The sequence below is a fragment of the Sphingomonas quercus genome (genome assembly GCF_018863195.1).
GTDB lineage: Bacteria > Pseudomonadota > Alphaproteobacteria > Sphingomonadales > Sphingomonadaceae > Solisphingomonas > Solisphingomonas quercus.
Genome location: NZ_JAHKRT010000009.1, coordinates 55,094 through 110,348, shown reverse-complemented (window position 1 = coordinate 110,348; position 55,255 = coordinate 55,094). Strand labels below are relative to the sequence as shown.

Annotated in this window: 53 protein-coding genes, 1 tRNA gene and 1 other RNA gene (2 of these 55 cut by a window edge); 33 read left to right on the top strand and 22 right to left on the bottom strand. The window is 67.8% G+C overall.

Annotated elements, in window-relative coordinates:
* Nucleotides 1-508, top strand: partial view of a PEPxxWA-CTERM sorting domain-containing protein gene (locus tag KOF26_RS15760; RefSeq protein WP_216327258.1) — the 3' portion only. It extends 143 nt beyond the left edge of the window; 508 of the gene's 651 nt are visible here — the last part of the coding sequence; its start codon lies off the left edge, out of view; the stop codon is at nt 506-508.
* A gap of 61 nt (nt 509-569) precedes the next feature.
* Here KOF26_RS15760 and KOF26_RS15755 read toward each other — a convergent pair whose 3' ends face one another.
* The 3 genes from KOF26_RS15755 to KOF26_RS15745 all read right to left on the bottom strand — a co-directional run bounded on the left by KOF26_RS15755 (nt 570) and on the right by KOF26_RS15745 (nt 4,618).
* On the bottom strand, nt 570-1,844 hold the full coding sequence (locus tag KOF26_RS15755; protein ID WP_216327255.1) for a metal-dependent hydrolase family protein: 1,275 nt from the start codon (nt 1,842-1,844) through the stop codon (nt 570-572).
* 86 nt (nt 1,845-1,930) lie between these two features.
* Complete coding sequence (locus tag KOF26_RS15750) at nt 1,931-3,241, bottom strand: amidohydrolase family protein (protein ID WP_216327252.1); 1,311 nt, start codon at nt 3,239-3,241, stop codon at nt 1,931-1,933.
* Between the two features lie 48 nt (nt 3,242-3,289).
* Nucleotides 3,290-4,618 carry a metal-dependent hydrolase family protein gene (locus tag KOF26_RS15745; protein WP_216327249.1) on the bottom strand — a complete coding sequence of 443 codons (1,329 nt, stop codon included), beginning with the start codon at nt 4,616-4,618 and terminating at the stop codon, nt 3,290-3,292.
* 303 nt (nt 4,619-4,921) lie between these two features.
* Here KOF26_RS15745 and trmB point away from each other — a divergent pair, with 303 nt between their 5' ends.
* The 3 genes from trmB (at nt 4,922) to KOF26_RS15730 (ending at nt 12,220) form a co-directional block, all read left to right on the top strand.
* Nucleotides 4,922-5,602: a tRNA (guanine(46)-N(7))-methyltransferase TrmB gene (gene trmB / locus KOF26_RS15740; protein WP_216327246.1), complete on the top strand. Its 681-nt coding sequence runs from the start codon at nt 4,922-4,924 to the stop codon at nt 5,600-5,602.
* Between the two features lie 169 nt (nt 5,603-5,771).
* On the top strand, nt 5,772-8,894 hold the full coding sequence (locus KOF26_RS15735) for a TonB-dependent receptor plug domain-containing protein (protein WP_216327244.1): 3,123 nt from the start codon (nt 5,772-5,774) through the stop codon (nt 8,892-8,894).
* Between the two features lie 281 nt (nt 8,895-9,175).
* Nucleotides 9,176-12,220 (top strand): TonB-dependent receptor plug domain-containing protein, encoded by a 3,045-nt coding sequence (locus KOF26_RS15730; RefSeq protein WP_216327241.1) that lies wholly within the window; start codon nt 9,176-9,178, stop codon nt 12,218-12,220.
* 421 nt (nt 12,221-12,641) lie between these two features.
* Here KOF26_RS15730 and KOF26_RS15725 read toward each other — a convergent pair whose 3' ends face one another.
* Nucleotides 12,642-12,992: a hypothetical protein gene (locus KOF26_RS15725; RefSeq protein WP_216327238.1), complete on the bottom strand. Its 351-nt coding sequence runs from the start codon at nt 12,990-12,992 to the stop codon at nt 12,642-12,644.
* 48 nt (nt 12,993-13,040) lie between these two features.
* The gene (locus KOF26_RS15720) at nt 13,041-14,936 is read right to left on the bottom strand and encodes an outer membrane protein assembly factor BamB family protein (RefSeq protein ID WP_216327236.1); all 1,896 of its coding nucleotides are present in this window, start codon (nt 14,934-14,936) and stop codon (nt 13,041-13,043) included.
* Between the two features lie 293 nt (nt 14,937-15,229).
* Between KOF26_RS15720 and rimP the strand changes: the two genes are divergently transcribed.
* The 13 genes from rimP (at nt 15,230) to KOF26_RS15655 (ending at nt 27,883) form a co-directional block, all read left to right on the top strand.
* Nucleotides 15,230-15,754: a ribosome maturation protein RimP gene (rimP, locus tag KOF26_RS15715; protein ID WP_216327224.1), complete on the top strand. Its 525-nt coding sequence runs from the start codon at nt 15,230-15,232 to the stop codon at nt 15,752-15,754.
* 7 nt (nt 15,755-15,761) lie between these two features.
* A complete protein-coding gene (gene nusA / locus KOF26_RS15710) occupies nt 15,762-17,369 on the top strand; it encodes a transcription termination factor NusA (protein WP_216327221.1) in 1,608 nt (535 codons plus the stop codon).
* The gene (locus KOF26_RS15705; RefSeq protein ID WP_216327217.1) at nt 17,369-17,602 is read left to right on the top strand and encodes a tautomerase family protein; all 234 of its coding nucleotides are present in this window, start codon (nt 17,369-17,371) and stop codon (nt 17,600-17,602) included. Before nusA ends, KOF26_RS15705 begins: the two co-directional genes overlap by 1 nt.
* On the top strand, nt 17,589-18,296 hold the full coding sequence (locus KOF26_RS15700; protein ID WP_216327214.1) for a DUF448 domain-containing protein: 708 nt from the start codon (nt 17,589-17,591) through the stop codon (nt 18,294-18,296). Before KOF26_RS15705 ends, KOF26_RS15700 begins: the two co-directional genes overlap by 14 nt.
* A gap of 16 nt (nt 18,297-18,312) precedes the next feature.
* A complete protein-coding gene (gene infB, locus KOF26_RS15695) occupies nt 18,313-20,931 on the top strand; it encodes a translation initiation factor IF-2 (protein ID WP_216327210.1) in 2,619 nt (872 codons plus the stop codon).
* A 73-nt stretch (nt 20,932-21,004) separates the two neighbouring features.
* The gene (rbfA, locus tag KOF26_RS15690; RefSeq protein WP_216327207.1) at nt 21,005-21,421 is read left to right on the top strand and encodes a 30S ribosome-binding factor RbfA; all 417 of its coding nucleotides are present in this window, start codon (nt 21,005-21,007) and stop codon (nt 21,419-21,421) included.
* A gap of 8 nt (nt 21,422-21,429) precedes the next feature.
* Nucleotides 21,430-22,008 carry a thymidine kinase gene (locus KOF26_RS15685; RefSeq protein WP_216327204.1) on the top strand — a complete coding sequence of 193 codons (579 nt, stop codon included), beginning with the start codon at nt 21,430-21,432 and terminating at the stop codon, nt 22,006-22,008.
* Nucleotides 22,001-22,546 (top strand): GNAT family N-acetyltransferase, encoded by a 546-nt coding sequence (locus KOF26_RS15680; protein WP_216327200.1) that lies wholly within the window; start codon nt 22,001-22,003, stop codon nt 22,544-22,546. Before KOF26_RS15685 ends, KOF26_RS15680 begins: the two co-directional genes overlap by 8 nt.
* Nucleotides 22,531-23,448, top strand: a complete 918-nt coding sequence (truB, locus tag KOF26_RS15675; RefSeq protein ID WP_216327196.1) for a tRNA pseudouridine(55) synthase TruB — start codon at nt 22,531-22,533, stop codon at nt 23,446-23,448. Before KOF26_RS15680 ends, truB begins: the two co-directional genes overlap by 16 nt.
* A 22-nt stretch (nt 23,449-23,470) precedes the next feature.
* A complete protein-coding gene (gene rpsO / locus KOF26_RS15670; RefSeq protein WP_216327193.1) occupies nt 23,471-23,740 on the top strand; it encodes a 30S ribosomal protein S15 in 270 nt (89 codons plus the stop codon).
* 113 nt (nt 23,741-23,853) lie between these two features.
* Nucleotides 23,854-26,211: a polyribonucleotide nucleotidyltransferase gene (gene pnp / locus KOF26_RS15665; RefSeq protein WP_216327189.1), complete on the top strand. Its 2,358-nt coding sequence runs from the start codon at nt 23,854-23,856 to the stop codon at nt 26,209-26,211.
* Between the two features lie 134 nt (nt 26,212-26,345).
* The gene (locus tag KOF26_RS15660; protein ID WP_216327186.1) at nt 26,346-27,365 is read left to right on the top strand and encodes a sensor histidine kinase; all 1,020 of its coding nucleotides are present in this window, start codon (nt 26,346-26,348) and stop codon (nt 27,363-27,365) included.
* Complete coding sequence (locus KOF26_RS15655) at nt 27,362-27,883, top strand: CcdC protein domain-containing protein (protein ID WP_216327183.1); 522 nt, start codon at nt 27,362-27,364, stop codon at nt 27,881-27,883. Before KOF26_RS15660 ends, KOF26_RS15655 begins: the two co-directional genes overlap by 4 nt.
* 42 nt (nt 27,884-27,925) lie before the next feature.
* Here the strand turns inward: KOF26_RS15655 and ssrA are convergent.
* Nucleotides 27,926-28,294, bottom strand: a transfer-messenger RNA (tmRNA) gene (gene ssrA, locus KOF26_RS15650).
* A gap of 46 nt (nt 28,295-28,340) precedes the next feature.
* Between ssrA and KOF26_RS15645 the strand changes: the two genes are divergently transcribed.
* The gene (locus KOF26_RS15645) at nt 28,341-28,769 is read left to right on the top strand and encodes an RrF2 family transcriptional regulator (RefSeq protein WP_216327180.1); all 429 of its coding nucleotides are present in this window, start codon (nt 28,341-28,343) and stop codon (nt 28,767-28,769) included.
* 10 nt (nt 28,770-28,779) lie between these two features.
* On the opposite strand, the gene mscL is transcribed toward KOF26_RS15645, so the two are convergent.
* Complete coding sequence (mscL, locus tag KOF26_RS15640) at nt 28,780-29,205, bottom strand: large conductance mechanosensitive channel protein MscL (RefSeq protein WP_216327177.1); 426 nt, start codon at nt 29,203-29,205, stop codon at nt 28,780-28,782.
* A gap of 121 nt (nt 29,206-29,326) precedes the next feature.
* On the opposite strand from mscL, the gene KOF26_RS15635 reads away from it, so the two are divergent.
* The 4 genes from KOF26_RS15635 (at nt 29,327) to KOF26_RS15620 (ending at nt 31,999) form a co-directional block, all read left to right on the top strand.
* Entirely contained in the window at nt 29,327-29,914 is a 588-nt protein-coding gene (locus KOF26_RS15635) for a LemA family protein (protein WP_216327174.1), read from the top strand.
* A gap of 77 nt (nt 29,915-29,991) precedes the next feature.
* Nucleotides 29,992-30,804, top strand: coding sequence for a TPM domain-containing protein (locus KOF26_RS15630; RefSeq protein WP_216327171.1), 813 nt, complete (start codon nt 29,992-29,994; stop codon nt 30,802-30,804).
* Nucleotides 30,801-31,478, top strand: a complete 678-nt coding sequence (locus tag KOF26_RS15625; RefSeq protein ID WP_216327463.1) for a TPM domain-containing protein — start codon at nt 30,801-30,803, stop codon at nt 31,476-31,478. Before KOF26_RS15630 ends, KOF26_RS15625 begins: the two co-directional genes overlap by 4 nt.
* Nucleotides 31,475-31,999, top strand: a complete 525-nt coding sequence (locus KOF26_RS15620; protein ID WP_253201506.1) for an NUDIX hydrolase — start codon at nt 31,475-31,477, stop codon at nt 31,997-31,999. Before KOF26_RS15625 ends, KOF26_RS15620 begins: the two co-directional genes overlap by 4 nt.
* A gap of 43 nt (nt 32,000-32,042) precedes the next feature.
* Here KOF26_RS15620 and KOF26_RS15615 read toward each other — a convergent pair whose 3' ends face one another.
* Nucleotides 32,043-32,324, bottom strand: a complete 282-nt coding sequence (locus KOF26_RS15615) for an ETC complex I subunit (protein WP_216327457.1) — start codon at nt 32,322-32,324, stop codon at nt 32,043-32,045.
* A gap of 29 nt (nt 32,325-32,353) precedes the next feature.
* Complete coding sequence (gene hrpB / locus KOF26_RS15610; protein ID WP_216327168.1) at nt 32,354-34,786, bottom strand: ATP-dependent helicase HrpB; 2,433 nt, start codon at nt 34,784-34,786, stop codon at nt 32,354-32,356.
* 29 nt (nt 34,787-34,815) lie between these two features.
* Between hrpB and KOF26_RS15605 the strand changes: the two genes are divergently transcribed.
* The gene (locus KOF26_RS15605) at nt 34,816-34,956 is read left to right on the top strand and encodes a hypothetical protein (protein ID WP_216327165.1); all 141 of its coding nucleotides are present in this window, start codon (nt 34,816-34,818) and stop codon (nt 34,954-34,956) included.
* Here the strand turns inward: KOF26_RS15605 and KOF26_RS15600 are convergent.
* Nucleotides 34,950-35,963, bottom strand: coding sequence for a polyprenyl synthetase family protein (locus tag KOF26_RS15600; protein WP_216327162.1), 1,014 nt, complete (start codon nt 35,961-35,963; stop codon nt 34,950-34,952). The two genes, KOF26_RS15605 and KOF26_RS15600, sit on opposite strands and share 7 nt — an antisense overlap.
* Before the next feature lie 99 nt (nt 35,964-36,062).
* Between KOF26_RS15600 and KOF26_RS15595 the strand changes: the two genes are divergently transcribed.
* On the top strand, nt 36,063-36,347 hold the full coding sequence (locus tag KOF26_RS15595; RefSeq protein WP_216327159.1) for a chorismate mutase: 285 nt from the start codon (nt 36,063-36,065) through the stop codon (nt 36,345-36,347).
* Nucleotides 36,348-36,763: 416 nt separating this feature from the next.
* Here the strand turns inward: KOF26_RS15595 and KOF26_RS15590 are convergent, their stop codons facing one another.
* From KOF26_RS15590 to KOF26_RS15575, 4 genes are all read right to left on the bottom strand, one after another.
* Nucleotides 36,764-37,486 (bottom strand): hypothetical protein, encoded by a 723-nt coding sequence (locus tag KOF26_RS15590; protein WP_216327156.1) that lies wholly within the window; start codon nt 37,484-37,486, stop codon nt 36,764-36,766.
* A gap of 90 nt (nt 37,487-37,576) precedes the next feature.
* On the bottom strand, nt 37,577-37,921 hold the full coding sequence (locus KOF26_RS15585; protein WP_216327154.1) for a hypothetical protein: 345 nt from the start codon (nt 37,919-37,921) through the stop codon (nt 37,577-37,579).
* 134 nt (nt 37,922-38,055) lie between these two features.
* Nucleotides 38,056-38,820 (bottom strand): DUF72 domain-containing protein, encoded by a 765-nt coding sequence (locus KOF26_RS15580; RefSeq protein ID WP_216327150.1) that lies wholly within the window; start codon nt 38,818-38,820, stop codon nt 38,056-38,058.
* On the bottom strand, nt 38,817-39,284 hold the full coding sequence (locus KOF26_RS15575; protein WP_253201504.1) for a Ros/MucR family transcriptional regulator: 468 nt from the start codon (nt 39,282-39,284) through the stop codon (nt 38,817-38,819). Before KOF26_RS15575 ends, KOF26_RS15580 begins: the two co-directional genes overlap by 4 nt.
* Before the next feature lie 65 nt (nt 39,285-39,349).
* Between KOF26_RS15575 and KOF26_RS15570 the strand changes: the two genes are divergently transcribed.
* Nucleotides 39,350-40,438 carry an ATP-dependent DNA ligase gene (locus tag KOF26_RS15570; protein WP_253201503.1) on the top strand — a complete coding sequence of 363 codons (1,089 nt, stop codon included), beginning with the start codon at nt 39,350-39,352 and terminating at the stop codon, nt 40,436-40,438.
* A 12-nt stretch (nt 40,439-40,450) separates the two neighbouring features.
* On the top strand, nt 40,451-40,996 hold the full coding sequence (locus KOF26_RS15565) for a hypothetical protein (RefSeq protein WP_216327147.1): 546 nt from the start codon (nt 40,451-40,453) through the stop codon (nt 40,994-40,996).
* A gap of 64 nt (nt 40,997-41,060) precedes the next feature.
* On the opposite strand, the gene KOF26_RS15560 is transcribed toward KOF26_RS15565, so the two are convergent.
* A tRNA-Val gene (locus KOF26_RS15560) sits at nt 41,061-41,135 on the bottom strand.
* Between the two features lie 50 nt (nt 41,136-41,185).
* Nucleotides 41,186-41,563, bottom strand: a complete 378-nt coding sequence (gene cpdR / locus KOF26_RS15555) for a cell cycle two-component system response regulator CpdR (protein ID WP_216327144.1) — start codon at nt 41,561-41,563, stop codon at nt 41,186-41,188.
* A gap of 164 nt (nt 41,564-41,727) precedes the next feature.
* Here cpdR and KOF26_RS15550 point away from each other — a divergent pair, with 164 nt between their 5' ends.
* Complete coding sequence (locus KOF26_RS15550) at nt 41,728-42,576, top strand: N-formylglutamate amidohydrolase (protein WP_363182276.1); 849 nt, start codon at nt 41,728-41,730, stop codon at nt 42,574-42,576.
* A gap of 302 nt (nt 42,577-42,878) precedes the next feature.
* On the opposite strand, the gene KOF26_RS15545 is transcribed toward KOF26_RS15550, so the two are convergent.
* On the bottom strand, nt 42,879-43,658 hold the full coding sequence (locus KOF26_RS15545) for a SapC family protein (RefSeq protein ID WP_216327139.1): 780 nt from the start codon (nt 43,656-43,658) through the stop codon (nt 42,879-42,881).
* A 29-nt stretch (nt 43,659-43,687) separates the two neighbouring features.
* A complete protein-coding gene (locus KOF26_RS15540; RefSeq protein WP_216327136.1) occupies nt 43,688-45,106 on the bottom strand; it encodes an FAD-binding oxidoreductase in 1,419 nt (472 codons plus the stop codon).
* Nucleotides 45,107-45,199: 93 nt separating this feature from the next.
* Between KOF26_RS15540 and KOF26_RS15535 the strand changes: the two genes are divergently transcribed.
* The 3 genes from KOF26_RS15535 (at nt 45,200) to KOF26_RS17450 (ending at nt 48,296) form a co-directional block, all read left to right on the top strand.
* A complete protein-coding gene (locus KOF26_RS15535) occupies nt 45,200-45,673 on the top strand; it encodes a hypothetical protein (protein ID WP_216327134.1) in 474 nt (157 codons plus the stop codon).
* 115 nt (nt 45,674-45,788) lie between these two features.
* The gene (locus KOF26_RS15530) at nt 45,789-47,165 is read left to right on the top strand and encodes a DEAD/DEAH box helicase (protein WP_216327131.1); all 1,377 of its coding nucleotides are present in this window, start codon (nt 45,789-45,791) and stop codon (nt 47,163-47,165) included.
* A 99-nt stretch (nt 47,166-47,264) separates the two neighbouring features.
* Nucleotides 47,265-48,296, top strand: coding sequence for a GGDEF domain-containing protein (locus KOF26_RS17450; RefSeq protein ID WP_216327128.1), 1,032 nt, complete (start codon nt 47,265-47,267; stop codon nt 48,294-48,296).
* Between the two features lie 38 nt (nt 48,297-48,334).
* Here KOF26_RS17450 and tgt read toward each other — a convergent pair whose 3' ends face one another.
* Both tgt and ald read right to left on the bottom strand, forming a co-directional pair.
* Nucleotides 48,335-49,459, bottom strand: a complete 1,125-nt coding sequence (tgt, locus tag KOF26_RS15520) for a tRNA guanosine(34) transglycosylase Tgt (RefSeq protein ID WP_216327124.1) — start codon at nt 49,457-49,459, stop codon at nt 48,335-48,337.
* A gap of 32 nt (nt 49,460-49,491) precedes the next feature.
* A complete protein-coding gene (gene ald / locus KOF26_RS15515; protein WP_216327444.1) occupies nt 49,492-50,595 on the bottom strand; it encodes an alanine dehydrogenase in 1,104 nt (367 codons plus the stop codon).
* Between the two features lie 149 nt (nt 50,596-50,744).
* Here ald and KOF26_RS15510 point away from each other — a divergent pair, with 149 nt between their 5' ends.
* On the top strand, nt 50,745-51,176 hold the full coding sequence (locus KOF26_RS15510) for an Lrp/AsnC family transcriptional regulator (protein ID WP_363182275.1): 432 nt from the start codon (nt 50,745-50,747) through the stop codon (nt 51,174-51,176).
* A gap of 28 nt (nt 51,177-51,204) precedes the next feature.
* Here KOF26_RS15510 and KOF26_RS15505 read toward each other — a convergent pair whose 3' ends face one another.
* Nucleotides 51,205-51,561 (bottom strand): hypothetical protein, encoded by a 357-nt coding sequence (locus KOF26_RS15505; protein ID WP_363182274.1) that lies wholly within the window; start codon nt 51,559-51,561, stop codon nt 51,205-51,207.
* A 50-nt stretch (nt 51,562-51,611) separates the two neighbouring features.
* On the bottom strand, nt 51,612-52,634 hold the full coding sequence (locus KOF26_RS15500; RefSeq protein ID WP_253201501.1) for a hypothetical protein: 1,023 nt from the start codon (nt 52,632-52,634) through the stop codon (nt 51,612-51,614).
* A 166-nt stretch (nt 52,635-52,800) separates the two neighbouring features.
* On the opposite strand from KOF26_RS15500, the gene KOF26_RS15495 reads away from it, so the two are divergent.
* The gene (locus tag KOF26_RS15495; protein WP_216327098.1) at nt 52,801-54,627 is read left to right on the top strand and encodes a DUF885 domain-containing protein; all 1,827 of its coding nucleotides are present in this window, start codon (nt 52,801-52,803) and stop codon (nt 54,625-54,627) included.
* A gap of 73 nt (nt 54,628-54,700) precedes the next feature.
* Nucleotides 54,701-55,255 carry the start of a cystathionine gamma-synthase family protein gene (locus tag KOF26_RS15490; protein WP_216327095.1) on the top strand. 774 nt of this gene lie beyond the right edge of the window, so the window shows 555 of its 1,329 coding nt (coding positions 1-555); the start codon lies at nt 54,701-54,703; its stop codon lies beyond the right edge, outside the window.

Sequence of the window (55,255 nt, the reverse complement as noted above, 5' to 3'; positions counted from 1 at the left end):
TGCCTATTTCATGGGCGCATCGGCCGGCTTCCAGATTTCGCTCGGCCTGAAAGTGAACGGCGTCGAAATCGCGCAGGGCGTGTTCCCGATCAACGGCTTGGGGCCGAATCCGGCCATCTACAGCGTTTCCGAACTGGGCATGGCGCGCGCCGGCGACACGCTGGAATTCTTCATTGACGTGGTGGGCGGCGGCGACAGCTTTCGCCTGTCCAGCGATGCGTCGCTCAATGCCGGCGGCTTCAACCATGTCTATTCCGCCGCCTATGCCTATGATCCGCTCGTCCCGGACGTGCCGGCGGGCGTGTTCGTCAGCTTCGAGGACGATCCGAACCTGGGCGACCGGGATTATAACGACCTGACCTTCGTGTTCATCAATGTGGCCACGGAGCGGCCGAGCCCCGCCGCCGTGCCGGAGCCGGCGAGCTGGGCGACGATGCTGCTCGGCTTCGGCGTCGCCGGCGCGGGGCTGCGCCGCTGCCGCATCCGGCCCGCCAGCGCTAGCGCCTGACTGCAAAAAAAGGGCCGACCTCCACGACGGAGGCCGGCCCTTCTTCCTCCCGGGCGGGCGATCAATCCTCGGCGAGCATCGCGCCGTTCTGCTTGTAGACCTTGCCGCCCTTCATCACGAACTTGACGCGCTGCAGCTCGGTGATGTCGCCGAGCGGGTCACCATCGACGGCGACGATGTCGGCATAGCGGCCCTTCTGGATCGAGCCGACATCCTGCGTCTTGCCGAGCAGGTCGGCGGCGTTGCGCGTGCCCATCATGATCGCGTCGAACGGCTTGATGCCGGCGGCGACGAGATATTCGAACTCCTTCGCATTCTCGCCATGCGGGCGATAGCCGAGCTGATCGGTGCCGAGCGCCATCTTGACGCCGGCCTTATAGGCGTTGGCGGCGTTGTGCTTCATCGTCGGCGTGACGGCGATGGCCTTTTCAGCGACGGTCGGCGGCAGCTTGTCCGGGGACTTCACCGCCATGTCGTAGATTTCCTGCGCGGCGAACAGCGTCGGGACCATGTAGGTGCCGCGCTCCTTCATCATGCGATAGGTCTCGGCGTCGGAATAGGTGCCGTGCTCGATGGAATCGACGCCGGCCTTGATCGCCGCGTCGATGCCGGGCTTGCCATGGGCGTGGCTCGCTACCTTCAGGCCGAGCGAGTGGGCGGTGGTCATGATCGCCTTCAGCTCATCGTCGCTGAGCAACTGGAGGTTAGGATCGTCGCCGACGCTGGCGACGCCGCCCGAGGAGTGAATCTTGATCACCTGGGCGCCACGCTTGCGCAGCTCGCGCACGGCGCGGATCGCCTCGTCCGGGCCGTCGATCACCGTCATCTTCCAGTCGTCCGCACGCTCCCAGCGCGGATCAATGCCGTTGGTCGGATCGGAATGGCCGCCGGTGGGGCTGATCGCCGGGCCGGAAATGGTCAGGCGCGGGCCGGGGACGAGGCCGCGATCCACCGCATCCTGCAGCGCCGCCAGCACCTCGATATTGCCGCCGACATCGCGCACCGAGGTGAAGCCGCCCTTCAGGATGGCGCGCACGTTCCACACCGACTGCATGCCCGCCTGCTCCGGCGTGCCGCGCAGCCGGTCGCGCCGGGCGCCGCCGCCGGTGACGTGATCGTGAACGTCGATGAAACCGGGGAGCACCGTCCTGGTCGAAAGGTCGATGACCTCGGCGCCCTGCGGCGTCACGAAGCCGTCCCTCACATCGGTGATGCGATCGTCATGGATGATGATGCTGACCTTGCTGCGCGGCGCATTGGATACCGCGTCGATCAGCCGGCCGGCGTGGATCACCACATCCTTGGCGAGCGCGGGCGTGGCCGCGGCCAGCATCATCGCGGTGGCACTCAACAAGCTGGTAACGATGCGCAATTCCTGTTCCCTTCTTCGTGTCGTTCGTCCGTCCGTCCGTCCGCGCTGGCTCAGTCGCGGATCACCATCCTGCCGCCGGTCTTCAGCACCTCGCCGCCCTTCATCACGAAATCGACCTTCTGGAGCAGCTTGATATCGGTGAGCGGATCGCCGCTGACCGCAACGATATCGGCGAAGCGGCCGGCCTGGATCGAGCCGATATCCTCGGGCGCGCCGATCAGCTCGGCGGCGTTGCGGGTGCCGGCGAAGATCGCGTCGATCGGGGTCAGGCCGGCCCTGACGAGCAGCGCGAACTCCTCCGCCTTGTTGCGGCCGGAGAGCCCGGTGAGATCGGTGCCGAGGGCGATCTTGACGCCGGCGCGATAGGCGCGTCCGGCATTGCCGATCATTGTCGGGGTGACGGCGATGGCCTTCTCGGCGACGGTGGGCGGCAGCCGGTCCGGGGTCTTCACCGCCGTCTGGTAGATCCAGTCGGCGACGAGCAGGGTCGGCACGAGGAAGGTGCCATGCTCCTTCATCAGCCGGTAGCTCTCGTCGTCGGCATAGGTGCCATGCTCGACGGAATCGATGCCGGCCATGATCACATGGTCGATCGCCTGCTTGCCATGGGCATGCGCCGCGACCTTCATGCCCAGCGCGTGGGCGGTATCGATCGCCGACTTCATCTCGGCGTCGGTCATCGTCATGTGATTGGGATCGTCGCCGATCGAGGCGACGCCCCCCGAGGGCATGATCTTGATCAGCATGGCGCCGCGCCGGCGATGCTCGCGCACCTTGTAGCGGGCGTCGTCCGCGCCATCGATGATCGCCGCGTCGCGCTGGGCGAAGCTGATGTCGCCGCGCATGCCGTTCTGCGCGTCGGAATGGCCACCGGTCGGCGCCAGCGCTTCCAGCGCCGTCCAGATGCGCGGGCCGATGATCGTTCCGGCCTCGATGCCGCGGATCAGCGCCGGCGCCTCGAGCGGGCCGGAGCCGACGTCGCGCACGGTGGTGAAGCCGGTCTCGATGTCGCGGCGGGCGTTGCGCACGCCGGTGAGCACGGCATCGCCGTCGGTATGGGTGAAGCGCGCCAGCGTGCTCCAGTCCTCGCTCATCGAGATATGGTCGTGCGCGTCGATGAAGCCGGGCAGCACGGTCTTCGCCGACAGGTCGATGACCTCGGCGCCCGGCGGGGTGACGAACCCGTCCTCGACGCGGACGATACGATCGTCGTGGACAAGGATCGAAACCTTGGTGCGCGGCGTAGCGCTGGCGCCGTCGATCAGCCGGCCGGCATGGATGACCACGTCCCTGGCGTCGGCCGGGGTGGCAGCCGTCATCACGGCAAGGGCGAGGCAGGAGGCGGCGAGCAGAGTCTTCATGACCGATCCTCGGACTGGAATTGGAATGGCGCGGGCGTCGCGCCGGAACTAGCGGAGGAGCTTGCCGTCGCGCTTGACGGTCTCGCCGCCCTTCATCACGAACTGGACGCGCTGGAGAACCGTGATATCGGCGAGCGGATCGCCCTTCACCGCGACGATGTCGGCGTAGCGGCCCTTCTGGATCGAGCCGATGTCCTGCGGCGTGCCGATCAGCTCGGCGGCGTTGCGGGTGGCCGCGAAGATCGCGTCCATCGGCGTCAGCCCGGCCTTGACGAGCAGCGCGAACTCCTCCGCCTTGTTGCGGCCGGAAGTCGCGCCCTGATCGGTGCCGAACGCGATCTTGACGCCGGCGCGATAGGCGCGGCCGGCATTGCCGACCATCGTCGGGGTGACGGCGATGGCCTTCTCGGCAACGGTCGGCGGCAGCCGGTCCGGGGTTTTCACCGCCGTCTGGTAGATCGCGTCGGCGACGAGCAGCGTCGGCACGAGGAAGGTGCCATGCTCCTTCATCAGCCGGTAGCTCTCATCATCGGAATAGGTGCCGTGCTCGATGGAATCGACGCCGGCGAGAATGGCGTGGTCGATGGCCTGCTTGCCATGGGCGTGGGCGGCGACCTTCAGGCCGAGCGCGTGGGCGGTGTCGATCGCCGCCTTCATCTCGGCGTCGGTCATCGTCATGTGGTTGGGATCGTCGCCGATCGAGCCGACGCCCCCGGACGGCATGATCTTGATCACGGTGGCGCCGTTGCGGCGATGCGCGCGCACCTTGACCACCGCGTCCTCAGGCCCATCGATGATCGCATCGTCGCGGCCCTCGACGCTGATCGCCGGGCTGAGGCCGTTGAGGCGATCGGAATGGCCGCCGGTCGGGCCCATCGCCTGCAGCGCCGTCCAGTAGCGCGGGCCGATGATCTGCCCGGCCTCGATGGCGCGGATGATCGCCGGCGCGGTGAGCGGGCCGGAGCCGAGGTCGCGGACGGTCGTGAAGCCCTCCTCGATCTCCTTGCGGGCGTTGGCGACGGCGGCGATCACCGCGTCGCCCTCGCTCTGCACGAAACGGTTGAGCGGGCGGCGGTCGCCGCTCGACGAGATATGGTCGTGGCACTCGATGAAGCCGGGAAGCACCGTCGCGCCCGACAGGTCGATCAGCTCGACGCCGCGGCCCGGCCGCACGAAGCCGTCGCGCACCTCGGCGATGCGATCGTCATGGATAAGGATCGACACTTTCGAGCGCGGCGTGGCGCTCGCCCCGTCGATCAGCGTACCGGCATGGATCAGCACATCCTTGGCAGCGGCCGGCGCCGGCGCCATCATCGCAGCGAGAGCGCCCAGCGCGACACCCAGAGAAATGGCCTTGGCGGCCCGGTTGCGGATCATGCGTCTCACCCCTGTTCGATCGTGACGACCTCGCCCCACCCCGCGCGAGCGGAGTTGGAGGAATCCCTGGAAATAGATGCGGAAAGCCGGTGCGGATGCCCCCGTGGCGCGCTTCTGTTCTTCGGATAGGGCTGACGTTAACTCCTGAGACCCGTTTGGCAATACCAAATTCGGCCCGCCTCGCCCGGCTATCCGTATGATCCACATCGGATTAGCCGAAGGGCGTGGTATCTTTGCGCTAAGAATCGGGCGGGCGCCCGGCATCGCTTCCCCAGCCCCGCCGACGGCGCTAAGCCGCGCGCCATGAACGACCCGATGACGATCCGCCGCCTGTACGGCCGGCGGCAGAACCATGCGTTGCGCGCCGGCCAGTCCGATCTGGTCGAGCAGTTGTTGCCGGCCATCGCCGTCCCCGAACAAGGGCCGGTGGATGCCGTCACGCTGTTCGGCGACGATCGCCCGCTGCATTTCGAGATCGGGTTCGGCGCCGGCGAGCATCTCGGCTATCGCGCGGACCTGCTGCCCGACCATGGCTTCATCGGCTGCGAGCCGTTCCTCAACGGCGTCGTCGGCGCGCTGGCGCAGGTTCGCGACCGACATCTGCCCAATGTCCGTATTCACATGGGCGACGCGCTCGACGTATTGGAGCGTGTGCCCGACGGGGCACTACGCTTCGTCTACCTGCTCCATCCGGACCCCTGGCCGAAGGCGCGTCACGCCAAGCGCCGCATGGTCAATCCCGGTCCGATGGCGCTCATCGGCGCGAAATTGCAGCCGGGCGGCGAATTTCGCCTCGGTACGGATGATCCGGTCTATTGCCGCTGGGCGATGATGGTGATGCAAAATCAACCCGAGTTCGAATGGCTTGCCAACGAGCCCCAGGACTTCCTGGTGCGTCCGGGCGGCTGGCCCGAGACCCGTTACGAAGCCAAGGCCCGTCGCAAGGGCCATGAGGTCTGGTATTTCCGCTACCGGCGCCGCTGATCGCGGCAATTGCGCAACAGCTTGAAACATTGCGGCAACGATAAACCGTGACAGCCGTGGCTTGCGTGTTGACGCGGCCCTGGGTTGCATACAGTATTCATGTAGGGGTGAGGTCCTGACACGCATCTGCGTGGCCGGACTCCCATAACTATAATGAAGGGAGAGAGACATGGCTTCTAGCACGATTCTGCGTGCTGTGCTTCTGGTCGGCACGGCGGGCTTCGCCATTGGCACCGCGAATGCGCAGTCCGTTGCCATCCCGGCGGGCCAGGGCCCGGCGGTGCAGAGCAATCCGACCGCCGGCGCCCAGCCGGGCGACGCCGCGGCACCGGCCGACAGCGCCCGCGTCGCTTCGGCAAGCGCCAGCTCCGCCCAGGCCGGCGACGACATCGTCGTCACCGGATCGCGTATCGTCGCCAACGGCTATCAGGCGCCGACGCCGGTGACGGTGGTGTCCACCACCGAACTGCTGAAGCAGGCGCCGGAGAGCCTTGCCGCCGGCCTCGCCCGCCTGCCCCAGTTCGTCAACACCGCCGGCGCGAACGTCACCAGCAGCCAGGCCGGCACGCCCAGCGCCGGCAATTACCTGAACCTGCGCCGCCTCGGCGCCATCGAGACGCTGCTGCTGCTCGACGGCCAGCGCCTGCCGCCGACCAGCTTCGACGGCACCACCGACGCCAACATCATCCCGCAGGCGCTGGTTCAGCGCGTCGACGTGGTGACCGGCGGCGCATCCGCGGCCTATGGCTCGGACGCGGTGGCCGGCGTCGTCAACTTCGTGCTCGACACCAAGTTCGACGGCGTGAAGGTGAATGGCCAGACCGGCGTGTCGAGCCGCGGCGACAATGCCCAGCAGAAATTCGCCATCGCGGTCGGCAAATCCTTTCTCGACGATCGCCTCCACCTCGAGGCAAGCTTCGATTATTTCCACCAGCCCGGCATCGTCGACAATGGCCAGCGGCCCTATGGCGGCAATTATGACGGCGGCTGGGTGAATGTCGGCAAGAACCCGCTCCGCGTCGACAGCAACGGCAAGCCGTGCGCGGCCGGCGTGTGCCCGGAGAACGCCTACACCCCGGTCTATAATGTGCGGCTGGCCAACGGCACCTATGGCACGCTGATCAACTTCGGCCGCACCGCCGCCCAGTCGGAGCTGCGCAGCGGCCAGACGCCGTTCAGCCTCGCCGGCTACACTTTCGAGCCGACGCTGGTCGGCGGGCCGGTGTCTGCGAACGGCGTCCACCGTGCCGATCTCGGCACGCCCACCGGCACGCCGAACTTCAACGTCGGCGGTGCCGATACCGCCGTCACCTTCGGCACCACGCTGACCTCGATGGTGCGCACCAAGCAGGCCTTCGCGCGTGCGGATTATGATTTCGGCGGCGGCATCTCCGGCTTCCTGCAGGGCAGCTATTCGGATTCGGACAACAGCTACGTCACGGTCGGCGCCGGCACGCAGTTCCAGTCCTTCCAGATCTTCGCGGACAATGCCTTCCTCCCGCAATATGTCCGCGACCAGATGGCCGCCCAGAATGTGGCGTCGTTCGTCGCCAGCCGCGTCGAGGCTGATCAGGAACCGAAGCGGGTCCTGACCAACAACAAGGCGTTCACGATTCTCGGCGGATTCAAGGGTTCGCTGTTCGACAATTTCAAGTGGAACGTGAACTTCTCGCACGGCGAATCGAAGCTGAAGACCGAGCATCGCGGCAATTTCGACCAGACGAAATGGTTCGCCGCGCTCGACGCCGTCGACGAAGGGCGTTTCCGCACCGGCACCGCCAACGGCAACATCGTCTGCCGCATGAACCTCACCAATCCGGGGTTGCTGCCGGGCTGCCTGCCGTGGAACCCGTTCGGCAACGGCTCGCCGTCGCAGGCCTCCTATGATTATTTCCAGACCAGTTCGCGCTACTCCGTCACGCAGAAGTCGAACGACATCGCCGCCAGCCTCACCGGCTCGCTGTTCGACCTGCCGGCCGGCCCGGTGAGCTTCGCCGCCGGCGCGGAATATCGTACGCAGAAGCTGGTCCAGACCAGCAACGCCAATCCCAGCCAGCCGATCCCGCTCTATGATCCGGGCGTTTCCGAGAGCGGCAAGAATGATCCGACGAAGCTCAACGGCCAGGCCGACGGCCTGCGCACCGCGGCGGGCGTGTTCAACAATCTGTGGAACTCGACCAATGTCGGCGCTTCGTTCGGCAAGCAGAACATCAAGGAAGCCTATGGCGAGCTCGCCGTGCCGATCCTGGCCGACGTGCCGTTCTTCCATCGCCTCGATCTGAACGGTGCCGCGCGCTACGTCGACTACAGCGTCTCGGGCAGCATCTGGGCATGGAAGGTTGGCGGCAGCTGGTCGCCGATCGAGGAGCTGCGGTTCCGCGGCACGCTGTCGCGCGATATCCGTGCGCCAACCCTCTACGAGCTGTTCAAGGGCGTCAGCTCGCAGCGCGGCACCTTCACCGATCTGCATACCGGCGCCAACACCAACCTGATCACGCTCAGCACCGGCAATATCAACCTGAAGCCGGAAAAGGCGCGCACGATCACCCTGGGTGGCATCTGGCAACCGCGCTGGATCCCGGGCTTCAGCGTGTCGCTGGATTATTACAATATCCGCATCAAGGACCAGATCACCACGCTCAGCAACAACACCATCAACCAGCTCTGCGAGGATTCGAACGGCACCAGCGCGACGTGCAACTTCATCATCCGGCCGCTGCCGTTTGAGAATCGCACGCCGGACAACTTCCCGCTGTCGATCTCGACGACGCCGTTCAACCAGGCCTATGCCATCCAGAAGGGCCTGGATTACGAGGTGAACTACCGGCTGCCGGTCGGCAATGGCGAGCTCGACCTGCGCTTCCTCGGCAACCACGTCTTCAAATATGTCCAGGCCTCGGACCCGAACGCCCTTTACCCGAACTATCTGGCGGGTGCGGCGGCCGGCGTGCCGAAGGACTCGATCACGGTGTCGGCCGATTATTCGATCGGCCGGTTCAACATCGGCGCCAACGTTCGCTATGTCGGCGCGCTTTATTATACCAAGCAGCCGAACGTGTTCGTGGACAACAACCGGATCTCGCCGGTCGCCTATCTGAACGCCAACATCTCCTACGACATCGTCGGCGGGGCCAAGCCGATCACGATGTACTTCAACGGCTCGAACCTGCTCGACAAGTTCGTGTTCGCGCCGCAGAACAACGCCCAGCCGACGGAATTCTACCCGTCCTTCCAGTCGCAATATGACGTGGTCGGCCGCTACTTCGTGGTCGGCGTCCGCGCCCGCTTCTGAACCTTCCATATTCGGGCTTTCGACCCCGGAGCCTCAGGGCTCCGGGGTTTTTTTGCGTCCGCCGGAATTGCCGGACCGGCGCCGATGTTCGCCGCGACATAGCCGCGGCCGACCTTGCGCGACGGCTGCCGCATGCGTCCCGCATGCAACACGTCGCCGTATTGTATTAACTATGACGGCTTTCTCGTTGATCGCTCGGCCTCGTCTGAATACAATATCCAGATCAAAGGGCGAGCCGCCGCGCACGACGGCGGCTTAAAAAAACGACGAGGGAGACAGACATGACACCGAGAACGATCCTGCGCGGGGCGCTCCTTGTCGGCACGGCGTCCTTGGCGGTCGGCACCGCGCTCGCGCAGCCCGCTGCCGCGCCGGCGAGCGACAGCACCGAGGAGGTCGTCGTCACCGGCTCGCGCATCATCACCAACGGCTATCAGGCACCGACGCCGGTGACGGTGGTCTCTACCGCCGAACTGCTCAAGAAGGCACCGGAGAGCATCGCCGAGGGCCTGCGCAGCCTGCCGCAGTTCAGCGGCGCCAACACAGGCGCCACCGTCGCCATCAGCCAGGGCAATTCCGCGAGCGCCGGCAACTTCCTGAACCTGCGCAATCTCGGCTCCATCGAGACGCTGGTGCTGCTCGACGGGCAGCGGCTGCCCGCGACGAGCAACAACGGCGCCACCGACACCAACATCATCCCGCAGGCGCTGGTCCAGCGCATCGACGTGGTGACTGGCGGCGCGTCTGCGGCCTATGGCTCGGATGCGGTGTCCGGCGTGGTGAACTACATCCTCGACACCAAATTCACCGGCATCAAGGCCAATGGCCAGCTCGGCATCTCCAGCCGCGGGGACGCCGCGCAGCAGAAACTTTCGTTCGCAGGCGGCATGTTCCTGGGGGAGCGCCTGCACCTCGAGGCGAGCGTCGACTATTTCCACCAGGCCGGCATTCCCGATAATGGGCAGCGCCCCTGGGGCGGCAATTATGAGGGGGGCTGGGTGAATGTCGGCGCCAATCCCGCGCGGCCTTGCGGCGCGGGCGGCTGCCCGGAAAATCCCTATACGCCGGTAGAGAACATCCGCCTCGCCACGGCCACCTATGGCACGCTGATCGGCGTCGGCCGCACTGCGGCACAGGCCGAACTGCGTCAGAGCGCGACCGCCGGTTCCGCCTGGGCACTCACCGGCTACACCTTCGAGCCGACCCTTCAAGGCGGCCCGGTTTCGCAGCTCGGCGTCCACCGGGCCGACCTCGGCACGCCGACAGGCACGCCCAACTTCAATATCGGCGGCGAGGATACCTCGGTATCCTTCGGGACCACCCTGACCGCCAGTCTGAAGACGAAGAACGCTTTCGCTCGCGCCGATTATGATTTCGGCGGCGGCATCACCGGCTTCGCGCAGGGGAGCTTCTCGGAATCCGACACCAGCTTCGTCACGGTGGGCGCCGGGACCCAGTTCAATGCCTGGCAGGTCTTCGCGGACAACGCCTTCCTCCCGGACTATGTCCGGGATCAGATGAACGCTGCCGGGGTCGCGTCCTTCGTAGCCAGCCGTGTCGAGGGGGACCAGCCTTACAAGCGGGTGTTCAACAACACCCAGGCATGGACGGCGCTGGCCGGCATCAAGGGGTCGCTGTTCGACACCTTCCGCTGGTCGCTCAACTATTCAGGTGGCCGCTCAAGGCTGAACACCAAGCATTTCGGCAATTTCGATCAAGCGAAATGGCTCGCCGCCTCCGACGCGGTCGACGAAGGCCAGTTCAGGACAGGCATGCCCAATGGCAATATCGTCTGCCGGGTTGACCTGACCAATCCGGGAGCGCTGCCCGGCTGTACGCCGTGGAACCCGTTCGGCAACGGCTCGCCCTCAGCGGCCTCCTACGACTATATCGCGGGCACGCCCTCCACCTGGCGGCTCGTCCAGCAGGTCCATAATTTCGCGGCGAATATCTCGGGCGGCCTGTTCGATCTGCCGGCCGGAACGGTGAACATCGCGCTTGGTGCCGAATATCGCACCCAGAAGCTCAATCAGACCAGCAATATCGGCAATGTCTATGTCGATCTGATGGAGCCCGGCTTCGATCCGACCAATCCCCCTGCCTCGACCACTGCCAGCGGCCTCAACGGCGTTGCCGAGGGCCTGCGCGCGGCCAACGCCGCCTATTACGCAACCTTCAACTCGACGAACGTCGCGCCCTCCTCCGGCAAGCAGAACATCAAGGAGCTCTACGGCGAGCTGGCGGTGCCGCTGCTCGCCGACATGCCCTTCTTCCAGCGGCTCGAACTGAATGGCGCGGCCCGGTATGTGGACTACAGCGTCACCGGCACTGCCTGGGCGTGGAAGGTGGGCGGCACCTGGTCGCCGATCGACGAGCTACGGCTGCGCGTCACCAAATCCCGCGATATCCGCGCGCCTACGCTCTACGAGATGTTCCAGGGCGGAGGTTCGACGCGCGGCAACTTCAACGACATCCACACCGGCACAAGTTCGAACGTGGTCAACATCTCGTCGGGCAACCCCGACCTGAAGATGGAGAAAGGCGACACCTTCACGGCAGGCGCTGTGTGGCAGCCGCGCTGGATTCCAGGCTTCAGCATGTCGGTCGACTATTACAACATCCACATCAAGGATCAGATCACGACCCTCAATTCCACCAACGCCAATCAATATTGCGAGGATTCGGGTGGCACCGGGCCGACATGCGCGTTCATCATCCGGCCGCTGCCGTTCAGCGATCGCTCGAGCGAGAACTTCCCGCTGATGACCTATTCGAGGCTGTTCAACCAGGCCTATGCGATCCAGAAGGGGCTGGATTACGAAATCAGCCAGCGGCTCAATCTCGGTGCGGGCCGACTCACCCTGCGTCTGATCGGCAGCCACGGCTTCAAGGCGGTGTCCGCCTCCGATCCGAACGCCCCGATCCAGACTTTCCGCCTGGGGGCGGCAATTCCGAAGGATCAGGCTACGCTGTCGGCGGATTACACGCGCGGGCCGTTCAGCGTCGGGGCGAACGTTCGCTACATCGGGCCGATGCACCGCACGATGCAGCCGCAATATGTGAATGGCTTGCCGCAGGCCGGCACCTTCTATGAGGGCGACGGCAACAACATCTCGCGGGTCGCCTATCTCGGCGCCAACATCTCCTACGACATCGTCGGCGGGGGCAAGCCGATCACTCTTTATTTCAACGGCTCAAACCTGCTCGACAAATTCGTCTTCTGGCCCGCCAATAATGGCCAGCCGACCGAATTCCCGCCGATCAATCCGGGCCTCTACCCGATCATGGGCCGCTATCTGGTGGTGGGCGTCCGCGTCCGCATCTGACCATGACGGTCGGAGTTCGACCCGGGGGCCTGCCGGCCCCCGGGTTTTTTTGTCGCCGCGCGGAAAGGCGCACAAATCGGCCGGACCGATTCGCCGCTGTCGCCCGCGGCGCGGCGATCTTCTGCGCACAAAAAATTGCTCGCGATGGGCAGGGCCCATCGCGAGCAGGATCCGCCGCAGGATCTGGGGGCTGGCGGCGGGAGGACCGAATCCTCGAAACTCTTCGCAAACAAGCTGGAAACTGAGCCCCGCGCCGCCCCACCCGGGCCCGCGCGATTTTCAGCCTGCTTCAGCGTCGCTTGCCGATAACTCCACTCATACTAATCTCTGACCGATATGGGTTCTGGTCATACCAATGTCAAGCACCCGGGTGTTCTGTACCAAAGCCGAACAATTACATTTCAAACGCCTATCCAGCCTATCACCGACCCGGCAATTGGTCAGCCGGAAAGCTTCGCGTCAGATAGACGGTGATCTCCGCCAGCTCGGCGTCGGTGGCCACGGCGCCGTTATTCGCCATCATTTCCACCAGTTCGTGCCATCCGTCCGGGGTCAGCCGCTGCTGGGCGGCGATATCGGGCGCATGGCAGCCCGAGCAGACCCGGACCATCGTGTCGTGCCCCGGGCCCGGCGGCAAGGGCGACCCGCCCTGCGCCGCCGCGGCCGCCGGTGGCGGCGCGGGAGGTGTCGGCGCCGGCGTTGGCGTCTGCGCGACGAGCGCCGCGGCGGCGCCCAGCGCGGGCAGCAGAAGCAGGGAGGGAATCAGTTTCATACGCTCGCTCTTTACCGGTGCCGATGGGGCACGTGACACCAACTCGAATTACGGCAGCGTGAACGCGACCAGCTCGTCGCTGGTCAGCTCCGCACCGACCTGCCCGCCGCCGGTGGCCATCACCGCCACATATTGCTTGCCGTCGCCGCCGCGATAGGTGACCGGAGTCGCCACCGCCGAACCACGCAGCTTGTGGGCCCACAATTCCTTGCCGGTCTTCGTGTCGAACGCGCGGAAGCGGAAATCGTCAACGGCGCCGACGAATGTCAGGCCGGCGGCGGTGACGATCGCGCCGCCGAGGCCGGGACGGCCGGTATTCTGCTTCCCCGCCGGCAGGCTCTCAGTGATGCCGAGCGTCGAGCGCCAGGCGATCTTGCCGGTATTGACGTCGACCGCGACCAGCTGGCCCCACGGCGTCGGCCCGCACGGCAGGTGGTTGTCCGGGTTCCAGAAGCGCCGGGTGCCGGCGAGCGGGCCGGAATTCACGTAGCTGCCGTCGGGCTGCTTCACCATGCGCATCGGCTGGGCGAGGTTGTTCACATTGACGATGAACAGGCCCAGCTTCGGGTCGAAGGCGCCGCCATAATAGTTCACGCCGCCCTGCGTGCCGGGCAGGTTGACGGTATAGCGATCGACCGCGATCGGCGTGAATGGCTGCTCGCCGAGGAGCATGTTGTTGTCGTCGACCAGCCGCTCGCACCATTCCTTATGCTCGGGCGTATCCTTGTAGAGATTGTCGCGGCGGAGCGTGTTCTGGGCGAGCGGCTCGGGCAGCACCGGAAAGGGCTGGGTCGGCGACAGCTGGTCGCCGGGCACGCCGCCCTGCGGCACCGGCCGCTCCTCGACGCCGAAGATCGGCTCGCCGGTGACGCGGTTGAGGATGAACATCAGCGCGTTCTTGTTCACCGTGGCGACGGCAGGGATCACCTTGCCGCCCTTTTTCACGTCGAACAGGGTCGGCGGGGACTGGGTGTCGTAATCCCAGATGTCGTGATGGACGACCTGGAAATGCCACAGATATTTGCCGGTGTTGGCGTCGATCGCGACCAGCGAGCTGCCGAACAGGTTGTTGCCCGGACGATCGACGCCGGAGCGATCGTTATTGGGGGCGCCGAACGGCAGGTAGAGAATGCCACGCTGGGCGTCGGCGGTCATATAGCCCCAGACGTTGACGCCGGCGCGATCCTTCCAGCTATCCCCGCCCCACGTCTCATGGCCCTTCTGGCCGGGCAGCGGCACGGACTGGAAGGTCCACATCAGCTTGCCGGTGCGCACGTCCCAGGCGCGGATATTGCCGTTCGGCCCGAGCTTGGCGGCGGCATCGGGGGAGCCGCCGGCGGTGATCACCAGATTCTTGAAGATGAACGGGGTCGCCGCCACCACATAAGGCTTGTCGAGGCCCGTGGTCATGACGTCGGGCGTCTTGAGGTTGAGCATGCCATTCTCGGCGAAGCCCGCGCTCGGACGGCCGGTGGCGGCATCGAGTGAATACAGGCGGCCCAGGCGGGTGGCGAAGATCACCACCGGCCTGGCGCTGCCCGCCCCCGGCCAGTAGGCGACGCCACGCGCGTTCGGGCGATCATTGTCGGGAATGGTGAAGGACCATTTCTCGGTGCCCTTCGCCGCATCGAGCGCGACGACGCGGCCGAACGGCGTCGAGATGAACATCGTATCGCCGATCACCACCGGCACCGTCTCGGCAGTCACCAGCCGTGTGCCGCCGGAGCCGTCCGCCGGCTTCATGTGATAGACCCAGGCCTCGCGCAGCTGCCCGACATTGCTGGCGGTGATCTGGTTGAGGCCCGAGAAACGCTGGCCGCCGGGATCCTGGCCGGCGCTCGGCCAATCCGTGGGCGCCGCCGGGGCGCCCCCGCCCAGGGTCGCCGCGACCAGACCGGAAACGACTAGCGCGGCCATGCGGCGCGCGGCCATCTTCCTCCCCATGTTCACCGATATCTCTCCCAATCCGTGATTTTTCTGGCGCCTTCGCATGGCCGACGAGGCACACCCCAATTACCATGCCTGGGGGTGCATACAAGGTCAGAATTGCATTCTGTATACGATTGAGATGCGTTCCGGGGCGGATCGCCAGCGTCGTCGGGACGCGTCGAGCGGCCTTGCCGGATGTCGCGGCCTGGATTATATGGCCACCATCTTCTCTCGACATTGGTAACTTTGCCGAGGTCGGCGCCGCTGGCGCCGGCAACGAAGGCGCACGATCTTACCACGGGAGCGGCATGGCCGACATCGACGCGATCACCCAGCTTATCGAGCCCGAGGCCAGGGCGCTTGGCCTCGATCTCGTGCGCGTGGGCATGTACGGCGGCAAGTCCGACCCGACGCTGCAGGTGATGGCGGAACGGCCCGACACGCGCCAGCTCGACCTTTCCGATTGCGAGGCGCTGTCGCGGCGCATCTCGGAAGTGCTCGACGCTGCCGATCCGATCGAGGAGGCCTATCGGCTGGAAGTCTCCTCGCCCGGCATTGATCGCCCGCTCACCCGTGCGCGGGACTATGAGGACTGGAAGGGCTTCGAGGCGCGCATCCGGCTCGCCGTGCCGCTCGACGGGCGCAAGCAGTTCGACGGCGCGCTCCTCGGGCTGGAGGGCGACGCCGTCCTCGTCCGCACCGCCAAATCCGGCGACATCGCCATCCCGCTTGCGTCGATCGGCAGCGCCAAGCTGCTCTTGACCGACGCGCTCATCAAGGCCACCGCGCCGCTTTCGACCGAAGGCGCGGACAGCATCAGACAGGAAAGGTAATCCCGCCATGGCCACCGCCATCTCCGCCAACAAGGCCGAGCTGCTCGCCATCGCCGATGCCGTGGCACGCGAGAAGCTGATCGATCGCGACATCGTCATCGAGGCGATGGAGGACGCGATCCAGCGCGCCGCCCGCGCCCGCTACGGCGCCGAGAACGACATCCGCGCGAAGATCGACAGCAAGGGCGGCGATCTGCGCCTGTGGCGCGTCGTCGAGGTGGTCGAGGAGGTCGAGGATTATTTCAAGCAGGTCTCCGTCACCGACGCGCAGAAGCTGCAGAAGGGCGCCGCGATCGGCGACTTCATCGTCGATCCCCTGCCCAATTTCGAATTCGGCCGCATCGCCGCCCAGGCGGCCAAGCAGGTGATCTTCCAGAAGGTCCGCGACGCCGAGCGCGACCGCCAGTATGAAGAGTTCAAGGATCGCGCCGGCGAGATCATCACCGGCGTCGTCAAGCGCGTCGAGTTCGGCCACGTCGTCGTCGATCTCGGCCGCGCGGAGGGCGTCATCCGCCGCGACCAGCAGATCCCGCGCGAGGTGGTGCGCGTCGGCGACCGGGTCCGCTCGCTGATCCTCAAGGTGGTGCGCGAGACGCGCGGGCCGCAGATCTTCCTCAGCCGCGCCCATCCGGACTTCATGAAGAAGCTGTTCGCGCAGGAAGTGCCCGAAATCTATGACGGCGTGATCGAGATCAAGGCCGCCGCCCGCGATCCGGGCAGCCGCGCCAAGATCGGCGTGATCAGCCGTGACAGCTCGATCGACCCGGTCGGCGCGTGCGTCGGCATGAAGGGCAGCCGCGTGCAGGCCGTCGTGCAGGAGATGCAGGGCGAGAAGATCGACATCATCCCCTGGTCGCCGGACACCGCCACCTTCGTGGTCAACGCGCTCCAGCCCGCGCAGGTCGCCCGCGTCGTCATCGACGAGGAGGACAGCCGCATCGAAGTGGTCGTCCCCGACGACCAGCTGTCGCTCGCCATCGGCCGCCGCGGCCAGAATGTGCGCCTCGCCAGCCAGCTCACCGGCCACGCCATCGACATCCTCACCGAGGCCGACGCCAGCGAGAAGCGCCAGAAGGAGTTCGTCCAGAATTCCGAGATGTTCCAGCAGGAGCTGGACGTGGACGAGACGCTGGCCCAGCTGCTCGTCGCCGAGGGCTTTTCGAGCCTTGAAGAGGTCGCCTATGTCGAGGCCGACGAGATCGCCGGCATCGAGGGCTTCGACGAGGAACTCGCCTCCGAGCTTCAGTCCCGCGCCAACGAGGCGCTGGAGCGGCGCGAGCAGGCCAATCGCGAGGAGCGCCGTTCGCTCGGCGTCGAGGACGCACTGGCCGATCTGCCCTACCTCACCGAGGCGATGCTGGTGACGCTCGGCAAGGCGGGCATCCGCACGCTCGACGACCTCGCCGACCTCGCCACCGACGAGCTGATCCAGAAGAAGCGCGCCGAGCCGCGCCGCCGCGCCGAGGGTGCCGCCAAGAGCAAGCCCGAGGACAAGGGCGGCGTGCTCGCCGAATATGGCCTGAGCGAGGATCAGGGCAACGAGATCATCATGGCCGCCCGCGCCCATTGGTTCGCCGACGAGGAGCAGCCGGCGGCCGCGGAGGGCGACGCCTGATGCCGTTCATCGACATCCGCCTCGCCGGCTCGGTCACCCGCGAGCAGCGCTCGGCCATTGTCGCCGACGTCACCCGCTCGATGGTCGAGCGGCTCGGCAAGTCGCCGGCCGCCGTGCAGGTCTGCATCGTCGAGGTGCCGACCGACAGCTATGGCTCTGGCGGCATCCTCATCGCGGACCGCCCGGCGGCCGCGCCTGCGCAGGGAGACGCTCCCGCGGATGGCAAAGGATGACCAACTTCTCGCTCTAGACGACGACGGGCATACGCCGGAGCGGACCTGCGTCCTCACCAGGACGCAGGGCGAGCGGTCGCGCCTCGTCCGCCTCGCGCTGTCCCCGGACGGGGTGGTGGCCCCGGATGTGCGCGCCAAGGCCCCCGGGCGCGGCGCGTGGATCGGCGTCGATCGCGCCACGCTCGAAAAGGCGATCGCCAAGGGCAAGCTGCGCGGCGCCCTCCTCCGCGCCTTCCGTACCCAGACGCTGACCGTGCCGGACGATCTCGCGCAGCGCATCGAGGATGCGCTGGCCCGCGACGCGCTGGACCGGCTGGGCCTCGAGGCGCGCGGCGGCACCCTGCTCACCGGCGGCGAGCGGATCGCCGAGGCGGCCCGCGCCGGGCGCGTCCGCCTCCTTCTCCACGCCCGCGACGCGGGCGACGGGCGGCGCAAGCTGGATCAGGCATGGCGCGTCGGCATGGACGAGGAAGGTTCCGGCCGTCAGGGTCTGGTTATTCCGACCGAACGCGCCATATTGTCGTTGGCGTTGGGCCGCGAGAATGTGGTATCTGTCGCTATCGTCGACGGGCGAGCTGCCGTGCGCGTGGAAAACGCGGTCGGGCGGTGGCGCCATTACATCGGATGCGATACGGACACGCGCCCTTGCGACGCTGTTGCAGGGGCCGCCGGTGCTGACCGGGTTTTTGATTGAAGGTACGGGCGTTTAGATGAGCGATCAGGACAAGCCGAAACTGGGTATGCGGGCGCCGCTGGGCGTCCGGCGCACGGTCGAGACGGGCAAGGTGAAGCAGAGCTTCAGCCATGGCCGCTCGAACACCGTGATCGTCGAGACGAAGAAAGCGCGCGTCTTCCGCAAGCCGGGGGAGGCACCCTTGCCGGATACGCCCGAGCCCGTGGCGGAGGCCCCGGCCCCCGCTCCGCAGCCGGCGCCCGCACCGGCCCAGGCGCCCGCGCCCCCGGTCGCAGCCGCCCCTGCCCCCGCCCCGCGCCCGGCGCCGCCGCCCGCGCCGATGCGCCCGATGACGCCGCTGGAGCGCCGCGAGCAGCAGGAGCGCCTGCTGCGCGAGGCCGAGGAAGCGCGCATGACGGCGCTCGAGGAAGCCCGCCGCCGCGAGGAGCGCGAGCGCACCGAGGCGAATGAGGAAGAGCGCCGCCGCATCGAGGAAAATCGCCGCGCCGAGGAAGAGCGCCAAGCCCAGGCGGTGCGCGACGCCGAGGAAGCTGCCGCTCGTGCCGCCGCCGAAGCGGCAGCCGCCAGCACGGCGCCCGGCGCCCCCGCATCCGGCGCCGAAGAGGCGCGTCCGGCCGCCGCGGCGCCCGCCGCGGGTGGCAGCGCCGCCGCCGCGCCGCCGCCGCGCCGCTTCACGCCAGTGATTCCGCCCAAGCGCCCGGAGCCGGCCCGCCCGACCCGCGACCGCAAGGGCGATGATCGCCGCCAGTCCGGCAAGCTCACCGTCACCCGCGCGCTCGACGACGACACCGGCGGCGCCCGCGCCCGCAGCCTCGCGGCGCTGAAGCGCGCCCGCGAGAAGGATCGCCGTTCGCACCAGATGGGCGGCCCCGCCCTCAAGCAGGTGCGCGACGTCAACGTGCCGGAGACGATCACCGTCGCCGAGCTTGCCAACCGCATGGCGGAGCGCGGCGCCGACCTCGTCAAATCGCTGTTCAAGATGGGCATGCCCGTCACCGTCAACCAGGTCATCGATCAGGACACGGCGGAGCTGCTCGTCACCGAATTCGGCCACAACATCAATCGCGTGTCCGACAGCGATGTCGACCTCACCACCCATGACGATGTCGACGCCGACGAGACGCTGCAGGCGCGCCCGCCGGTGGTGACGATCATGGGCCATGTCGACCACGGCAAGACCAGCCTGCTCGATGCGCTGCGCGGCACCGATGTCGCCACCGGCGAGGCCGGCGGCATCACCCAGCACATCGGCGCCTATCAGGTGACGCTGAAGTCGGGCGACAAGATCACCTTCCTCGACACGCCCGGCCACGAGGCGTTCAGCGAGATGCGCGCGCGCGGTGCCAACGTTACCGACATCGTCGTGATCGTCGTCGCCGGCGACGATGGCCTGCGCCCGCAGACCATCGAGGCGATCAACCACACCAAGGCCGCCGGCGTGCCGATGATCATCGCGATCAACAAGATGGACAAGCCCGGCTCCAACCCGCAGCGCGTCCGCGAGGCGCTCCTCCAGTATGACGTGCAGGTGGAGAGCATGGGCGGCGAAGTGCAGGAGGTGGAGGTGTCCGCCCTCAAGCGCACCGGCCTCGAGGAGCTGATCGACAAGATCCAGCTGCAGGCCGAGATCCTCGAGCTGCGCGCCAATCCCGAGCGCGCCGCCGAAGGCACGGTGATCGAGGCCAAGCTCGACAAGGGCCGCGGGCCGGTGGCGACGATCCTCGTTCGCCGCGGCACGCTGCGCGTCGGCGACGTCTTCGTGGTCGGCATGGAGAGCGGCAAGGTCCGCGCCATGGTCGACGATCGTGGCCAGCAGGTGAAGGAGGCGCTGCCCTCCATGCCGGTCGAGGTGCTCGGGTTGACCGGCGTGCCTCATGCCGGCGACCAGCTTTCGGTCGTCGAGAATGAGGCCCGCGCCCGCGAGGTGGCGGAATATCGCCAGTCGGTGGCGACGGCGAAGCGCACCACGTCGGCGCCCGCCAGCCTGGAATCGATGTTCGCCGGGCTCAACGCCTCCAAGGCCGCCGAATATCCGGTGGTCGTGAAGGGCGATGTGCAGGGCTCGGTGGAGGCCATCGTCGGATCGCTCACCAAGCTCGGCAATGACGACATCCGGGTGCGCGTGCTGCATTCCGGCGTCGGCGGCATCACCGAGAGCGACGTGACGCTGGCCGCCGCCAGCCGCGCGCCGATCATCGGCTTCAACGTCCGCGCCAACGCCAAGGCTCGCGAGATCGCCCAGCGCGACGGCGTCGCCCTCAAATATTACGACGTCATCTATGACCTGATCGACGAGATCCGGGCGGCGATGGCCGGCCAGCTTGGGCCCGAATATTTCGAGACAGTCGTCGGCCGCGCCGAGGTGCGCGAGGTGTTCTCCGCCGGCAAGCACGGCAAGGCGGCCGGCCTGCTCGTCACCGAGGGCTATATCAAGAAGGACCTGCGCGCCCGCCTCACCCGCGACGACGTCATCATCTACAACGGCAAGATCGCCTCGCTGCGTCGCTTCAAGGACGATGTGGCCGAGGTCCGCGCCGGGCTGGAATGCGGCATCACGCTGGACAGCTCGACCGACGTCAAGCCGGGCGACTATCTCGAGACCTTCGAGGTCGAGGAGCGCGCACGGACGCTGTAACCTCCCGCCGTCACCCTGAACCTGTTTCGGGGTGACGGCAGGATGGCCCATCTCCTTGCGGAATGAAGATCATATGCGCCGCAACGAAACCTCCGAAGGACGCTCCGTCCGCGTGCTGCGCGTGGGCGAGCAGGTGCGCCATGCGCTGGCGGACATATTGATGCGCGGCGACGTGCATGACGATACGCTCGCCTCGCACAGCGTTTCGGTCACCGAGGTGCGCATGTCGCCGGATCTGCGCCACGCCACCGCCTTCGTGAAGCCGCTGCTCGGCGCGGACGAGGCGGCGGTGCTGAAGGCGCTGCGCACCAACACCGCCTATCTTCAGTCGGAGGTGGCGCGGCGGGTGAACACCAAATATGCCGCGAAGCTGAAATTCGTCGCCGACGAGAGCTTCGAGGAGGGCGGCCGCATCGACGCGTTGCTGCGCGATCCGAAGGTGGCGCGTGACCTCGGCGCGGAGCCCGACAGCGACGACGACGCGGGCTGAACGGGCCGGTGGCCAAGCTCTATTTCTATTATGCGTCGATGAACGCCGGCAAATCGACGATGCTGCTACAGGCGGCGTTCAACTATCGCGAGCGCGGCATGGAGGTGATGCTGTTCACCGCCGCAGTCGACGATCGCTACGAGCGCGGCATGATCCGGTCGCGCATCGGCCTGTCGGCGCCGGCTCATGCGTTCGACGCGGGCACAGACATCCGGGCGCTGGCCTCTGCGCGGCACGACGAGGCGCCGCTCGCCTGCGTGCTGGTCGACGAGGCGCAGTTCCTGACCCGCGATCAGGTGTTGCAGCTGGCCCATATCTGCGATCGTATCGGCATACCGGTGCTCGCTTACGGCCTGCGCACCGATTTCCGGGGCGCGCTGTTCGAGGGATCGGCGCAGTTGCTGGCGATCGCCGACACGCTCAGCGAGATCAAGGCGGTGTGCACCTGTGGCCGCAAGGCGACGATGAACCTGCGCATTGACGCCAAGGGCAGCGCCGTTATCTCCGGCGCGCAGACCGAGATCGGCGGCAATGATCGCTACGTCGCGCTGTGCCGCCGCCATTATATGGAGCAGGCCCATGGCTGATCGCACCGCCCTTCCCGCCCGCCTCGCCGATGGCGTGGTCCATGTCGAGCCGCTGGTCGAGGATCATCGCGAAGGGCTGCGCGCCGCCTGTTCCGGGGACGAGGATTTCTGGACGCTTTACCCGCGCAGCTTCGGGGCGGGGCAGTTCGACGCGAGCTTCGATGGCATAATCAACGATGCCGCGCGGGTGCCGTTCGCGCTGTTCGCCGGCGGCGTGCTGATCGGCATGTCCGGCTATCTCAACATCGACGCCGACAGTGACGGGCTGGAGATCGGCGGCACCTATCTCTCCCGCGCGACCCGCGGCACCGGGCTGAATGCGCGCTTCAAGCGGCTGTTCATCGATCATGCGCTGGCCTGCGGCTTCCAGCGGATCGAGTTCCGCGTCGATGCCCGCAACGAACGCAGCCAGGCCGCCGTGCTGAAGCTGGGCGCGGTGCGCGAGGGAGTGCTGCGGCGGCACAAGAAATTGTGGACCGGCTTCGTTCGCGACACGGTCTGCTTCTCGATCCTCGCCGAGGAATGGCGGGCGCGGTGACCGATCGGGACGGGCCGCCGCTCAATGGCTGGCTGATCATCGACAAGCCGGTCGGCCCGGGCTCGACGCAGATCATCTCTGCGGCGAAGCGGGCCCTGCGCCTCGGCGGCTATGCCAGGGTCAAGGTCGGCCATGGCGGCACGCTGGACCCGCTCGCCTCGGGCGTGCTGCCGGTCGCGCTGGGCGAGGCGACCAAGCTGTCCGGCCGAATGCTGGATGCCGACAAGGGCTATGCCTTCACCATCGCCTTCGGCACCGAGACGGACACGCTGGATGGCGAGGGCGAGGCGGTGGAAAGCTCCGCCGTACGCCCGACGCGGGAGGCGCTGGAGGCGGCGCTGCCCCGCTTCACCGGCGCGATCGAGCAGGTGCCGCCGGCCTATAGCGCTCTGAAGGTCGACGGCCGCCGCGCCTATGACCTCGCCCGCGCCGGGGCGGCGCCCGAAATGCGCGCGCGGCCGGTGACGATACACGCCCTGTCCATCGAGGCTTTCACGCCCGACGCCGCGACGCTGATCGCCCGCGTCTCCAAGGGCACCTATATCCGCAGTCTGGCGCGAGACATTGCGCGGGCGCTCGGCACGGTCGGCCATGTCACCATGTTGAGGCGGCTGAAAGCCGGCCCCTTCACCCTGGAAAGGGCGATTTCGCTGGACAAGTTGCTCGATCTCGGGCAGGGCCGCGCCCTTGAAAATACCCTCTTGCCGCTGGCGGCGGGGCTGGACGACATCCCGGCTCTATCCGTCACCCCCGATCAGGCAAGGCTGCTCCGCCAGGGGCGGAAGGTGATCGGGATCGCCGCCTCCGACGGCCTCCATCTCGCGATCGACGCAGGCGCCCCGGTGGCGCTGGTCATGGTCGAGGAGGGCGAGGTCCGGGTGGAACGCGGCTTCAACCTGTGAACGCGATGTCGAGGACCATAGAATGACCGTTACTGCTGAACGCAAGACCGCCATCATCGAGGACAATGCCCGCGCCAAGGGCGACACCGGCTCCCCTGAGGTTCAGGTCGCCATCCTCACCGAGCGGATCAGCAACCTCACCGAGCATTTCAAGACCCACGCGAAGGACAATCACTCGCGCCGCGGTCTGCTGATGCTGGTCAACAAGCGCCGCAGCCTTCTCGACTATCTGAAGAAGAAGGATGCGACCCGCTACAACGAACTCATCGCGAAGCTCGGCCTTCGCAAGTGACCACGAGCGGCCCGCCGATTGGCGGGCCGCTTCGTTTTCCGGCGCGGCAATCCGGCCGCTCGTCGGGATTGAGGCCGCTGGTGGGATAGGCCCGCCGGCAACAAGGAAAAACCATGTTCGATATCAAGAAGCAGGAAATCCAGTGGGGCGGCAAGACGCTGACCCTGGAAACGGGCCGTGTTGCCCGCCAGGCTGACGGCGCCGTGCTGGCGACGCTCGGCGAGACGGTGGTGCTCTGCGCGGTGACCGCTGCGAAGTCGGTGAAGGACGGCCAGGATTTCTTCCCGCTCACCGTCCATTACCAGGAAAAATATTCGGCCGCCGGGCGCATCCCGGGCGGCTTCTTCAAGCGCGAGCGTGGCGCGACCGAGAAGGAGACGCTGACCTCGCGTCTCATCGATCGCCCGGTGCGCCCCCTCTTCCCCGAGGGTTTCTACAACGAGATCAACGTCATCGCCCAGGTGCTGAGCTATGACGGCGAGAATGAGCCGGATATTCTGGCGATGGTCGCGGCCTCGGCCGCGCTTACGCTCTCCGGCGTGCCGTTCCTCGGGCCGATCGGCGCGGCGCGCGTCGGCTATATCGACGGCGAATATGTGCTGAACCCGACGCAGGAGCAGATCGCCGCCGGCGATCTCGACCTCGTCGTCGCCGCCACCCATGACGCGGTGATGATGGTCGAATCCGAAGCCAAGGAGCTTTCGGAAGAGGTCATGCTCGGCGCCGTGGTGTTCGCGCATGAGCAGTCCCGCGTGGTGATCGACGCGATCATCGGCCTCGCCGAACAGGCCGCCAAGGAGCCGTGGGATCTGCCCACCAGCGACGACAGCGCGCTCAAGGCGCAGGTCAAGAAGCTGGTCGGCAAGGGCATCACCAACGCCTACAAGCTGGTCAAGAAGTCCGAGCGTCAGGCCGCGATCGCCGAGGCCAAGGCGCCGCTCGCCGAGGCGTTCAAGGACGCCGACGCCGAGACCCGCCTCAAGGCCGGCAAGCTCGCCAAGAAGCTCGAGGGCGAGATCGTCCGCACCGCGATCCTCAAGGAAGGCCGCCGCATCGACGGCCGCGACACGAAGACCGTCCGCCCGATCGAGGCGATGGTGCACTTCCTGCCGCGCGCCCATGGCTCGGCGCTGTTCACCCGCGGCGAGACCCAGGCGATCGTGTCGACCACGCTCGGCACCAAGGACGCCGAGCAGATGATCGACGGCCTGAACGGCCTCTCCTACGAGCGCTTCCTGCTCCACTATAACTTCCCGCCCTATTCGGTGGGCGAGGTCGGCCGCTTCGGCGCGCCGGGCCGTCGCGAAGTGGGCCATGGCAAGCTGGCATGGCGTGCGCTGCACCCCGTGCTGCCGACGCCGGAGGAATTCCCCTACACGATCCGCGTGCTGTCCGACATCACCGAGTCCAACGGCTCGTCGTCGATGGCGACGGTCTGCGGCGGCAGCCTCGCGCTGATGGACGCAGGCGTGCCGCTGAAGCGTCCGGTGTCCGGCATCGCCATGGGCCTGATCCTTGAAGGCAAGGATTTCGCGGTGATCTCCGACATCCTCGGCGACGAGGATCATCTCGGCGACATGGACTTCAAGGTGGCCGGCACGTCGGAGGGCATCACGTCCCTTCAGATGGACATCAAGGTGGCCGGCATCACCAGGGAGATCATGGAGGTCGCGCTCAGCCAGGCCAAGGAAGGCCGCGCCCACATCCTCGGCGAGATGGCCAAGGCGCTCGACCACACCCGCACGGAGCTTTCCGCCCATGCGCCGCGCATCGAAACGATGAGCGTGCCCAAGGAGAAGATCCGCGACGTGATCGGCACCGGCGGCAAGGTGATCCGCGAGATCGTCGCCACCACCGGCGCCAAGGTCGACATCGACGATGACGGCACGGTGAAGATCAGCTCCTCCGATCCGGAGAAGATCGAGGCCGCGAAGAACTGGATCATCGGCATCGTCGCCGAGCCGGAGGTCGGCAAGATCTACACCGGCAAGGTGGTGAATATCGTCGATTTCGGCGCCTTCGTGAACTTCATGGGCGGCAAGGACGGCCTCGTCCACGTCTCCGAGATGAAGAACGAGCGCGTCGCCAAGCCGACCGACGTCGTCGCCGAGGGCCAGACCGTGAAGGTCAAGGTGCTCGAGGTCGATCCGCGCGGCAAGGTGCGCCTGTCGATGCGCGTCGTCGATCAGGAGACCGGCGAGGAACTGCCCGACACCCGCCCCGCGCGCGAGCCGCGTGAGGGTGGCGACCGTGAGCGTGGCCCGCGTGGTGACCGTGGTGACCGTGGTGACCGTGGCGACCGCGGCGGTGACCGTGGCGATCGCGGCGGTGACCGCCGTCGCGATGGCGATCGCGGCCCGCGTCGGGACCGCGGCGATCGCGGCCCGCGTCGCGAGCGCAGCGAGGGCGGCAATGACGACGGCCCCGCGCCGGAGTTCGCGCCGGCCTTCCTCAATCGCGACGACGATTGAGCTTCGCCACATAGCGAGTGAAGGAAAAGGGGCCGAAAGGCCCCTTTTTCTTGGCAGCCGCCCTAATGAAGCATCTACAGCTAGTATCCATGCACTCACGAAGCTGCTAAACTGTCCCATAAGGGGGCAGAACCATGGGCCGGGCGACGACACGCTTGGGGTTTATCGAGCGCCTGCCGCTCGCGGTGGACCGGCCGTTGCTCGGCTATGGCGCGGCAGTGGCGCTGTCCATGTCCGGCCTGATCGCGCGCGAGCTGCTGGCGCCGGTGTTGCCGGGCAGCTACCCCTCGATCACCTTCCTGCCAGCGGTGACGGTGGCGGTGTTCCTGTTCGGAGCCGGACCGGGCATCGTCGCCGCCCTGCTCTCCGGCGTTTTGGTGTGGGCGCTCTATGTCGGGCCGGCGGCCGGGGCGAGCGTGACATTCAGCGCGCTGCTGTCGATGCTGCTTTATGTGTTCATCACCGGGGTGAACATCGTCATGGTGCATCTGATGCAGCGCGCAAATCGCCGCCTCGCGCAGGAACGGACGCGGTGCCAGCAGCTCGCCGACACCCGCGCCGTGCTGTTCCGCGAGCTACAGCACCGCATTTCCAACAATCTCCAGGTGGTCAGTTCGCTGATCGGCCTGCAGAAGCGCCGGATCGCCGACGAAGACGCCCGCAACGCGCTGGACGAGGCGGCGCGGCGGCTGGTGGTGATCGGGCGCATCCATCGCAACCTGCATGATCCCGAAGGCGGCGCGCTGAGCCCGGCGACGTTCCTCCGCCAGCTCGTCGTCGACACGCTCGACGCCAATGGGCGGCAGGACATCAGCCACGATGTGAGGGTCGCCCCCGCCGCATCATTGCGGGCGGACGCGGCGATCCCGGTGGCGCTGATCGTCGCAGAAACCATCGCCAACGCGCTCGAACACGGTTTTGGCAATACCGCCCAGGGCCATATCGACGTAGAGATGCGTCGCCACGACGACGGAACCGTCCATCTCGAGGTGCGCGACAATGGCAAGGGGCTGCCGGTGGATTTCGACGTCATGCAGGGCGACAGCCTTGGTCTGCGCATCGTCACCATGCTGACGCGCCAGCTCGGCGGCGGCTTCTCCCTGTTCCGCGACGCCGGGGCGACTGTCGCCCGGCTGACGATCCCTCCGCGATGACCGCCGGCCATCCGCCGCAACTGCTCGGCTATGTCGTGCCCGCCTTCGCCGTCCTGCTGGTGCTGGCGCTACGCATCCGTCGCATGGGCCGGCCCCGGCGGCTGCGGCTGGAACGGCTATGGATCGTGCCGACGCTCTACGGAGTGATCGCCGCGGCGGTGATCGCCGCGAGGCCACCGGGTGCGCCGGGCTGGCTGATGATGGGCGTGGCGCTGCTGGTCGGCGGCGCGATTGGCTGGCAGCGCGGACGGACGATGCACGTCGAGATCGACCCCGAGACACACCAGCTCTCCGAGCGCGCGTCGCCGGCCGCGATGCTGCTGCTCGTCGCGCTCATCGCGGTGCGGGCGGGGCTACGCGCCGTGGCCGGTCAGGCGGAGGCGTGGCATGTCGACGCGGTGACGGTCGCCGATGTGCTGCTCGCCTTCGCGCTCGGCATGCTGGCGATGACGCGGGTGGAGATGGGGCTGCGCGCGCGACGCCTGCTGGAAGAGGCGCGGGCGCGAAAGGCGCCGTGAAAAAGTGGGGAGCTTCTGTTGCTCGGTGCTCCCCGTACCGCCGGTGTCCGCTTCTGTTGCCCGGTGCGGCCCGAACCGCGTTCAAGCCTTGTAATCTAAGCCGTTAGGCCTTGATTACGCGGCAATCGCGAGCGCCTCGTTGTCGTTGGCACTTGTGGTTTTGATCGGTTTAACGGCTCAATCAGGCCGGGCAAAAACGTCGTCTTTGAATACACGTCGATCCTGGTTCGGCCCCATCAGGATCGGCGGCTTCTCCCCCCTAGGGATCGGGGAGGCCCGCCGCCGATGATGGTGGAGCCGCCGGGTACTGCCCCCGGGTCCGCTGCATCTATTTCACGACATCATTTATCACCATAGCCGGGCGAACCCGGCACCCCCGATATAGGCGCCCCGAGGCCCGGCGAAAAGGGGAGAGTCACTTTGCCGTTTCAACCAATCGGCCTACAAGCCGATCGGCATGTTGTCGCAGCGTTCCCGCTATGCCCTTCGGGCGATGATCGCGCTCTCGCGGGCCCCGTGCGCGCAGCCGCTGCCGATCAGCCGCATCGCTGCGGACGCGCAGGTGCCGCGCAAATTCTGCGAAGTGATCCTGGCGGAACTGCGTGACGCCGGCCTCGTCGTCAGCCACCGCGGCAAGCAGGGCGGCTTCCGGCTGGCGCGGCTGCCGCACCTGATCTCGTTCGGCGATATCGTGCGGGTGACGGAAGGCGCGCTGGCGCTGGTCCCCTGCGTCAGCCGCACCGCCTATCGCCGCTGCGAGGATTGCGTCGACGAGGCGAGCTGCGCCGTCCGCCGCGCGATGCTGGTGGTGCGTGACGAAACCGCGCGCATCCTCGACGGCACCAGCCTGGCAGACGCCACGGCCGAGGATCTGGCCGCCGCCTAGCGTCCGATCCTCAGGGGCGCCGCTTCAGCTCGTCGCGAATCTCGCGAAGAAGGGTGACGTCGGCGGGCTCGGCAGCCGGGGCGGACCTGAGGTCGACGAGCTTGTTCGCGGCGCGCACCACCAGGAAGATGATGAAGGCGACGATCACGAAATTGACCGCCACGGTCAGGAACTCGCCATAGCCGAGCAGCGGCACGCCGGCCTTCTTCAGAGCGGCATAATCGTCCGGCGAGCCGGTGTAGCCGGCCGGGACCGGCCCGAGGCGCAGGAAATAGCCGGAAAAATCGAGGCCGCCGCTGACCTTGCCGATCAGCGGCATGAGGATGTCCTCGGTGAGGCTGGTGACGATGCGGCCGAACGCGGCGCCGATGATCACCGCGACGGCGAGATCCAGCACATTGCCACGCGCGATGAACGCCTTGAATTCCTTGAGCATAGGGTGCTCCCTCTGGCTGTGAGCGTCACGAGAATGGCGCAAAGAGGCGACAGTGTCACGTTGCGGAGTGAGGGCAAGCTACCTATTCATAGCTCAAGATACGATTGGAGCGAATGAAGCCATGACCCGTCAGCGTCTCGTCCTGCTCGCGCCGCTTGCCGCGATTTCGCTCTCGGCGTGCGGGGTCAATTCGATCCCCACCGCCGAGGAAGAGGCGAAGGCGAAGTGGGCCGATGTCCAGAACCAGTATCAGCGCCGCGCCGACCTGATCCCCAATCTGGTCTCCACGGTGAAGGGTTATGCCAAGCAGGAATCCGACGTGCTGACCCGCGTCACCGAGGCCCGCGCCCGCGCCAGCTCGATTCAGCTTTCCGGCGACGATCTGAAGGATCCCGCCAAGGTGAAGGAGTTTGCCGCCGCGCAGAACGGCGTAACGATGGCGCTGGGCGCGATCCGCCCGCTGCAGGAAGCCTATCCGGAGCTTAAGTCCAACGCCAATTTCCTGGCGCTGCAATCCCAGCTCGAGGGCACGGAGAACCGCATCACGATTGCGCGCAGCGACTATAACAAGGCGGTGCAGGCCTATAACACCCGCATCCGCACCTTTCCGGACGCGATCGGTGCCAAGCTGATCTATGGCGCCAAGCCGATGACGACGTTCGAGGCCACCGCCCCCAACGCCCAGAACGCGCCCAGCGTCAGTTTCTGAGCCGCGGGGTGCGCCCGCTCCGGGCTCTTTGCTGTGCGCTGCTGCTGGCGCTCTGCGCACTCGTCGCAGGGCCAGCGATGGCGCAGGATTTCCCGAAGTTCACCGGCTTCGTGGTCGACGCTGCCAATGTGCTGCCGGCAGCGGAGAAGGCGGCGCTCACCGCCCAGCTCGACCAGCTTCAGCAGAAGACGGGGCGCCAGCTCGTCGTGGCCACCATTCCCGACCTCGGCGGACGGGACATCGCCGACTATGGCTATCAGCTCGGCCGCGCCTGGAGCGTGGGCCTGAAGGACGTCAATAACGGCGCGATCCTCATCATCGCGCCACAGGACCGCAAGGTGCGCATCGAGGTCGGCTACGGGCTGGAGCCGGTGCTGACCGACGCGCTGTCATCGGTGATCATCAACCAGACCATCCTGCCCGCCTTCCGCGCCGGCGATCTGCCCAAGGGCGTCGCCGACGGCACCGCGGCGCTGGTCGAGCAATTGTCGCTGCCCGACGAAGAAGCGCGCGCGCGCGTCGCAGCCGCGGTGAAGGCCCAGCATCGCGAGGGCGCCAAGGGCGGCGGCGGCATTCCGCTGCCGCTGATCTTCTGGGTCCTCGTCGGCGGCTTCGTGCTGCTCACCCTGTTCCGCAGCGGCGGCGGTGGTGGTGGCGGCGGCGGCGGCGGAGGACGGCGCCAGCGCTATCGCTCGGGCGACAGCGCGGTGTGGGTGTGGGGCCCGATCGCGGCCGACATCATCGGCGATATCGCCCGCCACGGCGGTCGCGGCGGCGGCGGCGGCTTTGGCGGCTCGTCCGGGGGCGGCGACGGCGGGTGGATGGGCGGCGGCTTCTCCGGCGGCGGCGGCGGCTCATTCGGCGGCGGCGGAGCATCGGGATCGTGGTGAAGGTGCAACTGACCGATGCCGATCGGCAGAAGGTATCGGCGGCGGTGGCGGCCGCCGAGGCCGGCACCGATGGCGAGATCGTCACCATCGTCGCGCCGGCGTCCGATGATTATGCCGACGTGCCGCTGGCCTGGGCGCTGATCGCGGTATTCCTCGCGCTCGCCACCCTCGCCGCCTTTCCGGACCTGCTGCTATGGGTGCATTCCATCCTGCAGCGCGGCTGGACGCATGAGCCGTCGCTGAGCGAGCATCTTACCGTGCTGTTCGTGCTGCTCGCCCTGAAGTTTGCGGGCGCGCGGCTGATCGCCGGGCTGTGGCCGGTGCGGATGATGTTGACCCCGGGGCGGATCAAGTCGCAGCGGGTGCGCGCCCGGGCGCTCGACCTGTTCCGTGTCGGCGCCGAGCAGCGCACCCGCAAGGCGACCGCGGTGCTTCTCTACCTCTCGCTGGCCGAGCATCGCGCCGAGCTGATCGGCGATGCGGCGATCAGCGCCAAGGTGACGCCGGACATGTGGGGGGAGGCGATGGCGGCGCTGATCACGGCGGTGAAAGACGGCCGGCCCGGCGACGGCATGGCCGAGGCCGTGGCGCGCATCGGCGAGGTGCTGCACGTCCACTTCCCACGCTCCGCGGACGATACCAACGAGCTGCCGGACCGGGTGATCGAATTATGAGCGACGACGACGCGGCGCAGACCATGTGGCAGGGCCGCTACATCGCGGCGAAGACGCAGGGGCGTTGGGAATATGTCACCCGCACGCGCGGCATCGGCGCGGCGGTGATCCTCGCCGTGGAGGACGGCCATGTCCTGCTCGTCGAGCAATATCGCGTGCCGCTGGGCCGCGCCTGCCTGGAACTGCCCGCCGGCCTGATCGGCGACGAGGACGCGGCGGAACGCGATCCGCTGGTGGTCGCCCGCCGCGAGCTTGAGGAAGAAACCGGCTGGACGGCGGCGCATCTCGAGCTGGTCGGCGTGTTCGCCTCGTCGCCCGGCATGGTCGGCGAGACGTTCACGCTGGTCAAGGCGACCGGCCTCAGCAAGATCAGTGACGGGGGCGGGGTCAGCGGCGAGGAGATCACCGTCCATCGCGTGCCGCTGGACGGGATCGCGGCGTTCGTCGCCGCGCGCCGCGACGAGGGGATGGCGATGGACGTCAAGCTGCTGGCGCTGTTGGGGCCGGGGCTGCTCGGCTAGCGTGCGCGCGCCGGAATCCCGGTGCGACCCTTCGATTGCCCGATCAGCGGAAATTGTCGGCGTAAGCCTGCAGCTTGAGGGTGCGCGTCGGCGGCGGCACGACGACATAGGCGAGGCCCTGACGCTCGGCATAGGCTTTGGCAGCCTCCAGCGTCGGGAAGCTGAGGCGGACCTGGTCACGGACGTCGCCGGAGCCGGCCCAGCCGGTCAGCGGGTCGGGCCGCTTGGGTTCGGTCGGCTCATGCTCCAGCACCCAGCGGTCCGTGCGATGACGCCCGGACTGCATCGCGTTCTTCATGCGCTGATAGATGCGTGCGGTCATGATCTGCCCCTGCCGCAGACGCCTGCCCGCCGTCAAGATCGCGGCTTGGTGCGAAGTGTCGGATCGGCATTGGCGGGATCGTCCGGCCAGGGGTGGCGCGGATAGCGGCCGCGCATCTCGCGCGCCACCGCGGCCCAGCTGCCGGCCCAGAAGCCCGGCAGGTCGCGCGTCGTCTGGATCGGCCGCCCGGCCGGCGAGGTGAGCCGCAGCACCAGCGCCACACGGCCATCGGCGACCATCGGATGGCGCGACAGGCCGAACAGCGCCTGCGGGCGCAGCTCGACCGCCGGGCCGCCGTCGGCTGCATAATCAATCGGATGGGCGCTGCCGGCGGGGCTTCGCAAGTGAGTGGGGGCGATTCGGTCAAGCGCCTGCCGGCCGGGCCAGCCGAGTCGATCGACGAGCGCTTCGTGCAGCGCGCCCGCCGGGATCGCGTCGAGCCGGCGGCGGCCCTCGACCAGGGCCGGCAACCACTGGTCGAGATCGGCGAGCAGGCCGGCGTCGGAAAGGTCGGCAACGTCCGCGCCATGGGCACGGGCGAAGGCGGCGCGGGCCTGGAGCGCCCGAGCGCTCTCGTCCCAGGGCAGCAGGCCGAGGCCGTGTTCACGCACCCCAGCGACCAGCGCCGTGGCGATCGCGGCGCGATCGGGGGCGTCGTCCGGCCCGCCGGACAGGCGCAGGGCACCCAGCCGCCGCTCGCGGGTGGCGACGACCGTGCCCGTCGCGCGATCGAATTGCAGGGCGCGATGCTGGACGATGCGGGCGGCGAACAGGCGCTCGATCGTCGGCAGATCGATCGGCGCGGCCGACAGGATGCGTGCGCCGCCAGCGCTGCCGCTGGTCTCGGCCACCGCCAGCCAGTCCTCGCGCGCCAGCGACGAGGCGGGATCGAGGCGCAGGCCGCGGCCGCCCGCCGTCAGCCAGTCCTCGCCGCTGGCATCGCGGCGCCGCGCCACCCGATCGGGGAAGGCCAGCGCCACGCAGGCGCCGAGCCCCTCCCCCGTTCCCCGCGCCCCGGCCCGCCCGGTGAGGCCCAGCCAGCGGCGGGCAAGGCCCCGCGCCGCTTCCGCCCGCCTGCCGCGCTCGCCGCGCCAGCGGCGCAGCCGTTGTTCGAGATCGGTGTCGGCGCCGCCCAGCCCCCGTTCGGAGAGCAGCACCGCAACCTCCGCGGCCAGTGGCGCGTCGGCCGCGACCAGCAGCATATGGGCTAGTCGCGGCGGCAGCGGCAGCGCCGCGATGCGGCGGCCATGGGCGGTCGGCCTCCCCTCGCCGTCCACCGCCTCCAGCGCCGCGAGGCGGGTGCGCGCCTCGGCGACGGCGGCGGCGGGCGGCGGATCGAGCCAGTTGAGCCGCGCCGGATCGGCCTCTCCCCAGATGGCGCAATCGAGGACCAGCGCCGACAGGTCCGCCTCCAGTATTTCGGGCGGGTCGTAGGGCGGCAGGCCGGCGGTCGCGCCCGCTTCCCACAGCCGCCACGCGGTGCCCGGCCCCTGGCGCGCGGCGCGGCCGGCGCGCTGGGTGGCGGCGGCCTGGCTGACCCGCTCCGTCACCAGCCGGGTGACGCCCGCCGCGCGATCATAGCGAGGCCGGCGCGCCAGCCCCGAATCGACGACGATGCGCACCCCGTCGAGGGTCAGGCTGGTCTCGGCGATGGCGGTGGCGAGGACGAGCTTGCGCGTCCCGGCCCGGGCCGGCGCGATCGCGGCGCGCTGCTCGGCCGGGTCGAGCGTGCCGTGCAGGCGATGGAGGATGACCGTGTCGGGCAGCCCGGTGAGCCGTTCGGCGGTGCGCTCGATCTCGGCGACGCCGGGCAGGAAGGCGAGCAGCCCGCCTTCATCCTCGCCGAGGGCGCGGCGAATCACCGCCGCCATCTCATCCTCGATGCGCGCCTCGGCGCGGCGGCCGACATGGCGCAGTTCGAGGGGGAAGATGCGCCCCTCGCTCTCGATCACCGGCGCGCCGCCCATCAGCGCGGAGAAGCGCCCGCCGTCGAGCGTCGCCGACATCGCCACCAGCCGGAGGTCCGGCCGCAGCGCCGCCTGCGCGTCAAGCGCGAGGGCGAGGCCGAAATCGCTGTCGAGGCTGCGTTCGTGGACCTCGTCGAACAGCACCGCGGAGATGCCGGCCAGCTCCGGGTCGGCCTGGATGCGGTTGCGGAATATGCCTTCGGTGAGGACGAGGATGCGGGTCGCCGCCGAATGACGCGCGTCCATGCGCGTGGCGTAGCCGATGGTGCGGCCGACGGGCTCTCCGGCCATCTCCGCCATGCGCTCGGCCGCGGCACGCGCGGCGAGCCGGCGGGGCGAGAGCAGCAGGATCTGGCCGGTGCACCAGGCTTCCCCGAGCAGGGCGGGCGCCACCGCCGTCGTCTTGCCGGCCCCCGGCGGCGCCACCAGCACCGCGCACGAGCCGGTGCCGAGGGCGGCGAGCAGATCGGGCAGGACGGCGTGGACGGGGAGGGTCATAATCGCTCGCGATACGTTATAGAGGGGCTATGACCGACCCCAACACGCCCCGCGAGCCCGAACCGAGCTATGGCCCCGATGAGGAGGGCGACGTGCCGATCGACGAGGATGCGGTGATCGACGATCCCGCCTCCTGGGTGCATGTCGATCCCGACAGCAAGCCTCAATAGGCGCGCGCCACCGCGAACTCGACGGCCTCGATCAGCGCCGCCTTGGCCTGGCCGCCAGGGAAACCGGCGAGCGCGTCGATCGCCAGCCGGCCATAATGGCGGGCACGGCCCAGCGTGTCGGCGACGGCGCCTGTGCGATCAAGCAACGTCTTGGCGTGGACGAGATCGTCGTCCGAGGCGCGGCGGCCCTCCATCGCATCCTGCCAGAACGTCTTGTCGATGGCCGATCCGCGGGCATGGGCGAGAATGACCGGCAGGGTCACCTTGCCGTCGCGGAAATCGTCGCCGGCGTCCTTGCCCATGGTCGCGCCGTCCGACGCATAGTCAATCGCATCGTCGACGAGCTGGAAGGCGATGCCGAGGTTGCGGCCATAGGCGTCGAGCGCCTCCTCCTCGGCGGTCGGCCGCTCGGCGACGACGGCGGCGATGCGGCAGGCGGCGGCGAACAGAGCGGCGGTCTTGGCGCCGATGATGTCAAGGTAGCGCGCCTCCGACGTATCGATGCGGCGTTGGGCGGTGAGCTGGTTGACTTCACCCTCGGCGATGATCGCGCTCGCCTGCGACAGGATGCGCAGGACGCGCAGCGAGCCATCCTCGACCATCAGCTCGAACGAGCGCGAGAACAGGAAGTCGCCGACCAGTACCGACGCCGAATTGCCCCAGATCATGTTGGCGGTGCGCTTGCCGCGACGGAGGCCGGACATGTCGACGACATCATCGTGCAGCAGCGTGGCGGTGTGGATGAACTCCACCGCGGCGGCGAGCTTGTGGTGGCGGGCGCCGGAATAATCGAGCAGGCGCGCGCTCGCCAGCGTGAGCATCGGGCGCATGCGCTTGCCACCGCCGGCGATGAGATGGCCGGCCAGCTCCGGGATCAGCGGCACGTCGGACTGCATGCGCGCCAGGATGACCTCGTTCACACGATGCATGTCGGCCGAGACCAGGGCCATCAGGGGATCGAGCGAGGGCTGGTCGGACGGGCGGAGATGGTGGACGGTGGCGCTCATGCGCGCGGCAATGGCCGCATGGCGGGCCAAAGGCAAGCATTGCGCCCCTCGACAGCGCCACTCAGCACGATATGAGCGACCTCGGCTAGGGAGGCCCGCATGACCAATGAGACGCTGACCGGCTATCGCGAGAGCATCGACAATATCGACGCAGCGCTGGTCTTCCTGCTCGCCGAGCGATTCAAGGTGACGCAGGCGGTCGGCCGCTACAAGGCGACGGCGGGGCTGCCGCCGGCCGATCCATCGCGCGAGTCGGCGCAGATCGAGCGGCTGAAGGCCCTCGCCGTCTCCGCCAAGCTGGACCCGGAGTTCACCGAGAAATTCCTGCGCTTCATCATCGACGAGGTGATCCGCCACCACGAACGGCTGCGCGACGAGGGCTGACGAGACGGGGCGTGCCGTTCGCCGTGCGGCGTGGGATCGCACGGGGAGAGCAGGTGGCGCGCGACGATATCCGCCACCGAAGCGACTGAGGCCGGAGTTCGCGGATGGGTGGATGCTGAACCAAGTTCAGCATGACCGGTGGGGGTGTGGCGATCGGGCGGCCCTCACGGGCCCGTCACCCTGAACTTGTTTCAGGGTCCACCGCGCCACAGGCGCCGGAGTTCGCGGACGGGTGGATGCTGAATCAAGTTCGGCATGACCGGTGGGGGTGTCGCGATCGGGTAGCCCAAGAACCCGTCACCCTGAACTTGTTTCAGGGTCCACCGTGCCACAGGCGCCGGAGTTCGCCACTGGGTGGATGCTGGACCAAGTCAGCATGACCGCTGGGAGAGAATGGTGAGCGGTGGACCGCGCGGCTAACTGCCCGCGAGGACGGCCTGGACGCGGAGCGGCGGGAAGACCGTTTCGAGCGACTTGGTGTCGGGCAGCACGTAGACATAGCCGCCCTTCTTGCGGAACAGCGGGCTGACGCGCGTGGTGTAGAAGGCCTGCGGCACGTTGATGCAGCCGAAGGTGATGCGATTGTCGTCGATGGTCGGGGACAACATGCGCTCGCGGCGGCGCTCCTTCTTGTTGGCGGTCGGGATCGGGTGGAGCGCCACCGAGGTGGCGTAATCGACCCACAGCACCTGCTGCCGCCCCGCGGCCAATCCGAACCTGGCGAGGAAGCGCCCGGCCGGGGTCGTCTTCTCGGCAGGGCCGATCTCGGCGAGGTTCTTGCTGCCGATACCGGGCGTCGCGTCATCCCCGACGGCGATGCCGATGAGCACCGGGACCTGGCCCAGCTGGCGCCCCTTGGCATCGAACAGCATCAGCGTCGCCGCCTTCTTGTCGACGATGATATAGGGCAACGCATAATTATCGCCGGAGGAGGCGATCCATGCGGCGACGCGCGCGGCGTCTTCGGAGGGCGGAGGGAGGTCGCTGACGGGCGGGGCCTTGCGCGCCGGCGGTTTCTTCGCCTTGGCCACGGGCTTGGCCGCGGCGGTGGCCTTGGGCGCGCCCGGGCCATGGGCCGCGGAAGCGGGCATGGTGGCAGTCAACGCGAGCCCGGCGAGCGCCAGGACCAAAATCTTCATCGCTTGGCGCACTCGAAACAAAGCCGTCCCCGCATCGAAAAGAGTCGATGCGGGGACATCATGCAGATTAGCGGACTTGTCCGCGAGGCATTAATTGCGTGGCCGCTTCCGGCGATTTTCCTGCATGCGCTGCTCGATGCCGTCGACACGGGCGTTCAACTGGTCGAGGCGCTGGCCGTTATTCTGGGCCTGCTGTCCGGCAGCCTGCGCCTGGGCAAGCGCCGTCTTCGCGGTGGTGTCGGTTTCCTGCAGCTTGGCGTCGGTAGCGGACGCCTTGGCGTCGGTGGCCTGAAGCCTGCTGTCGATCCCGTCGACGCGCTGATTGACCGTTGCGATCTGATCCCTGACAAATCCCTTTGTCGCGCAGGCTCCCAGACCCAGCGAACTGATCAAGATCACGACCGCAGGTGTGAGCCTCTTCATGGACGGTGACATCGTTTTTCTCTCCCAACGGCAAGCTTACGGCGACACTAGAAGCGGAGTGTTCGCCCCGTAACAATGCGTTTCAGTCCGGCCGTGCCCCGGCTCAGGTGAAATGATGTTACGTGTGCCGGCAACTCCGCGCGCCGTTATTGGTTCCCGGCGCCGCTATTGCTGAGCGCATTGATCTCGGCCATCAGCGCCAGTGCGTTGCCGATTGCCGCCGAACCGGCGGTATTGTCGAAGATGCACCACGCCTGCTGCGTGTCGGCGGCGGCTACGCGAAGCCGGCGCGCATAGTCCGCGATCGCCGAGGCGTGGTAGGAGGAGCGATACATCACGGGCGAGCCGTGGAGGCGCCAGTAAGCGAGGCCCGGCCAGCCGCCCGGCACGGCCGCCGCCGCCGCCAGTGCCGGGTCCGCCGCCGCCCGCGCGATGCCGAGCCGCGTCAGCAGCTGATCCGCCTCGGGCGTGAACCATGTCGCGTTGCGCGGCTCGCAGACGATGTCGGCGTCGGTCAGGCCGCGCAGCATCGTGAAGAACCGTTCGACCGTGGCCGGCTCGAAAGCCAGCTTCGGAGGCAATTGCACCAGCATGATCGCGAGCTTGCCGCCCATGGCCCCCACCTCGCTGGCGAATTGCACGGCCGGCGCCTCGGCATCGACCAGCTTCGCCTCGTGAGTGATCGCCCTCGGGACCTTCACCGCGAAACGGAACCCGTCCGGCACGCTGTCCGCCCATCGCGCCCAGGTGGCGGGGCGATGCGGGCGATAGAAAGAGGAGTTCACCTCGACGCCACGAAACACCCGCGCATAACGCGCGAGTGCCGGGCCTTCGGCCGGAAACGCTCCGGCCTCCTTGCGCGCGATGCTCCAGCCCGCGGTGCCGACCACCGGGCCGCGAACGGCGCTCACTTGGGAGAGGCAATCCTGAGCTTGCGCCGGGCCGAGGGCGCGGCAACGGCTTCCGGGGCGGCGGCGGGCTTCTTGCGGCCAAGGCCGATCTTCTTGGCCATATCGCGGCGGCGTTCGGAATAATCGGCCGAAACCATCGGATAGTCGCGCGGCAGGTCGAATGCCTCACGATAGCTTTCCGGCGTATAGCCATGACCGGCGAGGTGGCGACGCAAGGTGTGATATTTGCGGCCGTCGATCATCGAGACGATGCCGTCGTGCTTGATGCTGGCGCGGACCGACACGGCGCCGCGGGGCTTTTCGGGCTCGACCGCCGGCGCCTTGCCGAGGCCGGCCAGCGCGCCATGCACGGCCTTGATCAGGGAAGGCAATTCGGCGGCCGAAATCGCGTTGTTGCTGATATGCGACGTCACGATATCAGTGGTGAGGTCGATCATGTTGGCGGCAACATCTTGGTCGGACATCGAGTGCTTCCCTTAAAATTTCCGGAGCGAGCGCCATGCGCTAGTTGTCTGGTGCAAAACGCACGATGAACGGAGATGGTCCGATCAACTCCGCCGCGACTGCGGATCGCACCGCCGCCGCCGATCGTTCGCCCTCCATGTCCGAGGAAAACGTGCCACCGCCGCCCATGGAGGCGCGCCTTGTCGAGGCGCTGCCGGATGGGGATGGCTGGCAATTCGAACCGAAATGGGATGGTTTCAGGGCGCTTGCCCGACGGCAGGGCGACACCGTCGAGCTCTGGTCGAAGTCGGGCAAGCCGCTCAATCGCTATTTCCCGGACGTGGCGGCGCTTCTCGGAGGCTTGCGCGAGCGCCATTTCCTGCTCGACGGCGAATTGATCATCCCGGTCGGCGATCACCTCTCCTTCGCGGCGCTGCAGGCGAGGCTTCACCCCGCCGCGTCGCGCGTGGCCAGGCTCGTCGCCGAGGCGCCGGCGCAGTTCATGCTGTTCGATTGCCTGAGCCTCGGATCGGAAGATCTCGCCGACGCGCCGCTGTCTGCACGCCGAGACCGGCTGGAGCGATTCCATGCCGGGGAGGATGCCGCGGGATTGCTGCTGTCGCCATGCACGTGCGACCGCGACACCGCCAGTGACTGGCTGGCGAGGAGCGGCGGCGCACTCGACGGAATCATCGCCAAGCACCGCGACGAGCCCTATCGCCCGGGGGTCCGCGCCATGGTCAAGCTCAAGCGGCTGCGCACCGCCGACTGCGTGGTCGGCGGGTATCGCAGCAATGAAAAGGGCGATGTCGTGTCGCTACTGCTCGGGCTCTACGATGCAGAGGGCCGGCTCGACCATGTCGGCTTCACCTCCGCCTTCGCCACGGCCGAGCGCGCCGGGCTGCGCGACATCGTCGCCCCGGCCGAAGGGCCACCCGGCTTCACCGGCGACGCGCCGGGCGGCCCCAGCCGCTGGAATGGCGGCGAGGCCAGGCCCTATGTGCCGCTCCGTCACGAACTCGTGGCGGAGGTCGTCTATGATCAGCTCACCGCTGGTCGCTTCCGGCATGGCACCCGCTTCCTGCGCTGGCGGCCGGACAAGGCGCCCCCGCTCTGCACGCGCGACCAGCTGGTTCGGGAGCTTCGCCCCGATGCGCTGGCCCTTCCCGGCTGAGGGGATACTGCATTGCCGAAGCTGAAGGTCTACCGGACATCGATCGGATTTCACGACGCCTATGTCGCCGCGCCGAGCCAGAAGGCCGCGCTCGCCGCCTGGGGTGCCGGCAGCAACCTGTTCGCGCGCGGCGAGGCCGAGCTGGTCGAGGACGCCAGCCTGGCCGAGGAGCCGCTGGCCCACCCCGGCAAGGTGATCAAGCGATCGCGCGGGAGCACTGTCGACCATCTTGCCGCCTTGCCGGCCGACCGCCCGAAGGCGCGCGCAAAAACCGACGACAATGCCGATCGCAAGCCTCGCAGGGCTACGGCGAAGGCCGGGGCGCCACCGACTCCCCGCCCGAGCCGCACGGCACTCGACAAGGCCGAGGAGGCGCTGGAACGCGCGATCGCCCGCCGCGATGCCGGAGCGCGGGAATTCAAGCGGCGTCAGGCGGAGCTGGATGAGGAACGCCACCGCGCCGAACAGGCGGCCGACGCGGAGATCAGCCGGCGGGAACAGGCGCGGGAGCATGAAAAGGCGGCTTATGATCGCGCCATCAAGGCCTGGCGGGGCTGAGCAGACGGGGTACGGGGGGGGGCATCATAAACCCCGGAAAATCAATGTTTCCCGGGGTTTATGATGGTGGGCGTGGCAAGGATTGAACTTGCGACCCCTGCGATGTCAACACAGTGCTCTACCACTGAGCTACACGCCCAAGGGGGCCGCCTCTAGCGGGGCAGCTCGCGCAACGCAAGCCACTCTCTGTCAGCTCGACCCGGAGGCGCTGTCGACGCGGAACATGCGCTCCACCTCGGTGACGAGTTCGCGCAGGTGGAAGGGCTTGGACAGGACCTTGGCGTTGCTCGGCGCGTTGCCCGCCTTCAGCGCGACGGCCGCGAAGCCGGTAATGAACATCACGCGCAGGCCCGGCGCGATCGCCGCCGCGCGCTGGGCGAGCTCGATCCCGTCCATCTCCGGCATGACGATGTCAGTGAGCAGCAGATCGAACTGCTCGCGCTCCAGATAAGGGATGGCGGCAGTGCCGCGATCGACGGCGGTGACGGCATAACCCGTCCGCTCCAACGCGCGCACGAGATATTCGCGCATCGAATCATCGTCCTCAGCCAGCAGGATGCGAATCATGACAGCGCGTTTTCCCCAGTAAATCGTCTATCCGATGGCCCCGTACATGCCGCCAGGTTAACAATCGGGTATGCTGGCGCCCTTCCCCATTGCGCCATGGATCATCCTTAGCCTACCACGAACGGGTGATCACGTCGCCTAGTGAATCCGGCGGGGCGGAGCCAGTGTTTCTACGCCTCGGGCCCGCCATCCCCACCCATCCGGTGGTGATCACGGTGCCGCATGCCGGCCGCGATTATCCGCCCCCTCTTCTCGCCGCCGCTCGCGTCGGCACGCATGCGTTGCAGGCGCTGGAAGATCGCCACGCCGATCTGCTGATCGAAGCGGCCGTGGCAGGCGGGGCGGTGGCGCTGGTGGCGCGCCGCGCCCGCGCCTGGATCGACCTCAATCGCGGCGAGCGCGAGCTGGACCGGACGATGATCGATCCCGCCCCGCCCGCCGCCCAGATCGACGAGACCGCCAAGGTCCGCGGCGGCCTCGGCCTGATCCCGCGACGCGGACCCGGCGGCGCGGAGCTGTGGCGGCGGGGCTTCGCGCCGGACGAGGTGGCGGCGCGGATCGCTGCGGATCATCGCCCCTGGCATGGCGCGATCGAATCGCTGCTGGCGGCGACCCGTGCGCGATTCGGCGTGGCGGTGCTGCTCGATCTTCATTCCATGCCGCCCCTGCCGCCGGGCCGGCTCGGCAAGCCGCCGCAGCTCGTCACCGGCGACCGCCATGGCCGCAGCGCCGCCGGCTGGGGGCGCGGCGTGTTGGCCGCGCAGGCCCGGGCGGCCGGGCTCGTCCACGCCGCGAACACGCCCTACGCCGGCGGCGAGACGCTGGCCCGCCACGGCCGGCCGGAAGCGAACATCCATGCGTTGCAGCTGGAGATTGATCGCGCGCTCTACCTCGCGCCGGACCTGCGCACGCCCGGCCTCGGCCTTGGCGACATGACCGCGCTCGTCGCGCGGATGACGGCAGCGCTGGCCGCGGTCGCGCTCGGCTCCGTCCAGTCCATCGCGGCCGAATAACAGCCATAAAAAACCACCTCGTGCGCAACGGCACGAGGTGGCCAAGGTTCAGGGAGGAAGCGCGCCGGGGAGGCGCGCTAACGGCGGGTCGCGAAAGGGGGACACGCCCCGCACGTCATCACATAAATAGGTCAGACGTCAGATGGTTTCAAGCCGGGACAGAATTTTTCGTTGCGAGCGCGATAAATGCGCATCAGCGGCCTCGGGGCGGACGATCATCCGAACGCAGACCGCCGCCCCGGGGCATTCCCCGGGGCGGCGGCGCGGATATGAGGGGCGGGTGCCGCCCGTTCAAGCGAGGATCAGAGCGGCGCGACCGGCAGCTGCTGCGGCGGCAGCTTGCCCTGCTCGATCTGGCGGGCGAAGACTTCGCGGATGAGTTGCAGCGAGAAGAGATGGGCGAAGATCACCGCCATCATCCCGGACTGCACCATCTTGCGGGCAACATCGCCGCGAAGGTTCTGCAGCGCCTCTTCCGAGACCATCTGGAAGCCGCGATAGACGAAGGGCTGCGGATAGCCTTCCTGCTGGATGGTGAACTCGCCGTCGATCAGCAGCTTCTGGTCGGTCAGCTCCTTCATGAAGGCCGCGGTACGCTGGCCGGCCATCTCGAATTGCTCGCAGAAGCCGAGGATGTTCTTGACCTCGTCGGTCGGCTGGCCGTCGACGAACAGCGGCTCGCCATCCTCGAACGGGCCGATTACCTCGGTCGTCGGATCGAAGCACAGCGACAGGTCCTGCGCGTTGGGCGACAGCCGCGCCAGCATCCACGGATAGCGGCGCGCATAGGCCGGCACATAGACGTTGTCGGTGAGCTTGCCGGCCTCGTCCACGAAGGTATTCACGCCCTCGTTGAGGCCCATCAGCGCCAGCGGCACCGCGTCCGGCCCGGAAGAGAAGACGATCGGGAAATAACGCTGAGCGGTGGGGATCTCCTCCACCGTCACGGGAATGGCGTGGGCGCCGACGAGGAAGGGCGCGCCCTCCACCCGGCGGGACTTCCACTCCGCATGCTGCTGGCTCGAGAGCGGCTCGAGCCCGTTGTAGAACAGCGGCAGACCGCTCTGAGGATTGCTAGCCAACGAAAATCTCCTGAAGGAACTTTGGCCGTCTATGAAAGAGACGGCGCTTCGGCAAGCGGCACCAGCACGCCCGGGTTCATGATTCCGCCCGGATCGAGGGCATTCTTGATCGCGCGCATCGCCGCCAGACGCGCCGGATCGGCGAGCCGCGCGAACTCGGCCCGCTTCAGCCGGCCGATGCCATGTTCGGCCGACAGCGTGCCCCCGGCCGCGGTGACGAGATCATGGACGAAGGCGCTGACCACCGCCCCCTGCTGCGCGAACCAGGCGCGATCGTCGGCGCCGGCGGGGGCGCGGACGTTGAAATGGACATTGCCGTCGCCGAGATGGCCGAAGGCGATCACCCGCACCCCGGCGAAGCGCGCCTCCACCGCCGCGCGCGCCTCGGCCATGAACCCCGGCATCGCGGAGACCGGCACGGCGATGTCGTGCTTGGCCGCCATGCCGTCGATGCGCTCGGCCTCGGAGATGCTTTCGCGCAGCCGCCACAGCGCGTCCGCCTGCGCCTCGCTGGTGGCGATCACCGCGTCCTCGGCAAGGCCGGTGGCGAGAATCGCCTCGTCGAGCGGCACCGGCGGCGCGCCCTTTGGCGCCACCGCCTCGATCAGCACATGCCAGCGATGCCCGCGGGCCAGCGGCGCGCGGGTGCCCGGAATGTGACGCAGGACGAGCTCCAGCGCGTCGGCGGGCACGATCTCGAAGCTCTCGATCGCGTCGCCGGTCGCGCCTTCCAGCTGGCGCAGCAGCACCAGCGCGTCCTGCGCGGTAGCAAGGCCGACCCAGGCGACGGTGCGGCTGCCCGCCGCCGGCACCAGCCGCAGCGCGGCCGCGGTGATCACGCCCAGCGTTCCCTCGGCGCCGGCCAGCAACTGGCGCAGATCATAGCCGCGATTATCCTTGCGCAGCGCCGACAGCCCTTCGAACAGCCCGCCATCGGGCAACACCGCCTCGATGCCGAGCACCAGCGCGCGCATCGGGCCGAAGCGCAGCACCTGCGTGCCGCCGGCATTGGTCGAGACGAGGCCGCCCACCGTGGCCGAGCCCTTCGCCGCCAGCGACAGCGGGAAGCGACGCCCCGCCGCCTCTGCCGCGACATGGACGTCGTGGAGGATCGTGCCGGCCTCGGCGACGAGCATATTATCTTCCGGCGAGACCCGCCGCACCGCGTTCATCCGCCGCAGCGACAGGATCAGCGCATCCGGATCGTCGGCGGTGGCGCCCGCCACCATCGAGGTATTGCCGCCCTGCGGAACCACCGGCACGCCCGCCGCCGCCGCCGCCGCGACGACGAAGGCGACTTCGTCGCGATCGGCCGGCGAGACCAGCGCCGCCGCCCGGCCCCGCATCCGCCCGCGCCAGTCGACCAGCCACGGCGCCATCGCGTCACGATCGGCGGTGAAGCCGCGCGGTCCCAGCCTGCGGGCGAGTCGGTCGAGCAAGTCGGTCATCGGGCGTCTATAGGACGCGGGTGCGCGCCCATCCAATTCATCCATCATTCAACCGGCTTGACCAAAGCCCTTTTGGCCGATGAGAGCCGAATCATGATCGCTTTGGTGCCGTTGCTGGCGAGCTTCCTCGCCGCGGCCACGCCCGCTCCCGCGCCCGAACCGGACGCGGACGCCTGGGCGTGGGCGGGCGTGGCGATGGCCCAGGCGTCGATCACCATCCGTCAGCGCGTCATCGTGCGGGTACCCGTGCCGGCGCCGGCCAAGGCGGCGGAGGCGCCGATCACCCGCTGGCGCGAGCGCCGCGGCCCGCGCTGCATCCCGCTGGACGACATCGCCGGCGCGCAGATCACGGCGCGCGACAGCGTCGACCTGATCCTGCGCGGCGGCATGCGCCTGCGCGCGGAGCTGGAGGATGAATGCCCGGCGCTCGATTTCTACGGCGGCTTCTATCTCCGCCCTGGCCCCAACAGGCAGATTTGCGCGGATCGCGACGAGGTGCATACCCGTTCCGGCGGGCAATGCGTGATCGAGCGATTCAAGCTGATGGTGCCCGTCCGCGCGCGCTGAAGTGCCGCGCCACCGCATCCGGCACGCGCATCAGCTTGACAAAAGCCGCCTGCTCTGTCCTAGCGATTAATATCCTGCGCGCCTCCGGACACGCACTCTTTTCACCGGATAATGCATGACTTTTGCCGATCTCGGCCTTTCCGACGAACTGCTGAAGGCCGTCAACGAGGCCGGATACACCACGCCCACGCCGATCCAGGCGGCGGCGATCCCGCCCGTGCTGATGAACCGTGACCTCATCGGCATCGCCCAGACCGGCACCGGCAAGACGGCATCCTTCGTGCTGCCGATGATCGACATCCTCGCCCATGGCCGCGCCCGCGCGATGATGCCGCGGTCGCTGATCCTCGAGCCGACGCGCGAACTGGCCGCGCAGGTTGCCGAGAATTTCGAGAAATACGGTAAGTTCCACAAGCTCAGCATGGCGCTGCTGATCGGCGGCGTGTCGATGGGCGACCAGACCAAGGCGCTGGAAAAGGGCGTCGACGTGCTGATCGCCACGCCCGGCCGGCTGATGGACCTGTTCGGGCGCGGCAAGATCCTGTTGTCGGGCTGCTCGACCCTCGTCATCGACGAGGCGGACCGCATGCTCGACATGGGCTTCATCCCCGACATCGAGGAAATCTGCACCAAGCTGCCGGCGACGCGGCAGACGCTGCTGTTTTCCGCGACGATGCCGCCGCCGATCAAGAAGCTGGCGGACAAGTTCCTGTCGAACCCGAAATATGTCGAGGTGGCGCGGCCGGCGACGGCCAACACCTCGATCGACCAGAAGCTGGTCGAGGTCGCATCCCGCAACAAGCGCGCCACGCTGGCGCGGATGCTGGCGGATGACGCGGTGAAGACGGCGATCATCTTCTCCAACCGCAAGACCACGGTGCGCGACCTGGCGCAGAGCCTGAAGCGCGACGGCTTCCGCGCCGGCCAGATCCATGGCGACATGGAGCAGCCCGAGCGGCTGCGCGAGCTCGACCGCTTCAAGGCCGGCGAAATCAATATCCTCGTCGCCTCCGACGTCGCCGCGCGCGGGCTCGACATCAAGGGCGTCAGCCACGTCTTCAACTATGACGTGCCGTGGCATCCGGACGATTATGTCCATCGCATCGGCCGCACCGGTCGCGCCGGCGCCACCGGCACCGCCTATACGCTGGCGACGCCCGAAGACGCCGAAGCGGTGGCCAATATCGAAAAGCTGACCGGCGGGCCCATCCCTCGCCTCGCCGCGCCCGAGGTGAAGGCAGATCGCCCCGCCCGCACCGAGCGCACCGAGCGCCCTGCCGCCGAAGCGCGCCCCGCCGAAGAAAAGCCGACGCGGGCCCGGCGCGGCGGATCGCGCCGGCCCGATCGTGACGCGATTGAAACGAGCCAGAAGAACACGCCCGCGCCTCGCCCCCGGAAGGAAGACAGGCCGGCCGAGCCCGAAGTCGCGCGCGACGACGGCAGTTGGAACGGGCCGATTCCCGAGTTCCTCAAGCACGGATTCTCCAGCTAGTTCCTTGGTTCGCGATTTCTTTACCGTTTGACCTCTAGTCTTCCCTGTCCGCGGCTTATTGGATGAGGGCCTGGCAGCGAGACGATCGGAGGGGAAGTCGTGAGCCACATCGGCGACGTGATGGAGCGCATCGCTTCGCTCATGAGCGCGGGCGAGATCCCGCCGACCCCGGCCAATTATGAATTCTGGTATCGCTACGTCACCGGCGCCGACCCGGAGCTGGTGGAGGCGATCGACGCCATCATGCGGACGGCCGGCCGGGTCAGCCCGCGCGCGATGGATAATGTCCGGCGCGAGCTTTACGGCGGCGGCGGCCGCGGCACGCTCAACCGCCTGCTCGACGATGCGCGCCGCCAGCTCGAGGCGCTCGAGAATTTCGTCGGCCGCACCGAGGCCAGCACGCGCGACTATCGCGTCGCCCTCGACGACGGGCAACAGGTGCTGGCGAGCAGCGTCACGCTGGAAAAGCAGCGCGCGATGCTCGCCGAGATGGTGCGCGCCACCAACGCAATGATGCAGAAGACCAAGCGCCTCGAAAAGGACCTGGCCAATTCCTCGCACCAGATCGACCGGCTCAAGGCCGATCTGGAGATCGCGCGCTCCGAATCGCGCACCGATCCGCTCACCGGGCTCGCCAATCGCAAGGCCTGCATTGATTATCTCGACGCGCAGATCCTGCGCGCGCGGGTCGAGATGCGCTGCCTTGCCGCGGTGTTCCTCGACATCGATCATTTCAAGCATTTCAACGACAGCTTCGGCCATCGCATGGGCGACGAGGTGCTGCGGCTGGTCGCGCAAAGCCTGGAGCGTTTCTGCCACGGCGTAGGCTTCCCGGCGCGATGGGGCGGCGAGGAATTCATCGTCGTCGTCCCGGGCCGCTCGATCGCCGAGGTGGCGGAGCTGGCCGAACGGTTTCGCGCGTTCATCGCCTCGCGCACGGTGCGCGCCAAGCAATCCCATCGCGATGTCGGCCGGATCACCGTGTCGCTCGGCGTCGCCCAGCTCAACCTCGACGAGACCGCGCAGGACCTCGTCGATCGCGCCGACGCGATGCTTTACGAAGCGAAGACCGGCGGGCGAAACCGCGTCGCCGTGGCATGGCCTGCCGGGCAGGAGCAGGCGGCGGCCTAGGATCTGAACCTTGGCCGCCCCGCGTGCGATGCCGTTGTTCAGGCGGGCTTTCGATAGCGCACCCGGAAGGCGTCGGCCCATTCCCGCAGCCGCCCCGCCGCGATGGCATCGCGCAGGCCCTGCATGACCTGCTGGTAGAACCACAGATTATGCTCGGTCATCAGCATCGCGCCGAGCATCTCGCCGGAGCGGACAAGATGATGGAGATAGGCCTTGCTCCACGGCGCCGCGGGGCTGTCGGGGTCGAGCGGGGTCATATCCTCGGCAAAGCGGGCGTTGCGAATGTTTAGCGGCCCGTCCCAGGTGAAGGCCTGGCCGTTGCGGCCGGAGCGGGTCGGCAGCACGCAGTCGAACATGTCGATGCCGCGCTCCACCGCGCCGACGATATCGTCCGGCTTGCCGACGCCCATCAGATAGCGCGGCCTGGCGGGATCGAGCTGGCCGGGCGCGTAATCGAGGCAGGCGAACATCGCCTCCTGACCCTCCCCCACCGCGAGGCCACCCACGGCATAGCCGTCAAAGCCGATATCGAGCAGCGCGTCGGCCGAGGCCTTGCGCAGCCCCTCGTCGAGCGCGCCCTGCTGGATGCCGAAGATCGCGGCCCGCTCCGCATGCGCGCCGCCGGCGTCGAACGCCGCCCGGGACCGGCGCGCCCAACGCATCGACCGCTCCATCGCCGCGGCCTGCTGGTCGCGCGTGGTGGTGGTCGGCACCAGCTCGTCGAACGCCATGACGATGTCGGAGCCGAGCAGCCGCTGAATCTCGATCGAGCGTTCCGGCGACAGCATGTGGCGCGAGCCATCGAGATGGCTGGCGAAGGACACGCCCTCCTCGGTCACCTTGGTCAGCGCGGACAGGCTCATCACCTGATAGCCGCCGCTGTCGGTGAGGATCGGCCGGTCCCAGCCCATGAACGCATGCAGCCCGCCGAGGCGATCCATCCGCTCCGCGCCAGGGCGGAGCATCAGGTGATAGGTGTTGCCGAGGATGATGTCGGCGCCCGTCGCGCGGACGCTCGCCGGCTTCATCCCCTTGACGGTGGCCGCGGTGCCAACCGGCATGAAGGCGGGAGTGCGAATCTCGGCGCGCTGCATGGCGATGGTGCCGGTGCGCGCCTTGCCGTCGGTGGCGGCGATGGTGAACTGAAAGCGGGGGGTGGTCATGGGACGCCCCATGCCATCCCGCTCGCCTCACGTCATCCCACCGCCTCGAACGGCAGGTCCAGCGCCTCGGCCACCGCCTGGTGGCGGATCTTGCCGCCCGAGACGTTGAGGCCGGCGGCGAGGTGGCGATCCTGCGCCATCGCCTGCTCCGGCCCCTTGCCGGCGATGGCGCGGACGAACGGAAGGGTGGCGTTGTTGAGCGCGAAGGTGGAGGTGCGCGCCACCGCGCCGGGCATGTTCGCCACGCAATAATGGATGATGCCGTCCACCTCGAAGGTGGGATGGTCATGGGTGGTCGGGCGCGATGTCTCGAAGCAGCCGCCCTGGTCGATGGCGATGTCGACGAGCACCGCCCCGCGCTTCATCAGCTTGAGGTTGTCGCGGGTCACCAGCTTGGGGGCCGCGGCGCCCGGGATCAGCACCGCGCCGATGACCAGGTCCGCCTCGGCCAGCGCGGCGAGGATCGCGCCGTGATTGGAGAAGGCCGTCTTCACCCGCCCCTCGAACATGGTGTCGAGCTCGGCGAGGCGCACCGTCGAGATGTCGAAGATGGTGACGTCGGCGCGCGCGCCGGCCGCCATCTGCGCCGCGTTGACGCCGGCCACGCCGCCGCCGAGGATGACGACCTTGCCCGGCGCCACGCCCGGCACGCCGCCGAGCAGGATGCCGCGACCGCCCTGTTCCTTCTCGAGGCTGTGCGCGCCCACCTGCACCGACATGCGGCCCGCGACCTCGGACATCGGGCGCAGCAGCGGCAGGCCGCCGCGATCCTCGGTTACGGTTTCATAGGCGATGCAGGTGGCGCCCGAGGCGATCAACGCCTCGGCCTGCGGCTTGTCGGCGGCGAGGTGGAGGTAGGTGAACAGGGTCTGGTCGGCGCGGAGCATGGCGCACTCATGGAGCTGTGGCTCCTTCACCTTCACGATCAACTCGGCCTCGGCGAAGATCGCGGCGGCATCGCCGATGATCCGCGCGCCGGCCTTCTCATAATCGCCGTCCTCGAATCCGATGCCCAGCCCCGCCCCGGTTTCGACGAGCAACTCATGCCCGCGATGGGCGAGGTCCATCACCGCCTCCGGCGTCAGGCCGACGCGATATTCATGGACCTTGATTTCCTTAGGCACGCCGATCCGCATCATCATCCTCCCGATGCCCACCCCGTCTGGCGAGAGATAGCGCGTTTCCGGCGGGATTTGCTATCGCAGTTGGTCTCCGATGATACGGTCGCGCGAATTTCTTGCGGCCGAACCGGCTTTCGCAGGATATTATCGCGACCATGGACAGGATGGACCAAAAGATCGTCGCCATACTCCGCCGCGACGGCGCGCTGACCGGCGTGGAGCTCGGGGAGCGCGTCGGCCTCTCGGCATCGGCCGCTCACCGGCGGGTGAAGGCGATGGAGGCAGAGGGGCTGATCCGCGGCTATCGCGTCCGCTTCTCCCCGCAGGCGCTGGGCATGCCTTCCACCCTCTTCGTATCGGTGACGCTGACCGACCAGCGACAAGAAACGCTGGAGCGCTTCGAGGCCGCGCTGAAGCGCTGCGAGCAGGTCGTCGAAGCGCATCTGATGGGGGGCGAAATCGACTATAACGTCAAGCTCGCCATCCCTGCCGACGACAGCTACGAGCGTGTTCACCGCGACGTGCTGGCGGTCCTTCCCGGCGTCGAACGACTGCGATCACAGATCAGCATCCGCGCTGTTGTCGAACAGGCGTAGAGCCGGCCCGCAGCGGAAGGCCTGCCGATCAATCGCCGCTAATCTCGCCGTCACCATCCTTCTCCCGGGCTTCCACGCGGCGCCGGCGGGCGGACTGGATAATGCCCTCGATCTCGAACAGCAGCGCGCGCCCCTGATCGGCTTTGCCATTCTCGTCCGCCGGGTCGTCGGCAAACAGGGCCTTCGCGCGCGCGGCGAGGTCGATCAGCGCGGCATATCGATCCTCGCCGAGCTTCTTGCGGACGACGCCAAAACTCTCGGTGAGAACGTGAAATTCACTGTCGATGTTGCGGTGGGGGAAGTCGCCCGCCTTGTCGATGAATGTCGGGGCGAACAAGATCATGGATCCGATCTGATCGTATATTTCACTGTAGGTCTTCGCCACATATGGAACATATTTTCGATACGAGCTTCCTCGATGTGCATTCATGCATGTTACTCCGGGCGAGTGATTATGTAGCTCGAACCGGGGCTGAGTTGCCTCGGGCGTATGATTATCACCTGCTCAGGCCTGAAATCGGCGTTGAAAAAGCCGCGGACCTGAGGCGTAGCAAGGTTCTTGCGCGTGAGTGTCACGTCGAAGGCGGCGTCACCCACCCGGGCGTCCGGCCTTCTGTAGGACTTCTCGCTGACCGAATTTTCGCGCCGGTTTACGCGTATGACGGGATCGCTTTCCTCATTGATACCATAGTTACGGAAGTTATCGCGCAACGCCTTTCGCACCTCGCGGTCGACGAAGTTGCCCAACGCCTCTTCGTTTGACAGACGTGGATTCAACTTGCCTGCGCGCAACTGCCTCAGTCCTGCCTCGTAAGCTATATCGGCTCGTCTCTGCATCAAACGCAATGTCTCGAGTTTCATCGGCTCAATTTCACGTAATTTACGCATAAACGCGACGGCACGATCGAAGCGCATGTCGTTCAGCTGGTTCGTCCAGCCTTCGTGCGTGGATGGGGCGCCTAATGAGTCGTATCGATAATCCGGGTCGATGGCTTTGATCTGTGCGAATATTATATTGCTGTAGCGCGACATCCCCGCCGTCAGCGCTCCCCGCCCGAAGAAGAAGTCGACAGCGTCGTTCGCCAGACCAATGACAGCCCCGCTCGGCGCGCCAGCCAGTCCCGGAAAGCTCTGCTCCAATGTCATCGGGTCCTGGAACGGGCCGATGCTGCCGCCGCGGCCGCGCCGCACCCGCCTGGTCAGGCCGGCCTGCGCACCCTCGCCGTCCGGCCGGCAGACGCCGCCGGCCAGCGACGCCCGGCGTCCGCCCTCCTCCCCGTCATGGCTCCGGGCCGCGCCGACGACGATGAGCCGCTTCTTCTCCGGGTCCTGCCAGGATTTGAACCCGGTTTCGACGCGCTCGCCGGCTGGCGGCACTTCGCCCGTTCGCACCCAGAGCGCAAAAACCTTCAGTCTCCTGGCAACCTCATCCGTATTAAGTTCGGTGACAGTCTCCACGCTTCGTTCTCCCGCTCGAGGCGGTGAGAACATTTCGAGAACAAATTCCTGAGGAACAACTGGCCGATCGGCCAGTCCGCCATGTCCGATATCGGATGAGCCGGCCTTGACGCGCCTCGCCCGGTCTCCGATGAACAGGCGCTTTCCCTGATGGAAGGGCCGGATCGTGGACCGCAGGCAGTTTCTCCAGTCGGGTGCCGCGCTGGCCCTGCTCGCGGGCGGCACCGGACGGGCCATGGCGCAGGCGACAGGGCCGGCCCCTCGCGCGCAATATGACGCGATCCTCGAGAAGATCCTCGCCGCCTCGCCGCAAATGGCGACGACATTGGGCCTCGACAGCGGCGCGCATGCCCCGCTCAAGTCGCGGCTCGACAGCCGCGACCGCGCGCATCGGCTCAACCTCTACCAGCCGCTTCTCGAGGCGCAGGCGGCACTCGCCGCCGCGCCGCGCGACGGCCTGGGCGGGCGTGACCGCGCCTGGCTCGATACCGCGCGCTGGAATGCGGATGCCGCCGCGCGCATCGCCGCCTTCCCCTACGGCGTGGTCGACAATGGCTATAATTATCCCTGTCCATACGCCGTCAGCCAGCTCACCGGCGCCTATGTGTCAGTGCCGGACTTCCTCCATGCCCAGCACGTCATCGCCAATCGCGACGATTGCGAAGCCTATCTCGCGCGCCTCGCCTCGTTGCCCGGCCTCGTCGATCAGGACACCGCAACGACCATTGCCGATGCCGGTCGCGGGGTGGTGCCGCCCGGGTTCGTGATCGATCGCGCCCTCGTCCAGCTTAACGCGCTTCGCGCCGACAGGGGCGAGAATGCGGGGCTGGTCAGGTCGCTCGCCGCGCGCGCCGTCACCGCCGCCGTGCCGGGCGAGTGGCAGGCACAGGCGGTGGCGATCGTCGATGGGCCGCTCGCTGCCGCGCTCACCCGCCAGATCGAGGCGATGACCAGCCTGAGGGCACGCGCCGCCGCGATGGCCGGCGTCGGCCGGCTGCCCCAGGGCGCGGCCTATTATGCGATGTGCCTGCGATTCCACACCACCACCGAGATGTCTCCGGCAGCGGCGCACAAGGTCGGGCTGGCGCAGGTGGCGGAAATCAGCGCGCGGGCGGATGCGCTGATGCGCGCGCAGGGCCATGCGGGGGGCAGCGTCGCCCAGCGCATCACCGCACTCGGCAAGCAGCCGGACCAGTTGTGGCCGAACACCGACGCCGGCCGCGCCGCGCTGCTCGGCGACATCGAGGCGCGGCTGGCCGACATGCGCCGCCGGCTGCCCGCCTATTTCGACACGCTGCCGAGGACACCGCTCGAGGTGCGGCGCATTCCCCCGGCGATCGAGCTGGGCGCGCCGGGCGCCTATTCGCAATCGGGCAGCATCGACGGCAAGCGCCCGGGCGCGATCTATTTCAACCTGCACGATACCGCGAACTGGCCGAAATGGCTCCTCCCTTCCACCGTCTATCATGAGGGCTTGCCCGGCCATCACCTGCAGGGCTCGATCGCCAACGAGGATGCGGGCATCCCGACGCTGATCAAGCTGCTCGGCTCGGCAGCATATAATGAAGGCTGGGCGCTCTATGCGGAGCAGCTCGCCGACGAGATGGGCGTCTATGCCGATTTCCCGCTGGGCCGGCTCGGCATGCTGCAGGCTTCGCTGTTCCGCGCCTGCCGGATCGTCGTCGACACCGGCATGCACGCCCTCGGGTGGAGCCGCGAGCAGGCCATCGCCTATATGATCGACAATGCCGGCGAGACACAGGACGACGCGCGGCGCGAGGTGGAGCGCTATTGCGCATGGCCGGGGCAGGCCTGCGCCTACAAGATCGGCCATCTCGAATTTGCGCGCCAGCGCGAACAGGCGAAACGGCGCATGGGCGGGCGCTTCAATCTGAAGGGCTTCCACGATGCGGTGCTGCTCGGCGGAGCGATGCCGCTGTCGGTGATGGCGACGGTGGTCGACGAATGGTCACGGGGCGGCCGGCGCGGTTGACCCGTCCGGCGCCCGGCATGACACTCGGCTGATGATGGCGCGTTGAAGCGCCGCCCAAGAGCCGGAGAGAGACATGCCGAAAAAGCCCCAAAGCGAGACCGAAGCCGATCTCACCGCGGTCTCCGCCCGCCGCCGGCCGCGCGCCGACATCATGGAGCTGGGCGGCCGCCGCCTCAAGCCGGCGACGCTGATGATGGGCCATGGTTTCGACCCGGCGCTGAGCGAAGGCTCTCTGAAACCGCCGATCTTCCTCACCTCCACCTTCGTGTTCGAGAATGCCGCCGCCGGGAAGCGCTTCTTCGAAGGGGTCACCGGCAAACGGCCCGGCGGCGCCGAAGGGCTGGTCTATTCGCGCTTCAACGGCCCCAATCAGGAGATATTGGAGGATCGCCTCGCCGTCTGGGAGGATGCGGAGGACGCGCTCACCTTCTCCTCCGGGATGGCGGCAATCGCGACGGTGATGCTGGCGCTGGTGCGCCCGGGCGACACCATCGTCCATTCCGGCCCGCTCTATGCGGCGACCGAGACGCTGATCGCGCGCATCCTCGGCCGGTTCGGCGTGCACTGGCTGGATTTCCCGGCCGGCGCCTCGGAAGCCGACATCGAGGCGGCGATCACCAAGGCCAAG

What these genes read in the sequence shown, in the direction of transcription:
- KOF26_RS15510 (WP_363182275.1), top strand. Translation starts at nt 50,745, where the DNA reads ATGGACCAAAAGATCGTCGCCATACTCCGCCGCGACGGCGCGCTGACC.
- cpdR (WP_216327144.1), bottom strand. Translation starts at nt 41,563, where the DNA reads ATGATTCGCATCCTGCTGGCTGAGGACGATGATTCGATGCGCGAATAT.
- KOF26_RS15720 (WP_216327236.1), bottom strand. Translation starts at nt 14,936, where the DNA reads ATGGGGAGGAAGATGGCCGCGCGCCGCATGGCCGCGCTAGTCGTTTCC.
- KOF26_RS15755 (WP_216327255.1), bottom strand. Translation starts at nt 1,844, where the DNA reads ATGATGCTGGCCGCGGCCACGCCCGCGCTCGCCAAGGATGTGGTGATC.
- nusA (WP_216327221.1), top strand. Translation starts at nt 15,762, where the DNA reads ATGGCCACCGCCATCTCCGCCAACAAGGCCGAGCTGCTCGCCATCGCC.
- KOF26_RS15600 (WP_216327162.1), bottom strand. Translation starts at nt 35,963, where the DNA reads ATGAGCGCCACCGTCCACCATCTCCGCCCGTCCGACCAGCCCTCGCTC.
- tgt (WP_216327124.1), bottom strand. Translation starts at nt 49,459, where the DNA reads ATGACCACCCCCCGCTTTCAGTTCACCATCGCCGCCACCGACGGCAAG.
- KOF26_RS15595 (WP_216327159.1), top strand. Translation starts at nt 36,063, where the DNA reads ATGACCAATGAGACGCTGACCGGCTATCGCGAGAGCATCGACAATATC.
- ald (WP_216327444.1), bottom strand. Translation starts at nt 50,595, where the DNA reads ATGCGGATCGGCGTGCCTAAGGAAATCAAGGTCCATGAATATCGCGTC.
- infB (WP_216327210.1), top strand. Translation starts at nt 18,313, where the DNA reads ATGAGCGATCAGGACAAGCCGAAACTGGGTATGCGGGCGCCGCTGGGC.
- KOF26_RS15535 (WP_216327134.1), top strand. Translation starts at nt 45,200, where the DNA reads ATGATCGCTTTGGTGCCGTTGCTGGCGAGCTTCCTCGCCGCGGCCACG.
- rbfA (WP_216327207.1), top strand. Translation starts at nt 21,005, where the DNA reads ATGCGCCGCAACGAAACCTCCGAAGGACGCTCCGTCCGCGTGCTGCGC.
- mscL (WP_216327177.1), bottom strand. Translation starts at nt 29,205, where the DNA reads ATGCTCAAGGAATTCAAGGCGTTCATCGCGCGTGGCAATGTGCTGGAT.
- rpsO (WP_216327193.1), top strand. Translation starts at nt 23,471, where the DNA reads ATGACCGTTACTGCTGAACGCAAGACCGCCATCATCGAGGACAATGCC.
- KOF26_RS15530 (WP_216327131.1), top strand. Translation starts at nt 45,789, where the DNA reads ATGACTTTTGCCGATCTCGGCCTTTCCGACGAACTGCTGAAGGCCGTC.
- pnp (WP_216327189.1), top strand. Translation starts at nt 23,854, where the DNA reads ATGTTCGATATCAAGAAGCAGGAAATCCAGTGGGGCGGCAAGACGCTG.
- KOF26_RS15630 (WP_216327171.1), top strand. Translation starts at nt 29,992, where the DNA reads ATGGCGCAGGATTTCCCGAAGTTCACCGGCTTCGTGGTCGACGCTGCC.
- KOF26_RS15540 (WP_216327136.1), bottom strand. Translation starts at nt 45,106, where the DNA reads ATGACCGACTTGCTCGACCGACTCGCCCGCAGGCTGGGACCGCGCGGC.
- KOF26_RS15655 (WP_216327183.1), top strand. Translation starts at nt 27,362, where the DNA reads ATGACCGCCGGCCATCCGCCGCAACTGCTCGGCTATGTCGTGCCCGCC.
- truB (WP_216327196.1), top strand. Translation starts at nt 22,531, where the DNA reads ATGGCGGGCGCGGTGACCGATCGGGACGGGCCGCCGCTCAATGGCTGG.
- KOF26_RS15585 (WP_216327154.1), bottom strand. Translation starts at nt 37,921, where the DNA reads ATGTCACCGTCCATGAAGAGGCTCACACCTGCGGTCGTGATCTTGATC.
- KOF26_RS15660 (WP_216327186.1), top strand. Translation starts at nt 26,346, where the DNA reads ATGGGCCGGGCGACGACACGCTTGGGGTTTATCGAGCGCCTGCCGCTC.
- KOF26_RS15700 (WP_216327214.1), top strand. Translation starts at nt 17,589, where the DNA reads ATGGCAAAGGATGACCAACTTCTCGCTCTAGACGACGACGGGCATACG.
- KOF26_RS15750 (WP_216327252.1), bottom strand. Translation starts at nt 3,241, where the DNA reads ATGAAGACTCTGCTCGCCGCCTCCTGCCTCGCCCTTGCCGTGATGACG.
- KOF26_RS15705 (WP_216327217.1), top strand. Translation starts at nt 17,369, where the DNA reads ATGCCGTTCATCGACATCCGCCTCGCCGGCTCGGTCACCCGCGAGCAG.
- KOF26_RS15635 (WP_216327174.1), top strand. Translation starts at nt 29,327, where the DNA reads ATGACCCGTCAGCGTCTCGTCCTGCTCGCGCCGCTTGCCGCGATTTCG.
- KOF26_RS15575 (WP_253201504.1), bottom strand. Translation starts at nt 39,284, where the DNA reads ATGTCCGACCAAGATGTTGCCGCCAACATGATCGACCTCACCACTGAT.
- KOF26_RS15730 (WP_216327241.1), top strand. Translation starts at nt 9,176, where the DNA reads ATGACACCGAGAACGATCCTGCGCGGGGCGCTCCTTGTCGGCACGGCG.
- KOF26_RS15590 (WP_216327156.1), bottom strand. Translation starts at nt 37,486, where the DNA reads ATGAAGATTTTGGTCCTGGCGCTCGCCGGGCTCGCGTTGACTGCCACC.
- KOF26_RS15680 (WP_216327200.1), top strand. Translation starts at nt 22,001, where the DNA reads ATGGCTGATCGCACCGCCCTTCCCGCCCGCCTCGCCGATGGCGTGGTC.
- KOF26_RS15620 (WP_253201506.1), top strand. Translation starts at nt 31,475, where the DNA reads ATGAGCGACGACGACGCGGCGCAGACCATGTGGCAGGGCCGCTACATC.
- KOF26_RS15725 (WP_216327238.1), bottom strand. Translation starts at nt 12,992, where the DNA reads ATGAAACTGATTCCCTCCCTGCTTCTGCTGCCCGCGCTGGGCGCCGCC.
- hrpB (WP_216327168.1), bottom strand. Translation starts at nt 34,786, where the DNA reads ATGACCCTCCCCGTCCACGCCGTCCTGCCCGATCTGCTCGCCGCCCTC.
- KOF26_RS15570 (WP_253201503.1), top strand. Translation starts at nt 39,350, where the DNA reads ATGAACGGAGATGGTCCGATCAACTCCGCCGCGACTGCGGATCGCACC.
- trmB (WP_216327246.1), top strand. Translation starts at nt 4,922, where the DNA reads ATGAACGACCCGATGACGATCCGCCGCCTGTACGGCCGGCGGCAGAAC.
- KOF26_RS15605 (WP_216327165.1), top strand. Translation starts at nt 34,816, where the DNA reads ATGACCGACCCCAACACGCCCCGCGAGCCCGAACCGAGCTATGGCCCC.
- KOF26_RS15735 (WP_216327244.1), top strand. Translation starts at nt 5,772, where the DNA reads ATGGCTTCTAGCACGATTCTGCGTGCTGTGCTTCTGGTCGGCACGGCG.
- KOF26_RS15645 (WP_216327180.1), top strand. Translation starts at nt 28,341, where the DNA reads ATGTTGTCGCAGCGTTCCCGCTATGCCCTTCGGGCGATGATCGCGCTC.
- KOF26_RS15745 (WP_216327249.1), bottom strand. Translation starts at nt 4,618, where the DNA reads ATGATCCGCAACCGGGCCGCCAAGGCCATTTCTCTGGGTGTCGCGCTG.
- rimP (WP_216327224.1), top strand. Translation starts at nt 15,230, where the DNA reads ATGGCCGACATCGACGCGATCACCCAGCTTATCGAGCCCGAGGCCAGG.